Below are 56,235 nucleotides of genomic sequence, written 5' to 3' on the forward strand. Positions count from 1 at the left end.
ACTGCGCTGGTCCGCTTCATGCACTGGGACGACCGCGCCCAGGTCTGGCTCAGCGAGCATCAGCTGACCGCGGAACAGCGCGCCGACAGCATCTGGCTGCCGGGCTACAAGGCCGTCCTGCAGGGCAAGCCCCTGGCCGGCCTCGAGAACGACGAAACCTCTGATCTGGCCTACAACCCCGTCACCGGCACCCTGTTCACCGTCACCGGCAAATCGCCGACCCTGGTGGAGCTGAGCCGCGACGGCGACGTGTTGCGCAAGATTCCGTTGAAAGGTTTCTCCAACCCGGAAGGCGTGGCGGTGCTGGAAGGCGGACACGTGGCGGTGACCGACGAGCGTCGCCGGACCCTGACTATCTTCGAACTGAACCCGGAAACCCGCGAGCTGACGGCGGGCAGCACCCCGGAGTTTGACCTGGGCTTCCCGGATTCCGGCAACAAGGGTTTTGAAGGCATTGCCTGGGACCCGGCCAAGGGCCGTCTGATCCTCGGCAAGGAGCGGGGCCCCATTGCCCTGTTCAGTCTCGGCAGTGACGGTAACGACACCCTGGACGAAGCGCTGCGTCCGCTGCCCAGCTACGGCTTGGGGATGCGCAATCTCTCCGCCCTCAGTGTCGACCCGCGCACCGGCCACCTGCTGGTGCTCTCGGCCCAGTCCAACCTGCTGCTGGAACTGGACGACCAGGGTGAGCCGGTCAGCTTCATCAGTCTGCTGGGTGGCATGAACGGTCTGGAGAGTCGGATTCCCCGCGCCGAAGGCGTGGCCATGGACGAGAGCGGCGATATCTATGTCGTCAGCGAGCCGAACCTGTTCTACGTGTTCCGCAAGGAACTGGTGGCCAGCGCCGACGAGGACGAGGGTTTGTCGCTCCAGTAGGGTGCCCTGTTGGTTCCAGCGCCGCTCCCGCCGTTAAGCTTCGCTTAAGGTGCATTTAAGCCTCGATTCAGCTAGCGCTCCTAACCTGATCCCGTCTTCCAAACACACACGGGATCACCTCCATGAACGCCAAATACCTCGCCCTGCTGGCCGCTCCGCTGTTCTCCACCGCCGTCATGGCCAGCAGCTACACCGGCCCGGGCGCTGCCACCCAGATCAATACAGTCGCTGCCGCCCTCGAAGCCGCCGACGATGCCCCCGTGGTACTGCAAGGTCAGATCGTCCGCCGCATCAAGGGCGATATCTACGAGTTCAAGGACGCCACCGGCACCATGAAGGTGGAAATCGACGACGAGGACTGGCCGCCGCAGACCATCGGCGAGAAGGACACCGTCAAGCTGACCGGCGAAGTCGACCGAGACCTGACTGGCCGCGAAGTGGATGTGGAGTTCGTTGAGCGGGTGAATTGATCGATGCAGCCCCTCTCCCGCTTGCGGGAGAGGGGCTGTGTCGTCCAGCCGACTCATTGAGCGACGTAGGATGGGTGGAGCTTGCGATACCCATCAACCCAGTCCGCATGGGTATCCGGTAATTGAACGGCCGAAGGGCAGACCTTCGGCCTGCTTGGCGAATGAATTCGCCCCTACAACGATAGGGCCCTAGGCCACGCTCTCGAACCCCTGCAGCACATTGATCGCGTTGATGCCGATCTCTTCCACCGCGTAGCCCCCCTCCATCACGAAGAGCGTCTGCAAGCCGAGCTTGCCGATGATCTCGCCCATGCGCAGGTAATCCGGGCTGTCCAGCTTGAACTGCGAGATGGGGTCTTCCTTGAAGGTATCCACGCCCAGCGACACCACCAGTGCGTCCGGCGCGTACTCGGCGATCTGCCGGCAGGCGTCGGCCAGGGCGAGGCTCCAGACGGTCCAGTCGCTGCCTTCGGCCAGGGGGTAGTTGAAATTGAATCCGGCCCCGGCGCCCACGCCCTTCTCGTCGGCGAAGCCCAGGTAGTAGGGGTACTCGAAACGCGGGTCGCCGTGGATCGAGGTGAAGAGCACGTCCGCACGGTCGTAGAAGATGTCCTGGGTGCCGTTGCCGTGGTGGTAGTCCACATCCAGCACCGCGACGCGCTTGGCGCCGGCATCCAGCATGGCCTGCACGGCGATGGCGGCGTTGTTCAGGTAGCAGTAGCCGCCCATGTAGTCCGCGGCGGCATGGTGGCCCGGCGGGCGGCACAGGGAAAAGATGCCGCGAGCGCCCTTGCGCAGCTCCGCCTGGCCGGTGAGGGCGACGTTGGCCGAACTGGTGATGGCCTGCCAGGTGCCAGCGGTGATGGGGGCGCCGGCATCGAAGGAGTAGTAGCCGAGGCGGCCGTCAATGTCGGTGGGTTCCACCTGGCGCAGGCGCCGGGTCGGCCAGGCGATGGGCAGCATGTCGTGGCTGCGGCCCTTGGCCTGCCAGTCGCTCCAGGCGTTCTTCAGGAAGTTGACGAAGCCTTCGCTGTGTACCCGCAGGATGGGCGACAGGCCGAAGTCGGCGGGCGTCTGGATTGCGCCCAGTTTCACCGCCTTGGCGCGGTCCAGCACCATGTCGGCGCGGCTCGGCTTCTCGAAGCAGGGGGTGAACTGGCCACCGATCAGCTCGTGCTTGCCGTGGTGCAGGTGGTGGTCGTCGGAATAGATCGTCAGCATCAGCGTCTCCTTGCGGCTAGCGTTGGGGTGGGCTCATTCGAACTCGGAAAACTGCACCTGCGGTGCCGGACGGCGGAAGCCTCCGGTCTGCACCGCCAGGTAGGCCAGGCCGACGGCGAACCAGCCGGTGCCGATGGCCAGGGTCAGGGCCGACAGGCTGGTCCACAGCCAGGCGATCAGGGCGAAGCCGATCACCGGGACCAGGCCGTAGCGCAACAGATCGCCGCTCTGGCGCGGGCGGCCACTGAACAGGTAGGTGCGGATCACCGCCAGGTTCACGGCGGAGAAGGCCACCAGGGCGCCGAAACTGATCATGGACGCCAGTGTGGCGAGGTCGATGACCACCGCCAGCAGCGACACGGCCGAGACGATCAGGATAGCCACGGTCGGCGTATGGAAGCGCTCCGACAGCGTGCCGAACAGGCGGCGCGGCAGGATGCCGTCGCGGCCCATGCTGTAGAGGATGCGCGACACCGAGGCCTGGGAGGCCAGGGCGGAACCCGCCGCGCCGGCGACATAGGTGGCGGTGAAGAAGGCGGCGAGGAACTGGCCGCCGGCCGTCAGCATCACTTCATTGGCGGCGGCGTCGACGTCCTTGAAGCTGCTGCCGGGGAACACCAACTGGCTGAGCAGCGACAGCAGGAAGAACAGCACGCCGGCGCTGAGGGTGGTGATGATGATCGCGCGGGGAATGTCGCGCTTCGGATCGCGGGCTTCCTCGGCCAGGGTGGACACCGCGTCGAAGCCGAGGAAGGACAGGCAGAGCACCGCCGCGCCGGCCATCAGCGGCGCCAGTCCGGGCTGGCTGCCGTCACCGACGAAGGGCGCGGTGAAGTCGATGGGGCCGGTCATCAGGCTCTTGCCGGTCATGGCCAGGAACACGACGACGAAAATCAGCTGGGCGGTGACGATCAGGTTGCTCATGCCCGACACCGAGCTGATGCCGAGGATGTTCAGCACGGTCACCAGGGCGATGGTGCTGACCACGAAGACCCAGGCCGGCACTTCGGGGAAGGCGATGTTGAGGAAGAGGCCGATCACCAGGTAGTTGATCATCGGCAGGAACAGGTAATCCAGCAGCAGCGACCAGCCGGCGAGGAAGCCGACGCCGGGGCCGAAGCTCAGGCTGGTGTAGGAGTAGGCCGAACCGGCGATGGGGTAGCGGCGGACCATGTAGCTGTACGACAGGGCGGTGAAGATCATCGCCAGCAGGGTCACCACATAGGCCAGGGCGGTGCGCCCGCCGGTCATTTCAGTGACCACGCCGTAGGTGGTGAAGATGGTCAGCGGCACCATGTAGACGAGGCCGAAGAAGACCAGGGCGGGCAGCCCGAGTATCCGGCGCAGGGCCGTGCCCTGGGCGCTGTGGGTGAAATCGTTGGGCAGGCCGGCATTGCTGGCGAGGCTGGCGGAAGGGGTCGACATTGTTCTTCTCTCCGTTTTACTGCGCACCCGTGAGGGGTGCCTGGGTCGCAAGGCGAGCCATCCGTGCGTGTGCAAGGCCGGGTCCGTTGCGCATCCGGCTGTGCGCGGGCAGTCAGTAAGGGTGGAGGCGAAGCATCCGCTGGGCGGAAGGAAGGAAAGCGGTGTGGATCGGAAGCGCACGGGACATCGTCATATCTCTCTAGCCATTGTTCTTGTTGAATCGGCACCCGTCTGTGGGGCGCCCGCTAGTTGCATGCGCTTCGATTCTGTCAGTGGAATACCGGGGGCAGAACTCTGCAAAGGGTCAAAAAGGGATCAAAGTGGCCAACCTTGATGGCCGGCTGATGGGGTGGGGTGCACCTCGCGCACCGGGAATTCCGCGCGAACCGATCGGTACGGGTCCGGTCGGTTCGTAGGATGGGTGGAGCTTGCGATACCCATCACCATCGCCGATGGGTATCGCTTCGCTCCACGCCATCCTACGGCCCGCTTTACTTCTTCAGCTTGGTCCATACCTTGCTGCGCAGGTTCAGGGCCTTGGGCGAGCAGAGCTTGAAGGTCTTCAGGCGGTCCAGTTTGTCTTGCGGGGTGTTGATGGCCGGGTCGTCGAACAGCTCCTTCTCCATGAACTTGTCCGAGCCCTCGATGGCGTTGTTGTACTTGGCGAAGTTGGAGGCGGCGGCGATGTTCTCCGGCAGCATCATCCAGTTGATGAAGGCGTGGGCCTCTTCCACGTTCACCGCATCCTTCGGAATCACCAGGTTGTCGATGAAGACGTGGATGCCTTCTTTCGGATAGACGTAGACCAGGCTGTCGCGCTGGGCGTGGGCGCGATGGAAGGCGCCGTTCCACTGCTGGTGCATGGCCACTTCGCCCGCGGCCATGCGCTCGATGGTGCCGTCACTGTTGTACATGGCGAGCAGCGGCTTCTGCGCCAGCAGCAGGTCCTGGATCTTCTTCGCGTCCTTCGGGTCCTCGGTGCACTGGTCGATGGACAGATAGTGGGACGCGGCGATGTAGAGGTCTTCGATGGAGTTCAGCGCCACCACCTTGCCCTTCAATTCGGCCGACGGTTCGAAGAAGGGCTTCCAGCTCTCGTCGAGCTTGCCCCCCGGCACCTGCTTGCTGTCGTAGCTGTAGCCGGTGGTGCCCCAGAGGTAGGGCACGCTGTAGTCGTGGCCGGGGTCGAAGCTGAGGGTCTGGAAGTTGGCCTTGAGGTTGGTCAGGTTGGGCAGCTTGCTCTTGTCGAATTTCTGCAGCAGGTCGTCCTGCACCATGATCTGGATGAAGCTGTCCGACGGCACCACCACGTCATAGGCGCCGCCACCGGCCTTGAGTTTGGCCAGCAGGGTCTCGTTGCTGTCGTAGGCGTCCAGGGTGGCCGTGATGCCGGTGTCCTTCTCGAACTTCTTCAGCAGCTCCGGCGGGTAATAGTCCGACCAGTTGGCGAAGTGCAGGGTCCCGGCGGCCTGGGCGGAACCGGCCAGGCCGGTAGCGAGCAGAACGGCGAGCGCGAGCGGGGTACGACGGGTCATGGTCAAGCTCCTTGCTGGTCGAAAGCGGGTCAGCGCTTGCGCTGCCCGACGTAGTAGGACAATGCAACGAACGCGATGGAAATGACGAGGATGATCGAGGAGATGGCGTTGATCTTCGGCGAGATGCCCATCCTGATGGAGCTGAAGATGTACACCGGCAGGGTGGTGGCGCCGGCCCCGGCGACGAAGTAGGTGATGACGAAGTCGTCCATGGAAATGATGAACGCCAGCATGGCGCCGGAGAGGATGCCGGGCATCAGCAGCGGGAAGGTCACCTTCCAGAAGGCCTTCCAGGGCGAGGCATAGAGGTCGGCGGCGGCCTCGGCCAGGCGCGGGTCCATGCCCTCCAGGCGGGCGCGGATCGGCAGGTAGGCGAAGGGAATGCAGAACACCACGTGTGCGATGAGGATGGTGAAGAGCGACAGCTTCAGCCCGATGAAGGCGAAGAACATCAGGGTGGCGACGGCGGTGACGATCTCCGGCACCAGCAGCGGCAGGCCCAGCACCCCGCTCATCATCGTCTGACCGCGGAAGCTGCGGCCACGCATGCCCAGCGCCGCCAGGGTGGCCAGCGAGGTGGAAATCAGGGTGGCGAAGGTGGCGACGATCAGCGAGTTCTTCGCCGCGCGGACGATTTCCGGGTCATTGGCCACCACCGAGTACCACTTCAGGCTGAAGCTCTCCCAGATGGTGGCGGACTGGCCGCCGTTGAAGCTCAGGGCCACCAGCACCAGGATCGGCACATAGAGGAAGGCGAAGAACAGCCAGGCGGTGGGCCGGACGCCGGTGAAGCGCCAGAGCGGGTTCTGCATGTTCATGGATGGCCTCCGCCGGCGGCCTGCTTGAAGCGCAGGCTGTAGAGCAGCATCGCCAGTAGCACGAAGCCGAGCAGGGCGAAGGACAGCGCCGCACCGAGGGGCCAGTTGTGGGATGCGCCGAACTGCAACTGGATCAGGTTGCCGATCATCAGCGACTTACCGCCCCCCAGCAGCTCGGGAATGATGTAGTTGCCCAGCGATGGGATGAACACCAGGATCGCCCCGGCGACGATGCCCGGCATGGCCAGCGGCACGATCACCCGACGCAGGGCTTGGAAGCGGTTGGCGCCGAGGTCGAAGGCTGCTTCCACCAGGCGCCAGTCGAGCTTTTCCAGGCTGGTGTAGATGGGCAGCACCATGAAGGGCAGGAAGGTGTAGAGCAGGCCGATCACCACCGCCACATCGGTGTAGAGCAGGCCAAGCGCGCCATCGGACAGGCCGAATACACCGAGACCGCTGTCGATCAGGCCGCCATTGCGCAGCAGCAGGATCCAGGCGTAGACCCGCACCAGCAGGTTGGTCCAGAAGGGCACCGTGACCAGGAACAGCAACAGGTTGCGCCGCCGCTCGCTCTGCAGCGCCAGGTAAAGCGCGGTGGGAAAACCGATCAGCAGGCAGCCGATCGTGGTCAGCACCGAGAGCCAGAACGAACGCTGGAAGATCTGCAGGTAGTCGGTGTTGAACACCAGGCTGTCGTCCAGGTCGCGCTCGTAGAGGAAGTTGACGTAGGCCTCCAGGGAATACTGGTTCCACTTCACGCCGCCGTAGTCGCCGGGGACCAGGACCGACACCAGGAACATGATCCCCAGCGGCAGTACCAGAAACACCAGCAGGGCCAGCATGGCCGGGCTGGTGAGCAGCAGTCGCCGACGCAGCTGGCGGCGCTCGGCCTGGGCGCGCAGGGTGCTCATTCCACCAGCACCCGAATGGCTTCGCTGGGCACCTGCACCCGCACCTTTTCGCCCGTGGCGTAGGCGGTCAGCGCACCGTTGCGGTTCTGCTGGCGCACGCGGAAACCGCTCTGCCCCGCGATGTTGAGGTGGTAGACGGTGTCAGTGCCGACATAGACGACGTTCTCGATCTCGCCGGCGAGATTGCCGCGCTCGTCGAGGCTGGTGCGTTCCGGGCGGATGGCCAGGGTCACCGCGCCGCGGCGGGGACTGTAGGCGGAGAGCAGTTGGCCGTCGGACAGCAGCACGCCGCGCTCCAGGGCTTCGCCTTCGAGGAAGTTGGTCTCGCCGATGAAGTCCGCCACGGTGCGGTTGACCGGGGCTTCGTAGATGTCCGTGGGCGTGCCCACTTGGAGGATGCGCCCCTTGCTCATCACCGCAATGCGGTCGGACATGGTCAGGGCTTCTTCCTGGTCGTGGGTGACGAAGATGAAGGTAATGCCGGTTTCGTGCTGCAGGCGCTTGAGTTCGATCTGCATTTCCTTGCGCAGCTTCTGGTCCAGCGCCGACAGGGATTCGTCCAGCAGCAGCACCTTCGGCTTGTTCGCCAGCGCCCGGGCCAGGGCGATGCGCTGCTGCTGGCCGCCGGAAAGCTGGTCGGCGCGGCGCTTGCCCACGTCCGGCAGCTTCACCAGTTCCAGCATGCGCTGCACCGTGGCGTCGATCTCGTCACGGCCGAGACCGCGCATTTCCAGGCCGAAGCCGATGTTCTGCGCCACCGTCATGTGGGGGAACAGGGCGTAGCTCTGGAATACGGTGTTGACGGGACGTCGGAAGGGGGGAAGGCCCTGCATGGGCTCGCCGTAGAGGCGAATGGCGCCGGAGCTGGGCTGCTCGAAGCCGGCGATGAGCCGCAGGAGGGTGGTCTTGCCGCAGCCGGAAGGGCCGAGGAGGGTGAAGAACTCGTTGGCGCGGATTTCCAGGGACACGTCGTCGAGGGCCTTCACGCCCTGCCCTGGATCCCCGAACTCCATACACACACGGTCGACGCTGATCGCGCTAGTCATGCTGATCACACGCTCTGATTGTTTTTCTTATCGGGCTTTTCTTTTTCTGCTGGTGAAGCCGCCCTCGTGTGGTCCGATTCTGTCAGCAGCCCGGTTTGCTGAAGAACGATAGATCAGGTCAAAAGGGGATATTTCCGGCCAAGTTGTGGGCTGTGATGAGGGGCAAAGGGCGGCTTTCGACGCTATCGCCGGTACAGACTCGGCGACTGCCCGCTCCAGCGCTGGAAGGCATGGCGGAAGCTGGCGGTCTCGCTGTAGCCCAGTTGTTCGGCGATCAGGTAGATGGGCAGGTCGGTCTGCACCAGCAACTCCCGCGCCTTGTCGTAGCGCACTTCGTCCAGCAGGCGCTGGAAGCTGGTGTTCAGCCGTTGCAGGTGGCGGCGCAGGGTGCGTTCGGAGCGGTGCAGCTGGCGCGCCACGCTGTCCAGGTCGCAGGCTTCGCGCAGGTTGCCGGCCAGGTGTTGGCGAATCTGGTCGAGGACGTCGTGGCGGCTGTCGAGCTGGGCGTCCAGCTTCTGGCATTGCTGCAGGCCGTAGTGGCAGGTCACCGGATCGGCCAGGGGCAGGTGGCGGTCCAGCAGGGCGGCCTCGAAGCAAAGGGCATTGCACGGGGCGCCGAACTCCACCGGGCAGCCGAGCCTCTGTTCATAGGCGGCGGCATGCAGGGGCGGCCGGTAGGACAGCCGGACCCGCGTCGGGTGGATGCCGGTACCCAGCAGGTCCTGCAGCACGGTGAGGAGCGAGGTCAGGCACAGCTCGGTGTTGAACACCGTCAGCTCCGGCGCGTAGCGGTAACCACCAGCGACCAGGCGGGCTTCGTCCCCGTCTTCCTCCAGGCTCAGCTTGAAGTAGGTGCCGAGCAGCGCTGGATGGCCAAGGGCGAGGGTCAGGGCGTCCCGCAGGGTGCGGCTGGCGAGCATGGTGTAGCCGAGGATGCCGTAGGCTGAAACGTGCATGCGCAGCCCGAGGGACACGCCGAGGGCTGGGTCGCGGGTGCAGGCCAGGGCATTGGCGAAGACGCGCAGTTCCTGGGCGTGGGTGATGAGTTTCGCGGGGGTGTCGAGGTCGGCGCAGGCGACGCCGCTGCCCTCCAGCAGGCGCTGGCGGGGAATGCCGCTGCTGGCCAGGGTCGCCACTGCCAGGGCGATGGTGTGCAGGGTGGTGAGTGCGCGCTCTTCCGGTAGCAGTGAAGTGGTCATGTCCGTCCCTTTTTGTAACGCCCCTGGTGCCCGATTGCCGGGCATTAAGCTTGAATTCAGGCAGTAACCCGGTGCGCTCTGTATCCTGCGCCGCGTCCTGAACTCCCGAGCCCTTGCTGATGCGTTCCTTCCTGACCCCGCGGCGCCTGGCCGCCACGCTTTTGCTTCTGGTGCTGATGCTGCTTGGCATTGCCGCCCAGCAGTTCCGGCTCTTCGAGCGGGGCCTGTTCGTTTTGCAAGAATGGCGCCACGCCGCCGAATGGAAGGATCGCTCCATCTGGCTGCCGGACTTCCGCGTCAGCATCGAGGCCAAGCCCATCGAGGGCCTGACGGACGATGTGTCCGCCCTGACCTACGATCCCGACCGCCACAGTCTGTTCACCGTCACCAACCAGCGCCCGGAGCTCATCGAGCTGTCCCTCGACGGCCACCTGATCCGGCGCATCCCCTTGGTGGGCTTTGGCGATCCCGAGGCCATCGAGTACATCAGCAAGGGTATCTACGTCATTACGGACGAGCGGGAGCAGCGTCTGATCAAGGTGCGCGTGGACGAAAACACCACGTCCATCGATGCCAGCCAGTCCCAGCAGTTGTCCCTGGCCATCGGCCTGTCCGGCAACAAGGGGTTCGAGGGGCTGGCCTATGATCCGGCCGGCCAGCGCTTGTTCGTCGCCAAGGAGCGCGATCCGGTGCGCATCTATGAGATCCATGGGTTCCCCCATACGCGCCCGGACAAGCCCTTCGCCGTGCACGTGGTGGACGACCCGAAACGCGATGCGCGGCTCTTTGTCCGCGACCTGTCCAGCCTGCAGTACGACGACCGCAGTGGCCACCTGCTGGCGCTGTCGGACGAATCGCGGCTGGTGCTGGAGTTGAACGCGGATGGTCGGCCCATCAGCAGCCTGTCGCTGCTGCGGGGTATGCACGGCCTGCAGCGTGGGGTGCCGCAGGCCGAAGGGGTGGCCATGGACAACGAAGGCAACCTCTATCTGGTGAGCGAGCCGAACCTGTTCTACGTGTTCCGCAAGCAGGCTCGCGACTGATCAGCTTTCGTCGTTGAGGGTGGCGCCCGGGGCGTTGCTCTTCACCGACTCGATGCCCCCGCTGGCGCTGGCGGCGCTGGCGTACATCTGGCTCTGGCCGATGACCTGGCCGTTGGTGGCCTTGAGCACGAAATAGAATTTGCCGTTGCTGGCGGTCTTGCTTTCGAAGGCGCCGTCGCGAACGGCGTTCTTGCGCACGGAATCGATACCGTTCAAGGCGGAATCCTTGGCCTTGTACAGCTCGCTGGTGAGGATGGTTTCGCCGTTGCCGGCGTTCAGGTTGAAGTGGAATTGGCCATCACTGGCCTTCTTCAGATGAAATTTCCCGGCCATGGGGAGCACCTCCTGGATCAGTGGCATTGGACGGCGCCTTCCGGCGCCGTAGCCATCAAATCTAGTCGGTTTGCCAGATCCCGCAGGCCGGGAAACGGCGTCAGGCCGTGATGCTCTTCACGCCGTCCTTGGTGCCGAGCAGCAGCAGGTCCGCCGGGCGGGCGGCGAACAGGCCGTTGGTGACCACGCCGACGATGTTGTTGATCTGCTCTTCCAGCTGAGCCGGGCTGTCGATGCGCATGTTGTGCACGTCGAGGATGATGTTGCCGTTGTCGGTCAGCACACCCTCGCGATAGACCGGATCGCCGCCCAGCTTCACCAGTTGGCGGGCGACATGGCTGCGAGCCATGGGGATGACTTCCACCGGCAGCGGGAAGGCGCCCAGCAGCGGAACCAGCTTGCTCTCGTCGGCGATGCAGATGAAGGTCTTGGCCACGGCGGCGACGATCTTCTCGCGGGTCAGGGCCGCGCCGCCGCCCTTGATCAGTTCGAGACGCTCGTTGCTCTCGTCGGCGCCGTCGACGTAGAACTCGAGCTCGCTGGTGCTGTTCAGGTCATAGACCGGGATGCCGTGGGCCTTCAGGCGCTGGGCGGTGGCTTCGGAACTGGCCACGGCGCCGTCGAAGGCCATCTTGTGCTTGGCCAGCAGGTCGATGAAGAAGTTGGCGGTGGAGCCGGTGCCGACACCGATGATGCTCTTCTCATCGAGCTTGGGGAGGATGAAGTCGATGGCGGCCTGGGCGACGGCCTGCTTGAGCTGGTCCTGGGTCATGCTGTGGGGTCCGAATGGAGGAGTGTCGAGGGCGCGGATTATAGCCGGTCGGCGGGGCAAAACCCCGCATTCTCTGTGGTCGCCCGACGAATCCCTGCGGTAGACTCCGCCCATCCTAGGAAAGCCCCCAGTGAAGCCGCGATGCTCGAAGAATACGTGAAGAAGACCCTGACCTCGCGCGTCTACGACGTCGCCGTGGAAACGCCTCTGCAGCCCGCTCGCCAGCTCACCGAGCGCCTGGGCAACCAGATTCTCCTCAAGCGCGAGGACCTGCAGCCGGTCTATTCCTTCAAGATTCGCGGAGCCTACAACAAGATCGCCCAGCTGACCCGCGAGGAGCTGGATCGCGGCGTGGTCACCGCCTCCGCCGGCAACCACGCTCAGGGTGTGGCCCTGGCGGCCCGCGAGCTGGGCATCAAGGCCACCATCGTGATGCCGCGCACCACCCCGGAGTTGAAAGTGCAGGGCGTGCGTGCGCGCGGTGGCAAGGTGGTGCTGCATGGGGACGCCTTCCCCGAGGCCCTGGCCCACTCGCTGAAGCTGGTGGAGGAGAAGGGCTACGTCTACATCCACCCCTATGACGACCCGGAAGTGATCGCCGGCCAGGGCACCGTGGCCATGGAAATCCTGCGTCAGCATCCGGGACGCCTGGACGCCATCTTCGTCCCGGTGGGCGGTGGTGGCCTGGTGGCGGGTATCGCCGCCTTCGTCAAATACCTGCGCCCCGAGGTGAAGGTGATCGGCGTCGAGCCGGATGACTCCAACTGCCTGCAGGCGGCCATGGCCGCCGGTGAGCGCGTGGTGCTCGGCCAGGTGGGCCTGTTCGCCGATGGCGTCGCCGTGGCGCAGATCGGCCAGCACACCTTCGATATCTGCAAGCAGTACGTGGACGAAGTGATCACCGTCAGTACCGACGAGATCTGTGCGGCGATCAAGGACATCTACGACGACACCCGCTCTATCACCGAGCCCGCTGGCGCCCTGGCCGTTGCGGGCATCAAGAAGTACGTCGAGCGCGAAGGCGTGCGCGACCAGACCCTGGTGGCCATCGACTCCGGTGCCAACATCAACTTCGACCGCCTGCGCCATGTGGCCGAGCGCGCCGAACTGGGCGAGAAGCGTGAGGCGATCATCGCCGTCACCATTCCGGAGCGGCCTGGCAGCTTCAAGGCCTTCTGCGAGGCCATCGGCAAGCGCCAGATCACCGAATTCAACTACCGCTACAACACCGACGCCGAAGCGCACATCTTCGTCGGCGTGCAGACCCATCCGGAAACCGATCCTCGCGCGGCGCTGGTCGAGAACCTGCGTGGCCAGGGCTTCCCGGTGCTGGACCTGACCGATAACGAGTTGGCCAAGCTGCACATCCGCCACATGGTGGGTGGCCATGCGGCGCGCATCAGCGACGAGCTGGTGTTCCGCTTCGAGTTCCCCGAGCGACCCGGTGCACTGTTCAATTTCCTCAGCAAGCTGGGCGGCCGCTGGAACATCACCATGTTCCACTACCGCAACCACGGCGCCGCCGACGGTCGCGTGGTGGCCGGCCTGCAGGTGCCGGTCGAAGAGCGCGCCCTGGTGCACGCCGCGCTGGACGAGATCGGCTACCCCTACTGGGACGAGAGCGAAAACCCCGCGTATCAGCTCTTCCTGGGCTGACACAGGTCGAGGCGCTGGAGTGGGCGGCTGCTAGGCTTCGACTCAGCCGCTCTCGCTGACAAGGACTCGTTCCATGGAAAACTACCTGCTGTTTCGCATCCTCCACGGCGTGGCCACCCTGCTGTTCTTCGGCGGGCTGGCCGGGCTGGTCTGGTATGGCTGGCGCAACTTCCGTTCCGGCGATGCCGCGCGGATCGGCCCGAGCCTGCGGCGTATCCTGCTCATTGGCGTGCCGCTGCTGATCCTCGCTGCCGTTTCCCTGCCCATCAGCGGCTGGTGGATGGTGAACCTGGCGGGACTTCCGCTGGGCCAGACCTGGTTGCTGGGCGGGGCCATCCTCTATCTCTTCGGCTGCATCGGCTGGCTGCTGCTGTTCGGCCGCGTCTCGCGCCTGCGGGAGCAGGCCATGGCAGAAGGCGGGCCAGGCTCGGCCCAGGTGCGCCGTAGCCTCAAGGTCAGTGCCGCGTACGGACTCGTCGGGCTGGTGCTGTTCATTTCCGTGCTGGCGCTGATGCTGGCCAAGCCGCTCTGAGGCGGCGTCCGCATCCGGCATGACGCTTTATTTCCTGCTCAAGACCGTCCACGGCCTGCTGGCCGCCGTGCTGTTCGGCACGGCGCTGGGCGGGCTGTTCTTTGCCAGTCGCGCCGCCAGGAGCGGCGATGCCGGACAGATCGCCGCTACCTATGCGTCGCTGGTGCGTCTGGAGCTCTGGTTCATCGGTAGCTCCGCCATTCTGCTTCCGGTGAGCGGCCTTGCTCTCGCCAAGGTGGGGGGCTGGCCCCTGGGGCAGTTGTGGCTGATCTGGAGTTTCGGGCTCTACCTGGCGGCGGCGCTCTGCTGGCTGCCGCTGCTCTGGTTGCAGGTGCGTATCCGCAACGAGGCGCGCCGCGCCCTGCGGGAGGGGCGGATCGTGGCGTTGGCGGGCCAGATGGCCTGGCGCTTTCGGCTGGCGGTGCTGGCCCTGCTGTTACTGGTGGCGGTCTATGGGCTGATGGTGGTCAAGCCACTCTGACCCCTGAGCGCCTCGGTAGAGCGCAGGATTCGCTGCGCCCACCGAATCACCGGTATGGCGCAGCCTTCCATCTGTTCCTACCGCAGCGAGATCACCGGCCAGCTGCGCTTTTCCGCTTCGGCCCGCAGGTTCGGGTCCGGGTCCACCGCCACCGGGCGGGTCACCTGCTCCAGCAGGGGCAGGTCGTTCATCGAATCGCTGTAGAAGCTGCTGTCTTCCAGGCTGTGGCCGGTCTCGTCCAGCCAGCGGGCGAGGCGGGTCACCTTGCCTTCGCGGAAGCAGGGTACGTCCGTGGTGCGGCCGGTGTAGCGGCCGTCGGCCATCTCACACTCGGTGGCCAGGAGGGTCTCGACGCCCAGGCGCGCGACGATTGGGGCGGTGACGAAGCGGTTGGTGGCCGTGATGATCAGCAGCTTGTCGCCCGCGGCGCGGTGTTCGGCCAGCAGGGCTTCGCCCTTGGGCAGGATGATGGGTTCGATGCAGTCACGCATGAACTCGCGGTGCCACTGGTCAAGCTGCGCCATTTCGGTGCGGCCGAGGATTTCCAGGCTGAAATTCAGGTAATCCCGGATATTCAGACGACCGGCCAGGTAGTCCTGGTAGAACTCGTCATTGCGTGCCTTGTAGGCAATCCCGTCGAGGATGCCGCGTTCGCACAGGTAGTCGCCCCAGGCGTGGTCGCTGTCGCCAGCCAGCAGGGTGTTGTCGAGGTCGAAAAGAGCGAGGCGCACGTCGTTTTTCCTTGCATCGGATCTTCGAAGGGCGGCCAGAATAGCGGCTTTCGCCGAGGCTGCACATTGCGCTGAAGGCTCGCATTGCTGCATTTACGGGCTTTATGGAACAATGCCGGAACATGCGTTTGCGAGGTTGAGTGCCGTGATTGATTCCGATGGTTTCCGCCCGAATGTCGGCATCATTCTCGCCAATGATGTCGGGCAGGTACTTTGGGCACGGCGTATCAATCAGGATGCCTGGCAGTTCCCACAAGGCGGGATCAATCCGCGGGAAACGCCAGAAGAGGCTCTTTTCCGGGAATTGAACGAAGAAGTCGGCCTGGAAGAGCAGGATGTGAAGATTCTTGCCTGCACCCGTGGCTGGTTGCGCTATCGTCTGCCCCAGCGTCTGGTGCGTACCAACAGCCAACCGTTGTGCATCGGCCAGAAACAGAAGTGGTTCCTGCTGCGTTTGCAGTCGGACGAAAACAAGGTACGGATGGACCTGACCGGCAAGCCCGAGTTCGACGGCTGGCGCTGGGTCAGTTACTGGTACCCATTGGGCCAGGTGGTGACCTTCAAGCGTGAAGTCTATCGCCGCGCCCTCAAGGAACTAGCACCGCGCCTGCTGGCGCAAGACTGACCCGGAGAAAGGCTGCCTAGCCATGCTCAACACGCTGCGCAAGATCGTCCAGGAAGTGAACGCCGCCAAGGATCTGAAGGCGGCGTTGGCGATCATCGTGCAACGGGTCAAGGAGGCCATGGGTAGCCAGGTCTGCTCGGTCTACCTGATGGACCCCGAGTCCAACCGCTTCGTGCTCATGGCCACCGAAGGCCTGAACAAGCGCTCCATCGGCAAGGTCAGCATGGCTCCCAACGAAGGCCTCGTGGGCCTCGTGGGCACCCGCGAAGAGCCGCTGAACCTCGAGCACGCCGCCGATCACCCCCGCTACCGCTACTTCGCCGAGACCGGTGAAGAACGCTTCGCCTCCTTCCTCGGTGCCCCGATCATCCACCACCGTCGGGTGATGGGCGTACTGGTGGTGCAGCAAAAGGAGCGCCGTCAGTTCGACGAGGGCGAGGAAGCGTTCCTCGTCACCATGAGCGCGCAGCTCGCCGGCGTTATCGCCCATGCCGAGGCCACCGGCTCCATCCGTGGCCTGGGCCGTCAGGGCAAGGGCACCCAGGAGGCCAAGTTCGTCGGCGTCGCGGGCGCTCCGGGTGCCGCCGTGGGCACCGCTGTGGTGGTGCTGCCGCCGGCCGATCTCGAGGTGGTGCCCGATCGCACCGTCGATGACATCGAAGCCGAGGTCGAACGCTTCAAGCAGGCCCTGGAAGCGGTGCGCGAAGACATGCGCCGGCTCTCCAGCAAGCTGGAAACCCAGCTCCGCCCCGAAGAGCGCGCGCTGTTCGATGTGTACCTGATGATGCTCGACGACGCCTCCATCGGCATGGAGGTCAAGCGCGTGATTCGCACCGGCCAGTGGGCCCAGGGTGCCCTGCGCCAGGTGGTGATGGAGCACGTCACCCGCTTCGAGCTGATGGACGACGCCTACCTGCGCGAGCGCGCCTCCGACGTCAAGGACCTCGGCCGCCGCCTGCTCGCCTACCTGCAGGAAGAACGCAAGCAGAACCTGGTCTACCAGGAAAACACCATCCTGGTCAGCGAGGAGTTGTCCCCGGCGATGCTCGGCGAAGTGCCCGAGGGCAAGCTGGTGGGCCTGGTCTCGGTACAGGGCTCGGGCAACTCCCACGTCGCCATCCTCGCCCGCGCCATGGGCATCCCCACTGTGATGGGGGCGGTCGACCTGCCGTATTCCAAGGTCGACGGCATCGAATTGATCGTCGACGGCTACCACGGCGAAGTCTTCACCAACCCGTCGCCCGAACTGCGCAAGCAGTACAGCGAAGTGGTGGAGGAGGAGCGCCAACTGGTCAAGGGCCTGGATGCCCTGCGCAGCCTGCCCTGCGAGACCCTCGACGGCCAGCGCATGCCGCTCTGGGTGAACACCGGCCTGCTGGCCGACGTGACTCGCGCCCAGGAGCGTGGCGCCGAGGGCGTGGGCCTGTACCGCACCGAAGTGCCGTTCATGATCAACGAGCGCTTCCCCAGCGAGAAGGAACAGCTCGCCATCTACCGAGAGCAGCTCGCCGCCTTCCACCCGCTGCCGGTGACCATGCGTACCCTGGACATCGGCGGCGACAAGGCGCTGTCCTATTTCCCGATCAAGGAAAGCAACCCGTTCCTCGGCTGGCGCGGTATCCGCGTCACCCTCGACCACCCGGAAATCTTCCTCGTCCAGGTGCGCGCCATGCTCAAGGCCAGCGAGGGCCTGGACAACCTGCGCATCCTGCTGCCGATGATCTCCGGCACCCATGAGCTGGAGGAGGCCCTGCACCTGATCCACCGGGCCTGGGGCGAAGTGCGCGACGAAGGTGTGGATATCCCCATGCCGCCGGTGGGTGTGATGATCGAGATCCCCGCCGCGGTCTACCAGACCAAGGAGCTGTCGCGTCAGGTGGACTTCCTCTCGGTGGGTTCCAACGACCTTACCCAGTACCTGCTCGCGGTGGACCGCAACAACCCGCGCGTGGCGGATCTCTACGACTACCTGCACCCGGCGGTGCTCCAGGCCCTGAAGAAAGTGGTGGACGACGCCCACGCTGAAGGCAAGCCGGTGAGCATCTGCGGCGAGATGGCGGGCGACCCGGCCGCCGCTGTGCTGCTGCTGGCAATGGGCTTCGACAGCCTGTCGATGAACGCCACCAACCTGCCCAAGGTGAAGTGGCTGCTGCGCCAGGTCACCATGACCAAGGCCAAGGAGCTGCTGGACCAGTTGCTGGCCATCGACAACCCGCAGGTCATCCATAGTTCACTGCATCTGGCCCTGCGTAACCTGGGTCTTGGCCGAGTGATCAACCCGGCGGCGACCATCCAGGCCTGAGGTGCCGGGCGGCAGTTTTGCCGCGCATGTGCTTTGCTCAAGCACAGAGTCCCAATCGGGTGGCGCCCACCCGCAGGAAGCTTATGGACGAGCCCCTTGACCATTGCTACGGCACCACTCGCGAAGAGATCGAGCGGACGCTCCGCTTCGCCCTGGATATCGTCAGCGACGGCATCTGGGACTGGAATATCCGCACCAATCACGTCAAGCGCAGCCCTGGCTGGTACTCCATGCTCGGCTATCCGTCGGACAGCCTTCCGGAGGACGTGGACACCTGGAAATCGGTGATCCATCCCGGTGATTTCGAGCGGGTGATGCGCAACTTCCAGGCGTACCTGGATGGCGAAAGCCTGATCTACGCCGAGGATTACCGTTGCCGCTGCCGCGACGGCAGCTACCTGTGGGTCAGCGATCACGGTCGTTTTGTCGAGTTTGACGAAGCCGGCAAGGCCACGCGCATGATCGGCGCCCATCGCAATATCCACAGGCGCAAGATGGCCACCCTGGAGCTGCAACGGAAGAACGAGGAACTGCTCACCCTCAATCGCCAGCTCGAAGAACTGGTGGAGGCTCGCACCGAGGCCCTGCGCAAGGCCAACGAGGCCCTCGCCCAGCAGGTGGCCGCCGCCATGCGCCTGAGTGAGACCGATCCGCTGACCCAGGTCTCCAACCGCCGTCACTTCGAGCGCTCCCTGCACAGCGAGTGGCAACGCTTCCAGCGCCACGGGCACAAGACATCGTTGCTGATGTTCGATCTGGACCACTTCAAGCGCATCAACGACAACCACGGCCACCAGATCGGCGACCGCGCCCTGGTGGCGGTCAGCCGCACGGTGCGTGCCGCCTTGCGGGAGGAAGATTGCTTCGCCCGTTGGGGCGGTGAGGAATTCATCGCCCTGCTGCCGGATACCGAACTGGCCTCGGCGCTGCTGCTGGCCGAGCGCTTGCGGTTACAGGTGAGCCAGGCCGATCCCGGCCTTCCCCAGGGGCTCACCGCCAGCTTCTCGGTGGCTACGATGCAGCCGGGCGAAGGCATCGAGTCCTTGCTCAAACGCCTCGACGATGGCCTCTACCGCGCCAAGCTGCGGCGCAACTGCATCGAGTCGGCCTGACGCCCAGGCACTGGAGCGCGCGGCGCACCCTGCCAGGTCGTTCGCTGGAACGAAAAAGCCCGCCGGATGGCGGGCTTTTTCATGGGCGCGCGGATCAGCCTTCGAAGATGATCCGGCCGTCCACCAGGGTGTAGCGCACCTTGCCCGGCAGGCAATGGCCGATGAAGGGGCAGTTGTCGCCCTTGGATTTCCAGGTTTCGCCGGCCAGGGTGGAGGCCTGCGGGTCGAACAGCACCACGTCTGCCGGTGCACCCAGGGCCAGGCGGCCGGCGGGCAGGCGCAGGGCGCGCGCCGGGCCGGCGGTGAGGCGGGCGAGCAGGGTGGGCAGGTCCAGCAGGCCGTCCTGTACCAGGGTCATGGCCAGCGGCAGCAGCAGTTCCACGCTGCTCATGCCGGGCTCGGTGGCACCGAAGGGCGCGAGCTTGGCGTCCGGCTCGTGGGGCTGATGATGGCTGGCGATGGCGGAGATCACGCCGTTCTTCACCGCTTCACGCAGGCCGTCGCGGTCAGCGCGGGTGCGCAGCGGCGGTTGCACGTGGTAGAGGCTGGAGAAGTCGATCAGCGCCTCGTCAGTGAGGATCAGCTGGTACATCGCCACGTCCGCGGTCACCGGCAGGCCGCGTGCCTGGGCCTCCCCGATCATCTCGGCGCCACGGGCGCTGGTGATCTGGCTGAAGTGGGCGCGCACGCCGCTCTGCTCCACCAGCAGCAGGTCGCGGGCGAGCGCCACGGTCTCGGCGGTCTCCGGGATGCCGGCAAGGCCGAGGAAGCTGGCGGTGGGGCCCTCGTGGGCGAGGCCGCCTTCGGCGAGGGAAGCGTCCTGGGAGTGGAAGACCACCGTCAGATCGAAGGTGGCGGCGTATTCCAGGGCGCGGCGCTGGACTCGGTTGCTGGCGAAGGTGGCCAGGCCGTTGCCGAAGGCCACGCAGCCGACGTCACGCAGGGCCACCAGTTCGGACAGCTGTTCGCCGGCCAGACCCTTGGTCAGGGCGCCGATGGGGAAGACCTTGGCGTGGCCGGCTTCCTGGGCGCGGTCGAGGATCATCTCGGCCACGGCCGGGGTATCCAGCACCGGGCGGGTCAGGGGCGGGCAGCAGAGGCTGGTGACGCCACCGGTGACGGCGGCCAGGGTTTCGCTGGCGATATTGCCCTTGCGGCTGTAGCCCGGCTCGCGCAGGGCGACGGACAGGTCCACCAGGCCGGGCGCGGCGACCAGGCCCTTGGCGTCGAGGGTCTTGTCGGCCTGGAAGCCCGCCGGGGCCTGGCCGATGGCTGCCACCTTGCCGCCTTCGAGGAAGAGGTCGGTGACCTGGTCGTGGCCTGAGGCCGGGTCGATCAGGCGGGCACCGAGGATATGAATACGCATCAGTTCAGCTCCTCGGCTTCCTGGTTCAGTTGACGTTGCGCGGCCTGGCCGCTCATGGCCATGGACAGCACGGCCATGCGCACGGCGATGCCGTAGGTGACCTGGTTGAGGATGACGGACTGGGCGCCGTCGGCCACGGCGGATTCGATCTCCACGCCGCGGTTGATCGGGCCCGGGTGCATGACGATGGCGTCCGGCTTGGCCAGCGCAAGGCGCTGGGTGTTCAGGCCGTAGAGCTTGTAGAACTCGCCCTCGCTGGGCAGCAGGCCGCCCTGCATGCGCTCGCGCTGAAGGCGCAGCATGATGACCACGTCGACATCCTTCAGGCCTTCGGCGAGGTCGGTGTAGACCTTCACGCCGTATTGCTCGACGCCTACCGGAATCAGGGTCTTGGGCCCGATCACGCGGATGTCCGGGCAGCCCAGGGTGCGCAGGGCGAGCATGTTGGAGCGGGCGACCCGGGAATGCAGGATGTCGCCGACGATGGCCACCGAGAGGTTTTCGAAACTGCCCTTGTGACGGCGGATGGTGAGCATGTCGAGCATGCCCTGGGTCGGGTGCGCGTGGCGGCCGTCGCCGCCGTTGATGATGGCTACGTCCGGGCACACGTGCTCGGCGATGAAGTGGGCGGCGCCGGAGTCGGCATGGCGCACCACGAACATGTCGGCGGCCATCGCCTCCAGGTTGCGCAGAGTGTCGAACAGGGTCTCACCCTTGCTGGTGGAGGAGGTGGAGACGTTGAGGGTGATGACGTCGGCGGACAGGCGCTGGGCCGCCAGCTCGAAGGTGGTGCGGGTGCGGGTGGAGTTCTCGAAGAACACGTTGCACACCGTCCGGCCGCGCAGCAGCGGGACTTTCTTCACCGCGCGGGCGCCGACTTCGAGGAAGGAGTCGGCGGTGTCGAGGATTTCCGTCAGCAGCTCGCGGGGCAGACCGTCGAGCGAGAGGAAGTGGCGCAGCTGGCCCTGGTCGTTGAGCTGCAGCGGGCGCTTGGCGTCTGTCGGCATGGGGCAGGCCCTGAAAGGTTACGAAGAATCGGGAAGGTCAGGCGGGTGATGCGAGGTCCTGACGCTCTAGGGTGAGCGGCGCGGGGCCGAGCAATTTTACTCGTTCCGTGGCGCCCAGGGACAGGGTTGCGCCCACCACGTCGGGGCGGATCGGCAGCTCGCGGGCGTTGAGGTCCAGCAGGCAGACCAGGGTCACGCTGGCGGGGCGGCCGTAGTCGAACAGCTCGTTGAGGGCCGCGCGCACGGTGCGTCCGCTCATCAGCACGTCATCGATCAGGACCAGGTGCTGGCCCTCGATCTCGAAGGGCAGCACGGAGGGGCGTACCTGCGGGTGCAGGCCGCTCTGGGTGAAGTCGTCGCGGTAGAAGGACACGTCCAGGGTGCCCAGCGGGCCGGACTCGCCCAGTTGCGCCAGGAGGGCCTGGGCAACCCAGACGCCGCCGGTGCGAATGCCGATGAAGCGCGGCTCGGTGATGGAGCGGGCCTTGAGGTGGGCTTGCAGGTCGCTGGCCATCCGCGGCAGCAATTCGGCGGGGTTGGGCAGGGTCATCGGCGGTCCTCGCTTTCTGGAGTCAGGAAGTTGCGCAATTCTCAGCCAGCCAGCCTTCCAGCAGCAGGGCGGCGGCCAGTGCATCGACGGGGCGCTCGCGGTAGCCATCGCGCTGGCCCTGGGCCAGGCGTTGGCCCTTGGCCTCGAAGGTGGTCAGGCGTTCGTCGTGGGTGAACACCGGCAGATTGAAGCGGCCATTCAGGCGTCGGGCGAATTTTTCCGCGCGGGCGCTCATCTCGCTGGGGGTGCCGTCCATGTTCAGCGGCAGGCCCACGACAATGGCGTCGGGCTGCCATTCGCGGATCAGGGCTTCGACCTGCTGCCAGTCCGGCACGCCGTTCTGGGCCTTCAGTACTTTGAGTTCGCGGGCCTGGCCGGTCACTGCCTGGCCCACGGCGACGCCGATCTGTCTGGTGCCGTAATCGAAGCCGAGCAGCAGGCGCAGGGGCTTGGGGTCTGCCATCAGGCGTGCCCGGCCTGGGCGGTGAGCAGGCTGAGGTTCACGCCCAGGCGCGCGGCGGCTGCGGCGAGGCGCTGCTCGGAGGGGGTGTCGAAGAGAATGGCCAGGTCCGCCGGGCAGGTCAGCCAGGCGTTGTCGCTCAGCTCGGCTTCCAGTTGTCCGGCATCCCAGCCGGCATAGCCGAGGGCTACCAGGCTCTTCTGCGGACCGCCGCCGTCGGCAATGGCGAAGAGCACGTCCTGGGAGGTGGACAGGGCCAGTTCGCCCAGTTCCAGGGTGGCCTGGAAGGAATGGCCGGTGGGGTGCAGGACAAAGCCGCGATCCGTCTGCACCGGGCCGCCGGAGTAAATGGGCAGGCCCTGGCAGCGCGCGGGCGGGGTGATTTCCGGGCGCAGCTGCTCCAGCACGTCGCTCAGGCTGAGGCCATTGGGACGGTTGATCACCAGGCCCATGGCGCCCTGCTCGTTGTGCTCCACCAGGTAGGTGACGGTCTGGGCGAAATTGGGATCCGCCATGTGTGGCATGGCGATCAGGAAGTGGTGCTTGAGGTAGCTCGGTGCGCTTTTCATGTCGGCTAGTTTCAGGCTTAAGGCGGCAGGCTTCAAGCGGCATGGCCGCCGATGCCCAGGTCCTGATTGAAGCCTAGAGCCTATACCGGTCTGCTGCCGTCAGTTGCTCGACAGGCGGTCGCCGCGCTCGAAGCGCCAGGTGCGAATGATTTCCAGACGGTCGATGTCCGCCAGGTCGCCGGTGAAGGGGGCGAAGGGCGCGGCGAGGCGGACGATGCGCATGGCGCCCTGGTCCAGCACGGCCTGGCCGGAGGATTCGAGCACCTGCACCTCGTAGAGGGTGCCGTCGCGGTTGATCGATACCAGCAGTCGCAAATTGCCGTAGATGCGTTGGCGGCGGGCTTCTTCGGGGTAGTTGAGGTTGCCGATGCGCTCGATCTTCTTGCGCCACTCTTCTTTGTACCAGGCGCCCTTGTCGCGCATGGTCGAGGCGGCGTTGAGGCGGTGGATGCGCGGGCGTTTGGCGTAGAGCTGGCGCTCCTTGTCCAGTTCGGCCTCGAGGCTGGCGATTTCGGAGGACAGTTGCGAGCTGTCGAACGTGGGCGCCGGCGTGCTCTCGGGCTGGGGCTTGGTCTGCTCGCGCTTGACCGTGGTCTTCTGCGGTTGCGGGCTCTTGGTGGCCACGGCAGCCTTGGGGGCTTCCTTCTTCGGCGCCTGGGGCGGCGCGGCAGGCGGGGTGGTCTTGCGGATTTCCTTGTCCTGGAACGGTGCCTGCTCGGTGGTCTTGGGCGTGGCCTTGTGTTCCAGGGTGCCGCTGCCCTGCTGGTTGGCCTGGGCGAGGAAGTCGGCCTTCTTCGGCTTCTCCTCGCTCTTGAAGGTGGCCAGGGTGATTTCCAGGGTCTTGCTGATCTGCTGCGGGTCGCCAATGGTGAAGCCGACCCCGAGGATCAGCGCCACATGCAGCACGGCGGCGAGGAACAGGGTAAAGCCCAGCCGATCCGCCGGGCGGACGCTGGCGGACAGTTGGGCGGGAGTATTTACGGCTGCGTTCATCGCCAGTCAGCTTGCTTCAGATAGCCGCGCAGTCTGCCGAAGGGAAGCCGGCGGCTGCAAGCCGAAAGCTGTTAGCTGCGTCAAGCTTCACGCTTCACGCGGTGGCTTTCAGCTTGGCGGCGATGGCGTCCATCAGCCGCTCACCGATGCGGGTGTCGTAGGCCTTGTCGATCTCGCGGATGCAGGTGGGGCTGGTGACGTTGATCTCGGTGAGGTGCTCGCCGATCACGTCCAATCCGACGAACAGCAGGCCTTTTTCTCGCAGGGTCGGGCCGACGATGGCGGCGATCTCGCGGTCGCGCTCGGTCAGCGGGCGGGCTTCGCCGCGACCGCCGGCGGCCAGGTTGCCACGGGTTTCGCCCTGGGCGGGGATACGCGCCAGGCAGTAGGGCACCGGTTCGCCGTTGATCATCAGGATGCGCTTGTCGCCGTCCTTGATGGCCGGCAGGTAGCGCTGCGCCATGATCTGCTGGCGACCGTGGTCGGTCAGGGTTTCGAGGATCACCGAGAGGTTCGGGTCGCCGACGCGATGGCGGAAGATCGACGAGCCGCCCATGCCATCAAGGGGTTTGAGAATGATGTCACGCTGTTCTTCGGCAAACTCACGCAGAATGTCCGCTCGTCGACTGACCACGGTCGGCGGCGTGCACTGGGGAAACAGTGTGGCGAAGAACTTCTCGTTGCAGTCGCGAAGGCTCTGCGGGCGGTTCACCACCAGCACGCCGGCGCGTTCGGCCTGTTCCAGCAGGTACGTGGAGTAGACGAACTCGTTGTCGAACGGCGGGTCCTTGCGCATGAGGATCACGTCCAGTTCGGCCAGCGGGGTATCGGCCTCGGCTTCCAGTTCGAACCAGTGATCCGGGTCGAGGAATACCTTCAGGGGGCGCATGCGCGCGCGAGCTTCACCGTTTTTCTGGTATAGGTCCTGCTGTTCCATATAGAACAGCGACCAGCCACGCTCCTGGGCAGCCAGCAGCATGGCCAGCGAGCTGTCCTTCTTGAAGGAGATTTGCGCAATGGGGTCCATGACGATCCCGACGCGAACGCTCATGGGGTGTCTCCGCAACAGGTTTCAAGGGGCGCGCCGAAGCTGGCGGGCCGGTTGGATAAGGCGCTCAGGGTGGCGCCGGTGTTGATTGCGGTCAAGGAAAAATCCTTCCCTAAATAGGGAAGAATCGCAGATGCGGGGGCCGTGTAGCTTGCGTCTGGAGACTGTGCTAAAAAGGCCCGACGATTGGGTTGCAGCCCGTCGATTTCAGGGCCTCAGGCACATATATAAAGCAGAATAACGACTCACCGAGGCGATGGTAGGGCGAACATGGAACAGCATTCCGAGGGTTTGAAGGTCATGGTGATCGACGATTCGAAGACGATTCGTCGGACCGCCGAGACTCTGCTCAAGAAAGTGGGGTGCGAGGTCATCACCGCGGTCGATGGTTTCGATGCCTTGGCCAAGATCGCCGATTCCCACCCGAACATCATCTTCGTCGACATCATGATGCCTCGCCTGGACGGTTATCAGACCTGCGCCCTGATCAAGAACAACAGCGCTTTCAAGTCCACCCCGGTGATCATGCTGTCCTCCAAGGACGGCCTGTTCGACAAGGCCAAGGGTCGCATCGTCGGTTCCGACCAGTACCTCACCAAGCCCTTCAGCAAGGAAGAGCTGCTCGGCGCGATCAAGACTCACGTCCCCGATTTCACCCCGGTGGAGCAAGCCTCCTGAAGTCCGGCCTGAAGGCCGGTGAAGCCTTTCCGTATGGGGAACACCATGGCTCGTATTCTGATTGTTGATGACTCGCCGACCGAGATGTACAAGCTGACCGCGATGCTCGAGAAGCACGGTCACCAGGTACTCAAGGCCGAAAATGGCGCCGATGGCGTGGCCCTTGCCCGCCAGGAGAAGCCGGACGCCGTCCTGATGGACATCGTCATGCCCGGCCTCAACGGTTTCCAGGCGACCCGTCAGCTGACCAAGGACGCTGAAACCAGCCATATCCCGGTGATCATCGTCACCACCAAGGATCAGGAAACCGACAAGGTCTGGGGCAAGCGCCAAGGCGCCAAGGACTACCTGACCAAACCGATCGAAGAAGACACCCTGATCAAGACCCTGAACACGGTACTGGCCGGCTGATTGCCGCGCCGGTCCCTGAAACATAACTATTAGAAACAGGCCAAGGCCGGTCGCCATGTCGGATTCGCAGACACCTTTCCAGCTCCTCTTCGGAATCGACCAGCGCTGTCGCGCGCTGGCCGCGGGGCTGCCTGCGCAACAGCAGGTGGTGCAGAGCTGGAGCGGCATCGGCTTTCGCATGGGTGAGCGCCGGTTCGTGGCGCCCATGGGCGAGGTCAGCGAAGTGCTCCATGAGCCGCGCTACACCTCGCTGCCGGGAGTGAAAGGCTGGGTCAAGGGCGTCTCAAACGTCCGTGGCCGCCTGCTCCCGATCATGGACCTGTGCGGTTTCTTTGGCAGTGAACTGTCACCCCTGCGCAAACAGCGCCGGGTACTGGTAGTGGACCATCAGGAAATCTTCGCCGGGCTGATCGTCGACGAAGTCTTCGGCATGCAGCATTTCCTGGTGGATGCCTTCAGCGAGGAACTGCCTCCGCTGGAGGCCAGCATCCAGCCCTTCATCCACGGTGTCTTCAACCGCGAGCAGCCCTGGCTGGTATTCAGCCCGCATGCGCTGGCGCAGCACCAGGCGTTCCTCGAGGTGGCGGTCTAGGTTCGACGCGGGGCGCCTGGCGCTCCGCACTGGCTATCGGGACAGAGCTCCCGGGGCCCAGGCTTCAAGGTTGGGCCGGCATTGCCGGCCCTTTGGCGTTACATGGGAACAAGTGGTTGGTCCAGGCGGGGGCCCGATAATGAAAATACTGAACACAGGCAATCTGTTTTCCGGGGTGCGCAGCACGTCGCTGATCGCCGGACTCTTCGTGGTCCTGGTCATCTCCATCGTGCTGCTGTTCGCGAACTTCGCGTACCTCAACACCCAGGCGAACTACGACAAGGAGTACATCAGCCACGCCGGTGAGCTGCGTGTGCTCTCCCAGCGTATCGCCAAGAACTCCAGCGAAGCCGCCGCGGGCAAGGCCGAGGCCTTCGCCCTGTTGAAGGACGCGCGCAACGACTTCGACAAGCGCTGGAACGTCCTCCTCAAAGGCGACGAGGTCAGCGACCTGCCGGCCGCACCGGCCGCGGTGAAGGTGGAAATGGACGCCGTGCAGAAGGACTGGGACAGCCTGCGCAAGAACGCCGACGCCATCCTGGCCAGCGAACAGACCGTACTCTCCCTGCACCAGGTAGCCGCCACCCTGGCCGAAACCATCCCGCAGCTGCAGGTCGAGTACGAGGAAGTCGTGGACATCCTCCTCGAAAGCGGCGCACCCGCCAGCCAGGTTTCCGTGGCCCAGCGCCAGTCGCTGCTGGCCGAACGTATCCTCGGCTCGGTGAACAAGGTGCTGGCCGGTGACGAAGACTCGGTCCAGGCCGCCGACATGTTCGGCCGCGACGCCAGCCTCTTCGGCCGCGTACTGAGCGCCATGCTGGAAGGCAACGCGGCGATGGACATCTCCAAGGTGACCAACACCGAGGCGCTGGAGCGCCTGCAGGAGATTTCCGAGCTGTTCGAATTCGTATCCGGCTCCGTGGACGAGATCCTCGAAACCTCCCCCGAACTGTTCCAGGTCCGTGAATCCGCCAACACCATCTTCACCGGCTCCCAGACGATGCTGGACAAGGCCTCCAGCCTGACCAACGGCTTCGAGAACCTGGCCGCTGGCCGTGGCATGAACACCCTGGCCGGCTACTTCCTGGGCGCCATCGCCCTGGGCGCGATCATCCTCATCGGCCTGGTAATGGTGCAGAGCACCCGCAGCCGACTGGCGGAAACCGCGGCGAAGAACGAACGTAACCAGGCCGCGATTCTGCGCCTGCTCGACGAAATCGCCGACCTCGCCGACGGTGACCTGACCGTGGCCGCGACCGTGACCGAGGACTTCACCGGCGCCATCGCGGACTCCATCAACTACTCCATCGACCAGCTCCGCGAACTGGTTGAAACCATCAACCTGACTGCCGTGCAGGTGGCCGCCGCCGCCCAGGAAACCCAAGCCACCGCCATGCACCTGGCCGAGGCTTCCGAGCACCAGGCCCAGGAAATCGCCGGCGCCTCCGCCGCGATCAACGAAATGGCCGTGTCCATTGACCAGGTATCGGCGAACGCCTCCGAGTCCTCGGCGGTAGCGGAACGTTCCGTGGCCATCGCCAACAAGGGCAACGAAGTGGTGCACAACACCATCACCGGCATGGACAACATCCGCGAGCAGATCCAGGACACCTCCAAGCGAATCAAGCGCCTGGGTGAATCGTCCCAGGAGATCGGTGACATCGTGAGCCTGATTAACGACATTGCCGACCAGACCAACATCCTCGCCCTGAACGCCGCGATCCAGGCGTCCATGGCGGGCGACGCGGGCCGCGGCTTCGCCGTGGTAGCGGACGAAGTACAGCGCCTCGCGGAACGCTCCTCCGCTGCGACCAAGCAGATCGAGGCCCTGGTGAAGACCATTCAGACCGACACCAACGAGGCGGTGATCTCCATGGAGCAGACCACCTCCGAAGTGGTCCGTGGTGCCCGCCTGGCCCAGGACGCCGGTGTGGCCCTGGAGGAGATCGAGAAGGTATCCAAGACCCTCGCGGCGCTGATCCAGAACATCTCCAACGCCGCTCGTCAGCAAGCGTCCTCCGCCGGCCACATCTCCAACACCATGAACGTGATCCAGGAGATCACCTCGCAGACCTCCGCCGGTACCACCGCCACCGCGAAGAGCATCGGTAACCTGGCGAAGATGGCCAGTGAGATGCGCAAGTCGGTTTCCGGCTTCAAGCTGCCGGAAACCCAGGACATAGCCTGACCAGGAGAGGCGCCGCGGCCTGAGGCCGCGGCACGACGGCCATGAATCAAGGGCACGACAGCATGCAGACAGGCGGCGTCTGGGCCTTGAAACCCCTGGCCGATATGACGACAGCGGAGTTCCACGACTGGCAATCGCTGCTCGAGGAACGCACTGGCGTGGTGGTCAGCGAGCAACGCCGCTCCTTCCTCCAGGCCAACCTCACCGCGCGCATGCGCGAGCTGGGGGTGCAGGACTACGCCAGCTATTACCGCCAGGTCACCGATGGACCTCGCGGGGCAGTGGAGTGGTCCAACCTGCTGGATCGCCTGACGGTGCAGGAAACCCGTTTCTTCCGCCACGGGCCCTCCTTCGAACTGCTTGCCGGCTACCTGCGCGGGCGTGTCGAGGCGGGCCTTGAACGGCCCCTGGAAATCTGGAGCGTTGGTTGCTCCAGCGGTGAAGAGCCTTATTCCCTGGCCATGGTGGCCGCCGAGGCCCTCGCCGGGAGCGGGCATCCGGACTATTTCGGCGTGACCGGCACCGACATCAGCCTCAGCGCGCTGGGCAAGGCCCGCGAAGGGGCGTACGGCGCGCGGCGCCTGGAGCAATTGGAGACGGGGCTCGTCGAGCGCTATTTCCAGGCCCAGGCCAATGGCCGTTACAAGATTGTGCCGAGCCTGGCAGCACGGGTGTGCTGCGCCAGGCTCAATGTGCTGGAACTGGCCAAGGCGCCAATGTCCGGCATGGACGTAATTTTCTGTCAGAACCTGTTGATCTACTTCCGCCGCTGGCGTCGCCGGGACATCCTCAATCGCCTGGCCGAGCGCCTGGCGCCGGGAGGCCTGTTGGTGCTGGGCGTCGGCGAAGTGATGGGTTGGCAGCACTCGGACCTCGAACCGGTGCCCAATGAACAGGTTCTGGCATTCACCCGGAAGGGATAGCAGACGGCTATGACTGATCGGCACGACTACGTCGCCCTCGAGTGGGTAAAGGGCGAGATCGCGGAAACCCTGAAGCAGGCACGACATGCCCTTGAGGCTTTCGTCGAAAACCCGCAGGACCCGACGCGCATGCGTTTCTGCCTGACCTATATCCATCAGGTCCAGGGCACGCTGCAGATGGTCGAGTTCTACGGCGCGGCCCTGCTTGCCGAGGAAATGGAACGCCTGGCCCACGCCCTGATGGAAGGCCGCACGGCCAACCGTGGCGAGGCCCTGGAAGTGCTGATGCAGGCCATCCTGCAACTGCCGCCCTACCTGGACCGCATCCAGAGCGCCCGCCGCGACCTGCCCATGGTCCTGCTGCCGCTGCTCAACGACCTGCGCGCCGCCCGCGGTGACAACCTGCTGTCGGAAACCAGCCTGTTCGCCCCGGACCTGTCCAGCGTGATGCCGGCACTGTCCATGGACAGCCTGGCACGCATGCGCACCGCCGAGCTGCCGGTGCTGCTGCGCAAACTGCGGCAGATGTTGCAGACCGCCCTGGTGGGCGTAATCCGCAATCAGGACCTGGCCGCCAACCTCGGCTACATGGCGCGGGTCTTCGCCCGCCTCGAATCCCTCTGTCAGGACGCCCCCCTCGGCGCACTCTGGCAAATCGCTTCCGGCCTGGTGGAAGGCCTGGCCAACGGTTCCGTGGTCAACGGTTCCTCGGTGCGCAACCTGCTGCGCCAGGTGGACAAGGAACTCAAGCGCCTGCTCGACCAGGGCGCCGATGGCTTCAACCAGGCCGCGCCTGAAGAGCTGGTGAAGAACCTGCTGTTCTACGTCGCCAAGGCCCCGGCCCAGTCGCCGCGCATCCGCGCCCTCAAGGAGCGCTACCGCCTCGACGACGCCCTGCCGGACACCGCCGTGGTGGACGAGGAACGTGCTCGCCTCGCCGGCCCCGACCGCGACGCCATGCGTTCGGTGGTCACCGCCCTCTGCGAGGAGCTGGTGCGGGTCAAGGACAGCCTCGACCTCTTCGTGCGCAGCGACCGCAGCGGCGTCACCGAGCTGGATTCGCTGCTGCCGCCCCTGAAACAGATCGCCGACACCTTGGCCGTGCTGGGCTTCGGCCAGCCGCGCAAGGTGATCCTCGACCAGATCGACGTGATCCACGGCCTCTCCCTCGGCCAGCGCGAGCCCAGTGATGCCGTGCTGATGGATGTGGCCGGCGCGCTGCTCTACGTCGAAGCGACCCTGGCCGGCATGGTCGGCCCGGCGGAAGAGGGCGCGGCGGAAGAGAGCCACCTGCCCACCACCGACGTGGCGCAGATCCACCAACTGGTGATCAAGGAAGCGCGCAACGGCCTGGAACAGGCCAAGGACGCGATCATCGAGTTCATCGCTTCCCAGTGGAACCACGAACACCTGGCCCGGGTGCCAGAGCTGCTGACTCAGGCCCGTGGCGGCCTGGCGATGATCCCGCTGCCCCGCGCCGCCGCCCTGCTGGCAGCCTGCAACCGCTACATCCAGGAACAGCTCCTGGCGCGCAAGGCCGTGCCCAACTGGCAGAGCCTGGACACCCTCGCCGACGCCATCACCAGCGTCGAGTATTACCTCGAACGCCTGTCCGAGGACCATGCCGCCCAAGGCGACCTGATCCTCGACGTGGCCGAGGAAAGCCTGACCGCCCTGGGCTATCCGGTGCAGGAGAAGCCCTCCATCCTCGACCAGGTGGAAGAGGAAGAGCCCCTGGCGCCCCTGGCCGACCCGGTGCAGGAAATCGAAGTGCTGGCCGCCGAAGAGTCGGAACTCAGCCAGCATCTGGACCCGGAAGACCAGCCGGAAGCCGCCATGCCGGAGGCATCCCTCGCCGAGGTGCTGCCCTTCGAGCCCGTCACGCACATTGCTGCGGAAGAAACACAGGTTGCTGAAAGCGCCGAGCTCAGCCTGGAGGCGCCGCTGGAACCAGCCGCCGACAGCGAGCTGCTGGTTTCCGACGACAACTGGAGCCTGGGCGAACTGGAAGCTGAGCCGCAGGCGGAAAGCATCGACCTGAGCCTTGATGCTCCTCTGGAGCTGGCCGAAGCCGCGCCGCAGCCGGCCGCCGACGGCGAGCTGCTGGTTTCCGACGACAGCTGGAGCCTGGGCGAACTGGAAGCCGAGCCGCAGGCGGAAAACATTGATCTGAGCCTCGACGCGCCGCTGGAGCTGGCTGAAGCCACGCCGCAGCCGGCCGCCGACGGCGAGCTGCTGGTCTCTGACGACAACTGGAGCCTGGGCGAACTGGTTACCGGACCCCAGGCCGAAACTATTGATCTCAGCCTCGACGCTCCCCTGGAACTGGCTGAAGCCACGCCGCAGCCGGCCGTCGACGGCGAGCTGCTGGTCTCTGACGACAACTGGAGCCTGGGCGAGCTGGATACCGGACTCCAGGCCGAAACTATTGATCTCAGCCTCGACGCTCCCCTGGAACTGGCTGAAGCCACGCCGCAGCCGGCCGTCGACGGCGAGCTGTTGGTCTCCGACGACAACTGGAGCCTGGGCGAACTGGTTACCGGACCCCAGGCGGAAAGCATCGACTTCAGCCTGGACGCGCCGCTGGAACTGGACGGCGAGTCGGTGCTGGCACTGGAGCCCGCCCTTGAGCTGGGCGACGGCGATGCCTTGCCGAGCCTCGACCTGGCCGAGCTGGACAGCCTGCCCGCCGAGGCAGAAGTGCCGGAGGCGGAGGAGGGCGAATTGCTCGACTTGAGCCTCGAAACCCCGCTGGATTTCGAGGACGGCCAGCCGCTGCCCAGCTTCGACCTGGCCGATCTGGAAGAGCTGCCGCCGGCGCTGCCGGGTGACCAGCCCGGCCTCGACATGCCGGCGCAAGCCGCCGACGCCTTGCCGAGCCTGGACTTCGACGAGCTGGATGCCCTGGCCGGTGGCGAACCGATCGCCGAACTGGATTCCCTGAGCCTGGAAGAGCTCCCGGCGCCCCTGGAGTGGGATGAGGCCGCCCTTGCCGAACTCGGCCTGCCCGAGGTGGAACTACCCGCTGCGCCGGAAGGGCCCGTGGCGGAAGAACCCGCCGCCGAGCGTCCGCTGTCCCTGGCTGAGGTGATGGCCGTGCCGGTGCCGGCGTTCAACCCGCCCGCCCGTGACGTGCCGCCCAGCCTGCTGCCGCCGCCCGCCGACGAAGAGCCGATTGAAGACGAGCTGCAGGAAGTCTTCATCGAGGAGGCCGGCGAGGTGCTGGAAACCCTCGCCGAGTACCTGCCGCGCTGGCGTGCCGACAGCAACGACCGCGATGCCCTGGGCGAAGTGCGCCGCGCCTTCCACACCCTCAAGGGCAGTGGCCGGATGGTGCGCGCCCTGATCATCGGCGAGCTTTGCTGGTCGGTGGAAAACCTGCTGAACCGCGTGCTCGACCGCAGCATCGGTGCCGATGAACCGGTGCAACAGGTGGTTCAGGACGTGGTCGACCTGCTGCCGGAACTGGTCGAGGAATACGCCGCCAAGGCCCAACGCCAGCGTGACGATGTCGACTTGCTGGCCGCCACGGCTCACGCCCTGGCCAAGGGGCAGAGCCTCCCAAAATCTGACGCCCCGGGTTCAGAGCAGGCCGTCGAGCCCGCGGGCGAGCTGCATGCTCCTGTCATCACCGAAAGTGGCGAAGCGCTGGACCCGCAGTTGCTGGAAATCTTCCGCAACGAGGCCGAGCTGCACCTGGACACCCTCGCCGGCTTCCTCAAAGCCTGCGACCAGGAACTGCCCCAGCCGGTGAGTGACGACCTCCAGCGCGCCCTGCACACCCTCAAGGGCAGCGCGCACATGGCGGGCATCCTGCCCATCGCCGAGATCGCCACGCCGCTGGAAAAAATGGCCAAGGAGTTCAAGACCAACCTGCTCAGCGTCGACCTCTCCGAGGCCGAACTGCTGCGCGAGGCCCTGGGCCTGTTGCGCCAGGGTGTGGCCCAGCTGGAGAGCACGCCGCTGGTGACCGTCCCCGGTACCGAGGCCCTGCTGGACCGTGTGCGCCAGCTGCACCAGAACCGCCTGGAGGCCGCTGCCGCCAGCCGTCGCGACGACAAGGGAGAATCCCGCGATCCGCAGATGATTTCCCTGTTCCTCGCCGAGGGCATGGACATTCTGCTGGATGCCGAAGACCTGCTGCGCCGCTGGCGCGAGCATCCGGCGGAGCGCCAGGAGCTGGGCGCGCTGCTGGAAGAACTGGCTACCCTCGGCCGGGGTGCCGAGATGGCCGAACTGCCGCAGATCGAAGAACTCTGCGAGGCCCTGCTGGATATCTATGGCGCCGTGGACGAAGGCAGCCTGCCGGTCAGCGAGCGCTTCTTCAGTGAGGCCGAGGCTGCCCATGAAGCCCTGATCGGCATGATGGATCAGGTGGCCGCAGCCCTTGAGGTTACCCCCCAGCCCGAACGGGCCCAGGCCCTGCGTGACCTCCTGCAGGACGTGGTGGACCCGGCGGCGCTGGCGCTGCTGGAACCCGATGCCGCGCCCGCGCTGGACGTCGAGGAGCTGGATGGCGCCCTGGCCGACTGGGCGCCTGCCGAAGCCACCCCGCCGCTGCCGGAGTTGGCGGAAGAACCCGTGGCGCTGCGCGAAGTCACCGTGCCGGAGCTGGCCGCCTTCGATCCGACAGACGAGTCCGCCACCGTGCCCCTGGATGACGTGCCGGCGGCGCTGGACGAAGAGATGGTGGACATCTTCCTCGAAGAGGCGGTGGACATCCTCGACAGCGCCGGCAAGGCCCTGGAGCGCTGGCTCGGCGAGCCGGACAACAAGCCGGCCCTGCAGGCCCTGCAACGGGACCTGCACACCCTCAAGGGTGGCGCCCGCATGGCCGAGATCCGTCCCATCGGCGACCTCGCCCATGAGCTGGAGTCCCTTTACGAAGGCCTGGTAGACCGCCGCTACAGCCCATCGCCGCGCCTCGCCGGCCTGCTGCAAAGCAGCCACGACTGCCTGGCCGCGTTGCTGGATCAGCTCCAGGCCCGTCGCGCCCTCACCGATCCGCTGCAACTGATCCAGGACATCCGTGGCTACCGCCAGGGTGGCGCCCAGAGCCTGTCGGCGGCCGTGGTGCAGCCGATGCCCGACTTCGAAGCCTTCGACGACGAAGAGGCCGAGGGCGAAGACCTCATCGATCTCCACGAGCCGCTGGATGCCGCCAATGACGAGCTGGATGACATCGCGTCCGGCCTGCTGGAGCAGCCCGATGCCGAAGTCGCCCTCGACGAACCGCTGCCACTGAAGACCGCCGCAGAACCGGCCGCCCACAGCGCGCCCGAACTTCAGGTTTTCGGCAGCGAGCAAGACCCGGAGCTGGTGGAAATCTTCCTTGAGGAGGGTTTCGACATCCTCGACAGTGCCGGCGCTTCCTTGCAGCGCTGGATCGAGGACCCGGACAACAGCCTCGAAGTCGAGGCCCTGCAGCGGGACCTGCACACCCTCAAGGGCGGTGCGCGGATGGCCGAAATCGGCCCCATCGGCGACCTCGCCCATGAACTGGAATTCCTCTACGAAGGCCTCTGCGGTGGCCGCCTGCGCGCCAGCCCGGCACTGTTCGGCCTGCTCCAGTCCTGTCAGGACCGCTTGAGCGAAATGCTCGACGCGGTGCGCGCGCGCCGTCCGCTGCCGGAAGGCCGGTCGCTGATCGAGGCCATCCAGCGCTGGCGGACCAACCCCGACGAGCAACTGAGCGTGCCCACCAGCGTGCACTTGCAGCCGGCGGTGGAAGACGACCTGGATACGGTGGCCGAGGCCGACATTCTCGACATCTTCCTGGAAGAGGCCGACGACCTGCTGGAGGCCATGGAAACCGCCATCGGCCGCTGGGAAGAGGCGCGCGAGGATGGCGCCCATCTCGAAGAACTGCTGCGAGTCCTGCATACCCTCAAGGGCGGTGCGCGACTGGCCGGGCAGAAGCGTCTGGGCGACCTCACCCATGACCTGGAACAACACCTGATCGAGGCCCAGCAACAGGGCGCGCCCTGGCCGGAAAGCCTGTTCCTCGATGTGCAGTCCGGCTATGAGGGCCTGCAGGCGGAGCTGGAAGAGCTGCGCCAGCAATTGAATCGGAGCCTGGCTGAAGACCTGCCGGCACCGGCCCACGCCCCGGTGCCGAATGCACCGGAAGCGCCCCAACTGAGCAGCCCGATCGTGGCCGCCAGCGTGCAGCCCTTGGTCGTCAGCGAAGAGCGCGTGCTGCCTTTCGTCCGGCGTGCCCAGGAAGCCGCCCAGGATGCTGCGGCGCGTCGCGCCCCCCAGGAACTGGTGAAGGTGCCGGCGGAGCTGTTGGAAGGTCTGGTCAACCTCGCCGGTGAGACCTCCATCTTCCGTGGCCGCGTGGAGCAGCAGGTCAGCGACGTCAGCTTCACCCTGAGTGAAATGGAAGCCACCATCGAGCGGGTGCGGGACCAACTGCGCCGCCTCGACACCGAAACCCAGGCGCAGATCCTCAGCCGCTACCAGGCCGAGGCCGAGCGCGCGGGCTACGAGGACTTCGACCCCCTGGAAATGGACCGCCATTCCCAGCTGCAACAGCTGTCGCGGGCACTGTTCGAATCCGCCTCCGACTTGCTGGACCTGAAGGAAACCCTCGCGGCGAAGAACCGCGACGCGGAAACCCTGCTGCTGCAACAGGCGCGGGTGAATACCGAGCTGCAGGAAGGCCTGATGCGCACCCGCATGGTGCCCTTCGACCGCCTGGTGCCGCGTCTGCGCCGTATCGTGCGGCAGGTGGCCAGCGAACTGGGCAAACAGGTGGAGTTCGTCGTCGGCAACGCCGAAGGCGAGATGGACCGCACCGTGCTGGAACGCATGGTGGCGCCCCTGGAACACATGCTGCGCAATGCCGTGGACCACGGCATCGAGAATGCCCAGGCACGTCGCGCCGCCGGCAAGTCGGAGAGCGGCACCATTCGCCTGAACCTCGGGCGCGAGGGGGGCGACATCGTCCTGACCCTGGCCGACGACGGCGCCGGCATCAAGCTGGAAGCGGTGCGCCGCAAGGCCATCGAGCGCGGCATGATGGACGCCGAGTCGGACCTGTCGGACCACGAGGTGCTGCAATTCATCCTCGAGCCGGGCTTCTCCACCGCCGACAAGGTCACGCAGATTTCCGGCCGTGGCGTCGGCATGGACGTGGTGCACTCCGAGGTGAAGCAGCTCGGCGGCACCATGAGCATCGACTCCACCCCAGGCGAAGGCACCCGCTTCCTCATCCACCTGCCGTTCACCGTGTCGGTGAACCGTGCGCTGATGGTGCTGTCCGGCGAGGACCTCTATGCCATCCCGCTGAACACCATCGAAGGCATCGTGCGGGTGTCCCCGTACGAGCTGGAGGCCTACTACCAGCCGGATGCGCCGCGCTTCGAATACGCTGGCCAGAACTACGAGCTGAAGTACCTGGGCGATCTGCTGAACAACGGCCAGCATCCCAAGCTGGTGGGCCAGGGCCTGCCACTGCCGGTGATCCTGGTGCGCTCCAGCGAACATGCCATGGCAGTGCAGGTCGACTCCCTGTTGGGTTCCCGCGAAATCGTGGTGAAGGGCCTCGGCCCGCAATTCGCCGGGGTGCACGGCATCTCCGGCGCCACCATCCTCGGTGACGGCCGCGTGGTGGTGATCCTCGACCTGCTGGCCACCATCCGCTCGCGCCACGCGCACCTGGTCCAGCCGCAACTGCGCTCGGCCAGTGCCAACCTGTTGCCGGTGGAAACGGACGTCGAGCGTCCGCCGCTGGTGATGGTGGTGGACGACTCGGTGACCGTACGCAAGGTCACCAGCCGCCTGCTGGAGCGCAACGGCATGAACGTGCTCACCGCGAAGGATGGGGTGGACGCCATCTCCCTGCTGCAGGAGCAGCGCCCGGACATCATGCTGCTGGACATCGAGATGCCGCGCATGGACGGCTTCGAGGTGGCCACCCTGGTACGCCACGATGAGCGCCTGAAGGATCTGCCAATCATCATGATTACCTCGCGTACCGGCGAGAAACACCGCGAGCGCGCCATGGCCATCGGCGTCAACGACTACCTGGGCAAGCCGTACCAGGAGTCCCTGCTGCTCGAAACCATCCAGCATCTGGTCAAACGGACATGACAGAGAAGACTTCCGCACGCATTGCCGTACTCGCCGACACTTCGCTGCAGCGCCATGTGCTGCAGCAGGCCCTGACCGGCAATGGTTACCAGGTCGTGCTCAACAGTGACCCCGCCCGGCTCGATGAAGAAGCCCTGACGGCCTGCGAGACGGACCTCTGGCTGGTGGACCTGGCGATGTCCGAGGATTCGCCCCTGGTGGACAACCTGCTGGAGCGCGCCAGCGCGCCGGTGCTATTCGGCGAGGGCCACGCTCCGGAGCGCCATTCCGAGCACTATCCGCGTTGGGAGCGGCGCCTGTTCGGCAAGCTCAAGCACCTGGTGGGCGACCCGGCGGTGGCCGTGGGCCCGAGCCTGGAGACCCTGCTGGCCGAAGCCCAGCGCCCCTCGCGCCTGGATCTGCCCAAGGCCCTGGCGGATACCCCGCTGGTGGCGGGTGAGCCGGCCCGGCAGGTCTGGCTGCTGGCGGCCTCGCTAGGGGGGCCGGCGGCGGTGAAGGCATTCCTCGACGCCCTGCCCGGTGGCCTGCCCATTGGTTTCCTCTACGCCCAGCACATCGATCCCAGCTTCGAGGGCGTCTTGCCCCAGGCGGTGGGCCGCCACAGCCAGTGGCACGTCAACCAGGCCCGCCCAGGCGATGCCGTGCGTTGCGGTGAAGTGGTGGTGGTGCCCATCAGCCGCGAACTGAACTTCGCCGACGACGGCCGCATGCTGGTGGGCGATCGCCCCTGGCCGGAACCCTACAGCCCCTCCATCGACCAGGCCATGCTCAACCTGGGCCAGCATTTCGGCGCCTTGTGCGGTGTCATCGCGTTCAGCGGCATGGGCAGCGACGGCAGTGCCGCCGCCGCTTACCTGCGCCGCCAGGGCGGTTTGATCTGGACCCAGAGCACCGACAGCTGTGCCTGCCCGAGCATGCCGGACAGCCTGCGAGAAGGCGGATACAGCAGCTTCAGTGGCGATCCGCGCGAACTGGCCGCGGCGCTGGTGGAGCATCTGGCCGCGCAGGTCAGCTAACCCAGGACTTTCCATGAGCCAAGCCGTTACCACCCAAAACAGTGCCAGCAGCCTTACCGGGCTGCTGTTGCCGCTGTCCGATCGTACCCTGCTGGTGCCCAACGTGGCCCTGGCCGAACTCATCCCCTACCGCGCGCCCCAGGCGACGCCGGGCCTGCCGACCTGGTTGCTGGGCCAGGTGGCCTGGCGCGACTTGCGCCTGCCGCTGCTGTCGTTCGAAGCGGCCGCCGGCGGTGAAGCCAAGGTCGGCCCGGGTGCCCGGGTGGCCGTGCTCAACGCCCTTGGCGGGCGCCCTCATGTGAAATTCATTGCGCTGCTGCTGCAGGGCATCCCCCGCTCCCTGAAGGTGGAAGAAAACCTGCCCCGCGCCAACGCGCCCCTGTCGGTGATGGAGCTGGAATCGGTGCAACTGGGCACCGAGGTGGCGAAGATCCCCGACCTGATTGCCCTGGAGCAGATGCTGGCGGATGCCGGCCTGATCTGACTCAGGCAGCGTTCGGTTGGGCACCGATGGTGGATACAAATAGCGTTATCCACCCTACGCACTGCGGAATCGCGGTGCGCACGGCGCACCCTACGGGACGGCCTTCACTGTGGGGGCGAATTCATTCGCCAAGCTGGCCGAAGGGCTGCCCATGAGGCCCGCCCTCAGAAATCTCCCCAGAGCTGCTGCGCCACGCTGAGCGCCACCACGGGCGCAGTCTCGGTACGCAACACGCGCGGGCCCAGGCGGGCCGCGTGGAAGCCTGCGCTCCTGGCGCTCTCCACTTCAACGTCAGACAGCCCACCCTCCGGCCCGATCAGGAAGGCCAGGGTGCCGGGCTTGGCGTGGCTGGCCAAGGGCTCGGCCACCGGGTGCAGCACCAGCCTCAGATCCGCCTGCACGTCGCGCTGCCAGTCCGCCAGGGTTACCGGGGAGTGGATCACCGGCAGCACCGAGCGGCCGCACTGCTCGCAGGCGCTGATGGCTACCTGGCGCCAGTGAGCCAGGCGCTTGTCGGCGCGCTCGTCCTTCAGGCGCACTTCGCAGCGCTCGCTGACGATGGGGCTGATCTCCGCCACGCCCAATTCGGTGGCCTTCTGGATCGCCCAGTCCATACGTTCGCCGCGGGACAGCCCCTGGCCCAGGTGCACCCGCAGGGGCGACTCGGCCATGCCGGCGAAGGACTCCCGCAACTCGACCCGCACCGCCTTCTTGCCCACGTCCACCAACTCGCCGAGGAATTCCTGACCGGAACCGTCGAACAGCTGCACGGCGTCGCCGGTCGCAAGGCGCAGCACGCGGCCGATGTAATGGGCCTGGGCTTCGGGCAGCTCGTGCTGGCCGAGGGAGAGCGGAGCGTCGATGAAGAAGCGGGAGAGGCGCATGGGCAGTCGGGCAAAGGAGAGGACAGGCGCGCAGTTTAAGGCCTGGCGCGCCGTCCGTGTTACCCGTCAGCCCGGATCGCGATGGTTCGGATGCAGGTCCGCCGCCACCTGAACACTGACCGACTCGCGCGTGGCGATATCGATACCTCCGCTGGCGACCTCGGCGAGGAAGTCGATCTGCTCCTCGGTGATCACGTAGGGCGGCAGGAAGTACACCACGTTGCCCAGCGGGCGCAGCAGGGCGCCGCGTTCCAGGGCGTGCTGGAAGACCTTCAGGCCACGGCGTTCCTGCCAGGGGTAGGGTGTCTTGCTGGCCTTGTCCTGGACCATCTCGATGGCCAGCACCATGCCGGTCTGGCGTACTTCGGCGACGTTCGGGTGGTCCGCCAGGTGCGCGGTGGCGGTGGCCATGCGCGTGGCCAGCGTGCGGTTGGCCTCGATCACCCGGTCTTCTTCGAAGATGTCCAGGGTGGCCAGGGCGGCGGCGCAGGCGAGCGGATTGCCCGTGTAGGTATGGGAGTGGAGGAAGGCGCGCAGGGTCTGGTAGTCGTCGTAGAACCCCTGGTAGACGGCTTCCGAGGTGAGCACCGCCGCCATCGGCAGGTAACCGCCGGTGAGCGCCTTGGACAGCACCAGGAAGTCCGGGGCGATGCCGGCCTGCTCACAGGCGAACATGGTGCCGGTGCGGCCGAAGCCGACAGCGATTTCGTCGTGGATCAGGTGCACGCCGTAGCGGTCGCAGGCTTCGCGCAGCAGCTTGAGGTAGACCGGGTGGTACATGCGCATGCCGCCGGCGCCCTGGATCAGGGGCTCCACGATCACCGCCGCCACCTCGTCGTGGTGTTCGGCCAGGGTGCGCTCCATGTGGGCGAACATGGCGCGGGAGTGTTCTTCCCAGCCCATGCCTTCGGGGCGCAGGTAGCAATCGGGGCTCGGCACCTTGAGGGTGTCCAGCAGCAACGACTTGTAGGTTTCGGTGAACAGCGCCACGTCGCCAACGGACATGGCCGCCACGGTTTCGCCGTGGTAGCTGTTGGTCAAGGTGACGAAGCGCTTCTTGCGCTCCAGGCCCTGGTTGCGCCAGAAGTGGTAGCTCATTTTCAGCGCCACTTCGATGCCGGAGGAGCCGTTGTCGGCGTAGAAGACCCGGTCCAGCCCATTCGGGGTGATCTTCACCAGGCGCTCGGACAGTTCCACCACCGGCTGGTGACTGAAGCCGGCGAGGATCACATGCTCCAGTTGGTCCACCTGGTCCTTGATGCGCTGGTTGATGCGCGGATTGGCGTGGCCGAAGACGTTGACCCACCAGGAACTGACGGCGTCCAGATAGCGCTTGCCTTCGAAATCCTCCAGCCAGACCCCTTCGCCGCGGCGGATGGGCACGACCGGGAGGCGTTCGTGATCTTTCATCTGGGTGCAGGGGTGCCAGAGCACGGCGAGGTCGCGCTGCATCCACTCGGCATTGAGGCCCATGGTTCGTTCTCCTGTAGCGATCGGCGGAAGCCTATGCAAAGCCTCCGTCCCGGACAAGCAGGACGCCGTCTTGCGCCTGGAAGGCACGTCTGGCCCGGCTGTCGGGGCTGGCGTATCCTGCGCGCCAATTTCGAACGACGCTGCTTCACCGGGGGAAATCTTTCATGCCTGCAGCCTGGCGCGCCTTGGCGCTGATCATCGTGGGGGGGCTCAGTGCGACGGCGCTGGCCAAGGACAAGCAGCCGACGGCCATTGTCATCGGTGGCGGGATGGCCGGCCTGACTTCGGCCTATGAACTGCAGCAGAAGGGCTGGCAGGTCACTGTGCTGGAAGCCAAGCCCAGCGTCGGCGGCCGCTCGGGCCTCGCCGCCAGCGAGTGGGTCGGCAGCGCCAAGCTGCAGCCCAGCCTCTACCACTACCTGGACCAGTTCAAACTGAAGGTGGTACCCGCACCGGACTACGTGCGCAACCCGGGGTACCTGGTGGGTGGCCGCTATTTCTCCGAGGCCGACCTGCTCAAGGAGGCCCCCAGCACGGTGGAAGGCCTGAAGCGCTTCGACAAGAGCCTGGACGACCTGGCCGCATCCATCGACGACCCGCTCAAACCCCTGGCCAACAACACCCTGCAGACCCTGGACTCCATCAGCGTCGCCCGCTGGCTGGACAAGCTGAGCCTGTCGCCCACCGCCAAGGCGCTGGTGGAACAGCGTATCCGCGCGCGCTATGACGAACCCTCGCGCCTGTCGCTGCTGTATCTCGCCCAGCAGGCCCGCGTCTACCGCGGCCTGCCGGATACCGAGATGCGTGCCGCGCGCCTGCCCGGCGGCAGTCAGGGTCTGGCCCAGGCCATGGCCAAGCAGGTGAAGACTATCAAGACCAACGCCCGTGTCTCCGCCATCGTGCAGGAGAAGGACGGCGTCACCGTCAAGGTGGGCGGCACCGGCTACAGCGCCGATTATGTGGTCCTCGCGGTACCGCTGCCGGCCCTCGGCAAGATCAGCCTGACCCCGTCTCTCACGGCCCTGCAACTGCGTGCCCTGAAGGACATCAACTACGGCTGGCGCGACCAGATGCTGCTCAAGTTCAAGAAACCGGTCTGGGGCAAGAGCCGGCTTTCCGGCGAGGTCTACAGCGACCAGGGCCTGGGCATGCTCTGGGTCGAGCCGGCGCTGAAGGGCGGCGCCAACCTGCTGATCAACATTTCCGGTGACAACGCGCGCCTGCTGCAGGCCTTCGGCGACCGGCAGATGGTGGACCAGGTGCTGATCCGTTTCGACAAGCTTTATCCGGGTGCCCGCGAACAGTTCCAGGGCTTCGAGCTGCGTCGCTATGGCAAGGACACCCTGGCTGGCGGCGCTTACCTGGCCTATGGCCCGGGCGAAATCAGCCTCTACTGGCGCATGTGGGAACAGCCCCTGGGCCGTGTGGTATTCGCCGGCGAGCACACCGACGCACTCTATCCGGGCACCCTGGAAGGCGCCCTGCGCAGCGGCCAGCGCGCCGCGAACCAGCTCATCGACCTCAAGGCCGGCAAGGCCGTGGGGCCGGTCGAAACCGTGGCCGAGGCCAAACCGGAAGCCGCACCCAAGGCGTCCACCAAGGACGAGAAGAAGGGCTTCTTCTCCCGCCTGTTCAACTGATGCCCAACCTCCGGCGGCGGGCCTCTCCGCCGCCGGTCCCCTCCTTTGCGCCGTTCGGCTGCCCCCACTGAACTATCAGGGCTTTCCTTCGCCAAATCCCGGCAATGTCGTATTGGCATAAAGATCATATTTCTCGATATTTCAAAGCGAAATTTTCCGCTTTAATTCGATAGATTTGGCGCTAACCTTTATCCGCCCTGTATACAAAGCCTGCGTTTTCTCAAGGATGTTTTTCATGCAATGGCGTAACTCCCCGTCCCGTTTCGGCCTGGTCAGCGTTTTCCTGCATTGGGGGGTAGCCGTAGTCTTCTGCGGACTGTTCGCCCTGGGCCTGTGGATGGTCGGTCTGGATTACTACAGCAGCTGGTACAAGACGGCCCCGGATATCCACAAGGGTGTCGGCATCCTGCTGTTCCTGGTCATGCTGGTTCGCCTCGCCTGGCGCTTCATCAGCCCGCCGCCGCCCGCGCTGCCCAACCACGGTTCGATGACTCGCCTGGGTTCCAAGCTGGGCCACCTGGTGCTCTACGTCGGCCTGTTCGCCCTGATGATTTCCGGTTACCTGATCTCCACGGCCGAAGGTCGCGGGATCTCCGTGTTCGGCCTGTTCGAAGTGCCCGCCACCCTGACCTCCATTCCCGATCAGGAGGATGTGGCGGGCGCCATCCACGAATACCTCGCCTGGGGCCTGCTGATCTTCGCCGGCATCCACGCCCTGGCTGCCCTCAAACACCACTTCATCGATCGCGACGCGACCCTGACCCGCATGCTCGGTCGCGCCGCCAAATAACGCTGCAACCTCTCATCAAGGAGTTTCACCAATGCTGAAGAAAACCTTCGCTGCGCTGACCCTCGGCACCGCGCTGTTTGCCGGCCAGGCAATGGCCGCTGACTACGTGATCGACAAGGCAGGCCAGCATGCCTTCGTCAACTTCGAGATCGGTCACCTGGGCTACAGCTACATCTATGGCACCTTCAAGGACTTCGACGGTTCCTTCAGCTTTGACGACAAGAACCCCGAGGCCAGCAAGATCAAGGTGAACCTGAATACCGCCAGCGTTGATACCAACCACGCTGAGCGTGACAAGCACATCAAGAGCGCCGACTTCCTGAACGTCAGCAAGAACCCGACCGCTACCTTCGAGTCCACCTCGGTCAAGTCCACCGGCCAGGGTACTGCCGACGTGACCGGCAACCTGACCCTGAACGGCGTGACCAAGCCGGTGGTGATCAAGGCCAAGTTCGTGGGTGAAGGCAACGACCCCTGGGGCGGCTACCGTGCCGGCTTCACCGGCACCACCACCATCAAGCTGAAGGACTTCGACATCCAGAAGGACCTCGGCCCGGCTTCCCAGGAAGCTCAGCTGATCATCTCCTTCGAGGGCGTGCGTTCCTGATCGCGCTTTCCTGCTCCAGCAAAACGCCGGCGTTCAGCCGGCGTTTTGCTGTCCGGCCCAGGCGTTCGATGGCGTTCAGCAGCTTGTCTTCATCCGGGCCGCCAGGGAGATGCCTTCGCTGCAGCGACCGATCCGGCCAGGCGCCGCTTCGGGGTTGCGACGTCATGCCTGGCCAGCCCTGGAATATCCAGGCATCGACAGTGTCAAAGTCAAAAGCACCGCCGGGCGGAGCCCCTGGGCGTTCAGTTCACGATGACCGTGGCGGCAGCCTGTTTCCTCTGCAAATCTGAACGAATCACCTGGACGATCAGCCAGGTTTGCACAGAAATTCCAACTCATCGACAAGGGGATCGATCAATGCTGAAGCAAACCTTCTCTGCGCTGATCCTCGGCGCTGCGCTGTTCGCCGGCCCGGCCGTGGCGGCCGATTACGTGATCGACAGGGAAGGCCAGCACGCGTTCGTCAACTTCAAGATCGGCCACCTGGGTTACAGCTACATCTACGGCACGTTCAAGGACTTCGACGGTTCCTTCAGCTTTGACGACAAGAAGCCCGAGGCGAGCAAGGTCAAGGTAACGCTGAAGACCGCCAGTGTCGACACCAACCATGCCGAGCGCGACAAGCACATCAAGGGCGTACTCCTCAACGTCAGCAAGTATCCCACCGCCACCTTCGAATCCACCTCGGTCAAGTCCACCGGCCAGGGCACCGCCGACGTGACCGGCAACCTGACCCTGAACGGTGTGACCAAGCCGGTGGTCATCCAGGCCAAGTTCGTGGGTGAAGGCGATGATCCCTGGGGCGGCTACCGCGCCGGCTTCGAAGGCACCGCGACCCTCAAGTTGAAGGACTTCAATATCCAGAAGGATCTCGGCCCGGCTTCCCAGGAAGTCCAGCTGATCATCTCCTTCGAGGGGGTACGTTCCTGAGCGCTTTCCGGTGCTCAGCAATCGGTCGATGGTGGGCTGAAGCCCACCCTGCGGCGGCAGCGAGCGAATCTGGCCCGCCAACGAAAACGCCGGCACGAGGCCGGCGTTTTCATGAGCGGTGAAACTCAGCGGTTGCGGGTCAGCAACGCCGGTTTCTCGCCGCGCGGGCGGTTGCTCTGCTGGAGTTCGTCCAGCTGCTCGGGCGTCGGGAAGCGATCGGCGCGAGACTCTTTCATGATGATCTTCGGAGCGGGCTTGTTGGCGCGCGGGTCCTGCACGGCCGGCTCATCGCGACCGCGGGACTGTTGATCGTCACGGCGCTGGCCGCCATTGCCACGGCCCTTGGCAGCCTTGCCCTGGCCTTGGCCCTGACGCTGCTTCTGGCCGCCCTGGCCACCCTGGCGCTGCTGGCCTTGGCCTTGACCTTTGCCCTGACCTTGGCCTTGACCGCGTCCCTGGCCACCACCGCTACGGCTTTGGCCTTGACCCTGCTGGCCTTGGCCCTGGCCGCCACGGCGCTGGTTGCGACCCTGGTTCTGGCCCTTGGGCGGGTAGGGGCTGACGTAGTCCGCACGGTTGCCGAAGTTGTCGACGTCGTCATCGAGGAACTCTTCGGGATCGCGATCAGGGGCGGGCTGCGCCACGCGAGGCTGTTTGGGTTGCTTGGGCTGTTGCTGGCGCTGGCCGCCGGCCTGCTGACCCTGACCCTGCTCCTGGCCTTGTCCCTTGCCCTTGCCACGGCGACGGTTGCGGCTCTTGCGCGGTTTGCCTTCGCCTTCGACGGCGCCTTCAGCACTTGCGTCCTTGCCTTCGGCGGAAGCCTGGGGCGCGGCGGCCTTCGCTTCGCGCTTGGGTTTGTCGGCGCGGGGCTGGCGCTCTGGCTTCGGCGGACGAGCCTCGGGGCGTTCCACTTCGATGGTGGCCGGGTCGAAGCCCTGCATGTCGCCGTCCGGAATCCTCTGCTTGGTCAGGCGCTCGATGGCCTTCAGCAGCTTCTCTTCATCCGGCGCGACCAGGGAGATGGCCTCGCCGCTGCGGCCGGCACGGCCGGTACGGCCGATGCGGTGTACGTAGTCTTCCTCGACGTTAGGCAGCTCGAAGTTGACCACGTGGGGCAGCTGGTCGATGTCCAGGCCGCGGGCGGCAATGTCGGTGGCGACCAGGATGCGGACGTCGTTGGCCTTGAAGTCGGCCAGGGCCTTGGTGCGCGCGTTCTGGCTCTTGTTGCCGTGGATCGCGGCGGCGGCCAGGCCGTGCTTGGTGAGGTACTCGGCCAGGCGGTTGGCGCCATGCTTGGTGCGGGTGAAGACCAGCACCTGTTCCCAGGCGCCCACCGTGATCAGGTGCGCCAGCAGGGCGCGCTTGTGGCTGGCGGGGAGACGGAACACGCGCTGCTCGATGCGCTCCACCGTGGTGTTCGGCGGGGTCACTTCGATGCGTTCGGGATCGTGCAGCAGCTTGTTGGCGAGGTCGACGATGTCTTTCGAGAAGGTCGCCGAGAACAGCAGGTTCTGGCGTTTGGGCGGGAGCTTGGCAAGGACCTTCTTCACATCGTGGATGAAGCCCATGTCGAGCATCCGGTCGGCTTCATCGAGCACCAGGATTTCCACATGGGAGAGGTCGACGCTGCCCTGGCCGGCCAGGTCGAGCAGGCGGCCGGGGCAGGCCACCAGCAGGTCTACGCCCTTGGACAGGGCCTGGACCTGGGGATTCATGCCGACGCCGCCGAAGATGCAGGTACTGACCAGTTTCAGGTCACGGGCGTAGAGCTTGAAGCTGTCGTGCACCTGGGCCGCGAGTTCACGCGTCGGGGTCAGGACCAGTACGCGTGCCTGGCGTGGGCCATGGCGCTGGGATTTGTCGTGGTGACCGTTAGGGAACAGCAGTTCCAGGACGGGCAACGCGAAACCGGCGGTCTTGCCGGTACCAGTCTGGGCCGCAACCATCAGGTCGCGACCTTGCAACACGGCGGGAATGGCCCGCTGTTGCACGGGAGTGGGCTGGGCGTAGCCGGCAGCTTCGACTGCGCCGACCAATGCCTCGGAGAGACCGAGGGAAGCAAAGGACATGGGAAATCCTGTGTAGTTCTAGGGAGCTGGCCCGATGGGGTAGTCGTGTCTGGCTCGAATCGCGGCGATGGCACGTGATCCCGACCGGTCCTGCTGGGCGAAGGGGTTGCCCAGCGTCCGGGCGTAAGCCTGACGAAGCGCCGAGTATAACAGTTCCTCGGCAATGTACAGCCCTTGCGGCGCTCAACGGTTGACGGTGCCGTCTCCTGCCGGCTCACGGTAGCGGGCTTGAAGCTGCACGAACGCCGGCTCCTGCTTGAAGCGCCGCAGTTCTTCGTCGAAGCGCTGGGCCATGCCCTCAAGGTCCGGATGGCGGCGAAACGCCAGGTACAGGCGGTCGTGACCCACCACCCGAGAATGCTGGCCAACCTGGTCCTGCAGCCCCAGTTGGTGGATCAGGAACAGCCCCGCCCGGCGGTCGTTCACCACCAGGTCCACCCGGTCGCGCACCAGCTTGCCGAGGTTGGCTTCATGGGTGGGGGCGGACTCGCGGATGAACAGCGGGGAGGTACGGAAGGCCTTGTTCGCGTACCAGTAGCCGGGGGAAATGCCGATCTTCAGTCCCTGCAGGTCAGCCAGGCTGTTGAAGGGGTAAGGCCGCTGTCTGGCGTAGAAGAGCACGAACTCCACGTCTGACATGGACTCCGAGGGGTAGATCATCTGCGTCTGGCGCTCCGCGGTCTGGAAGATATCCAGCACGGCGTCAGCCTGGCCGCTCTCCAGTTCCGCCAGGCAACGGCGCCAGGGCAGCAGGGTCCACTGGACGTCGACTCCCAGGCGCTTGAAAACTATGGCGCTGGTTTCATAGTCCAGGCCCCGGGGTTGGCCGTTCTCCTCATAGACGTAGGGTGCCCATGGCTCGCTGACGATGCGCAGGGGCTCGGCCCGCGCGGCGAGGCCGAGGCAGGTGAGCAGGGCGACAAGGAGGTAGCGAAGCGCTGGCATGTGGCCAGATTACGTGGGCGCGGCGCCGCTGGATAGCCAGTCGAAGGCCGGGGCCAGCGCAAAAGAAAAAGGCCGGGGCAGTGCCCGGCCTTTTCGCCTTCCAGCAGGCACTCAACGTGGCAGGTTGAGGTTCTTCCAGATGGCCAGGCTCGGCTCCGCCTGGTTCAGGGTGTAGAAGTGCAGACCCGGGGCGCCGCCCTGCAGCAGGCGTTCGCACATCTCGGTGATGACCTGCTCGCCGAACGCCTGGATGCTTTGCACATCATCGGCGTACGCCTCCAGCTGCTTGCGGATCCAGCGCGGAATTTCGGCGCCGCAGGCGTCGGAGAAGCGGGCCAGCTTGCTGTAGTTGGTGATGGGCATGATGCCCGGCACCACCGGGACATCCACACCCAGCTTGCGTACGCGCTCGACGAAGTAGAAGTAGCTGTCGGCGTTGAAGAAGTACTGGGTGATGGCGCTGCTGGCGCCGGCTTTCACCTTGCGCACGAAGTTGGCGAGGTCCGCCTCGTAGCTGCGAGCCTGGGGATGCACTTCCGGGTAGGCGGCGACTTCGATGTGGAAGTGGCTACCGGTTTCCGCACGGATGAACTCCACCAGTTCGTTGGCGAAGCGCAGCTCGCCGCTGGCCATGCCCATGCCGGACGGCAGGTCGCCGCGCAGGGCGACGATGCGCTGGATGCCGGCGTCCTTGTAGTGGGCAAGCAGGGCGCGCAGTTCGGCCTTGCTGTCACCGACGCAGGACAGGTGCGGGGCGGTCGGCACTTTCACTTCGCCGTCCAGCTGCAGCACGGTCTGCAAGGTGCGATCGCGGGTGGAGCCGCCGGCACCATAGGTGCAGGAGAAGAAATCCGGCTGGTAGCTGGCCAGGTTGCGGGCGGTGGCCATGAGTTTTTCATGCCCGGCTTCGGTCTTGGCAGGGAAGAACTCGAAGCTGTAACGGCGTTCTTGCGACATAGGTCTTTCCACGCTCGGGAGCTGAAGGTGGATGGCGTTCTTCCATCCACCGCAAGGGACCACAGGGTGGACAGGCCCGCTGGCCGGTCCACCTTGCACATCAGTAGCGGTAGGTGTCCGGCTTGAAGGGGCCTTCCACGGTCACGCCGATGTAGTCGGCCTGCTGTTTGGTCAACTGGGTGACCACGCCGCCGAAGCCCTTGACCATCTCCAGCGCCACTTCCTCGTCCAGCTTCTTCGGTAGCACTTCCACGGTCAGGCGCTTGGCCTTCTCGTCAGCCGGCAGGCTGGCGAACTGCTGTTCGAAGAGGTGGATCTGGGCCAGCACCTGGTTGGCGAAGGAGCCGTCCATGATGCGGCTCGGGTGACCGGTGGCGTTGCCCAGGTTCACCAGGCGGCCTTCGGCCAGCAGGATCAGGTAGTCGTCGTTCAGCGGATCGAAGCTGTCCTTGCCGGTGCGGTGGATCTTGTGCACCTGCGGCTTCACTTCTTCCCAGGCCCAGGTCTTGCGCATGAAGGCGGTGTCGATTTCGTTGTCGAAGTGACCGATGTTGCAGACGACGGCGCGCTTCTTCAGGGCCTTCAGCATGTTGGCGTCGCAGACGTTGACGTTGCCGGTGGTGGTGACGATCAGGTCGATCTTGCCCAGCAGCGCAGCGTCGACGCTGGCTTCGGTGCCGTCGTTCAGGCCGTTCTTGTACGGGGAAACGACTTCGAAGCCGTCCATGCAGGCCTGCATGGCGCAGATCGGGTCGACTTCGGAGACCTTCACGATCATGCCTTCCTGGCGAAGGGACTGGGCGGAGCCCTTGCCCACGTCGCCGTAGCCGATCACCAGGGCCTGCTTGCCGGACAGCAGGTGGTCGGTGCCGCGCTTGATGGCGTCGTTCAGGCTGTGACGGCAGCCGTACTTGTTGTCGTTCTTGCTCTTGGTGACCGAGTCGTTGACGTTGATCGCCGGGACTTTCAGGGTGCCGGCCTTGAGCATGTCGAGCAGGCGGTGCACGCCGGTGGTGGTTTCCTCGGTGATGCCGTGGATGTTCTCCAGCATCTGCGGGTACTTCTTGTGCAGGATCTCGGTCAGGTCACCGCCGTCGTCCAGCACCATGTTGGCGTCCCAGGGCTGGCCGTCCTTGAGGATGGTCTGCTCGATGCACCACTCGTATTCCTCTTCGGTCTCGCCTTTCCAGGCGAATACCGGGATGCCGGCGGCGGCGATGGCGGCGGCGGCCTGGTCCTGGGTGGAGAAGATGTTGCAGGAGGACCAGCGCACTTCGGCGCCCAGGGCGATCAGGGTCTCGATCAGCACGCCGGTCTGGATGGTCATGTGGATGCAGCCGAGGATCTTGGCGCCTTTCAGGGGCTGGCTGGCGGCGTACTTGCGGCGCAGGCCCATCAGGGCGGGCATCTCGGATTCGGCGATGATCAGCTCGCGACGGCCCCAGGCGGCCAGGGAGATGTCGGCGACCTTGTAGTCGTTGAAATCGGCAGGCGTCATGACAGCGCTCATGTATGAGTCTCCATTCGTTATGTGCGAATGGGCGCCGTTGATGCGTTTGGAAACGCCCCTTCCGAGCCTGACAGGCGGAGCCTGATTCGAATCGGGTCGAGTGCCCCAGAGATACTCTGAGGTTCGCAAGATTCGAAACAGGCACCACGTGCTGCAGCGCCCCTCGGATGGGTGGCGGGAACGACCGGGCGGTGCCGGCCGTTTTGAAACCTGCGAATTATAGCGATGCCCACGGGCGAGCCCAAGGCTTTCCGTCGCCGCGAGGGTGCCTATGGCAGCGATTGAACGGCTTGTCGCGACAGGCCGCGCCTTCGGCGGGCATGATGCAGGGCATCCGACAGAAGGAGACGACGCATGAATTTTCATACGCGCAAATGGATCAAGCCCGAAGACCTCAACCCCAATGGCACCCTGTTCGGCGGCAGCCTGCTGAAGTGGATCGACGAAGAAGCGGCCATCTACGCCATCGTTCAGCTCGGCAACCAGCGGGTGGTCACCAAGTTCATCTCCGAGATCAACTTCGTCAGTTCGGCGCGCCAGAGCGACATCATCGAACTGGGCATCACCGCCACGGAGTTCGGCCGCACCTCCATCACCCTGTGCTGCGAAGTGCGCAACAAGATCACCCGCAAGAGCATCCTCACCATCGACAAGATGGTCTTTGTGAACATCGGCGAAGACGGCCTGCCGGCCCCCCACGGCAAGACCGAGATCACCTACATCAAGGACCGCTTCAAGGACGACGAGCCGTCTGCCTGATTCTGGTGCGTCCCGGGCGCTCCGCTGCCCCGTTGTGGGGCGGTCGGAGTGTCTTGCCCAGCCGGCGGACCTCTGGCGCCGGGACCTGGCCGCCTTCTTGCTGTGCATTGGGCAGCCCCGCGGATGCTCCGGGGCCGGTCCGGCCAGGAGGCTCCCATGTCCGCCACATCCCTCTTTGACTCGCTGCTTCGGTCCCTGGGGCTGCGTACCCTCAACCAGCAGTTTCTCTTTTCCTATGCACTGATGTTCCTGCTCGCGGTCAGTGCCTCGGTGGCGCTCTACCTGAGCATGTCGGTGTCGCCTGAGACCATCAATGTGGCCGGCGCCCAGCGCATGCTCAGCCAGAAGATGACCAAGGAAGCGCTATTGTTGCGTCAAGGTGCCATTGCCAAGGGCACCCTGGACGCCACCATCGCCCAGTTCGACCAGGCCCATCGCGACCTGCTGCACGGCAACCCGGCACGCAACGTCAGCGCCATCCAGGTGCCGGAGGTGGTGGAACAGATGCGCCGAGTGGGCCAGCTCTGGGCCAGTTTCCGCCCGCAGCTGGAACGCGCAGCCCTCGGCGCCGACGGTGACCTCGGCGCGCTGGAAGGCGCCTCGCTGGAACTGCTGAAGGAAATGAACAAGGCGGTCGGGCTGATGGCGGCCCATGCGGAAAACTCCCAGCGCCGGCAGATGTGGCTGGCCTTCTATTGCGTGATCGGCATCCTCCTGCTGGTGGTACTGGGTCGGCAGTTCGGGCTTCGCCCGCTGATCCGTCGCCTGGTGGAGCTGGAGGGCGCCCTGACGCGAGTGGGGCAGGGCGATTTCACCCTGCCATTGGCCAGCCAGCGCCAGGACAACGAGATTGGCCGCATCGTTGCTGGCTACAACCAGATGCGCGAACAGGTGCGCGGCCTATTGGGACAGGTCAAGGAGACCGGAGGCCACACCCGCCAGCACGTGGACAGGGTGGTGGCCGCTGCCCATGCCGCTAGCGATGGTGTGCGCCTGCAACACGAGAATCTGGATCAGGTGGCCACCGCCATGAACGAAATGAGCGCGACGGTGACCGAGGTGGCGCGCCACGCCGCCCATGCCGCCGAATCGGCGCGCAATGCTGATGGTTGTGCCAAGGCCGGTCAGCAGGCGGTGCAGCGCAGCGCGGAGCTGATCGGCGCCTTGTCAAGTCAGATGACGGAAAGTGCCGGACAAATGAATGCCCTGCGCACGGAAACCGAAGGTGTGGGCAAGGTGCTGGAAGTCATCACCGGCATCGCCGAGCAGACCAACCTGCTGGCGCTGAATGCCGCCATCGAGGCGGCGCGGGCCGGCGAGGCAGGGCGCGGCTTCGCCGTGGTGGCGGACGAGGTGCGTACTCTGGCCAGTCGCACCCAGCAGTCCACCGGCGAGATTCAGGCCATGATCCAGCGCCTCCAGGGTGGCGCCCGGCAGGCGGTTGTCGCCTTGCAGGACAGCAGCCAACTGGTGCGGGAGAACCTCGATCACATCGAGGTGGCCAGCGAGGTGCTGGGCAGTATCGTGGTTGCCGTCGACAGCATCAGTGCCATGAACACCCAGATCGCCACCGCCGCCGAAGAGCAGAGCCAGGTCGCCCAGGATATCGACCAGCGGGTGACGGAAATCTCCAGCCTCGCCGAACGCAGTCGCGACGACACCCGCAGCGTGATGCAGGCCAGCGAGCGCATCCAGGGCGAGGTGCAGGAACTCAATGGTCATCTGGACCGGTTCCGCACCTGAGGCCAGTCTGCACAGTTCGTCGGATTTCCCGGCTGATCGGCGCGAGCGGTGCGACAAACTGTCGCCTGGCTTGGCAATTGCCGGGCGGCTGGGAGTACCCTGTCGCCCGCCTTCAGCCTTACCCGTGATCCTGCCGATGAAAGCCAAGAACTTCCTGATCGTTGCTGCCGCCTGCCTGGGCCTTGCCGCCTGCGGTGGTGTCGACCCCAACTCGCCCCTGGGCAAACGCCAGGCGATCTTCAAGGAAATGCTGCACACCAGCGAAGACCTTGGCGGCATGCTGCGCGGCCGTATCAACTTCGACGAACAGCGTTTCGCCAACGGCGCGACCAAGCTCGATCAGCTGTCCCGCCAGCCCTGGCAGCACTTCCCGCAGGTGCAGGAAGGTGACTCGGACAGCGCCGCCCGCGATGAAGTCTGGCAGCGCCAGGAGCGCTTCCAGCAGTTGGTGCGCGAACTGGAAGCCAGCACCGGCCAACTGGCCAGCGCGGTCCAGGCTCGCCCGCTGAATGCCCAGGGTGTTGCCCCCCTGGTGCAGAAGGTGGAAGACAACTGCGAGGCCTGCCACAAGGAATTCCGCGCCTATTGAGGCGCGCCGAATCCCGCCACCCCTTCGGCCTGAAGCCGATTCGCCAGCGCTCGCACCTCCGGGTGCTGGAAGAAGGCCTCCAGTTGCGCGGCCCTGACCGGGCCCAGGCCCGGAACCTTGCGCCACTCCTGCGCAGCCCGGCTGCTCAGGCTGGCCCAATCGCCGTCCAGCCGAGCCGCCCCCGTGGAGGGCATGCCCAGCGCTGTCAGCCAGAGCGCGAGCGGCTGTCCCCGGGCGTCACGGAAGCTTCGCGCCAGCCGGGTCGCGCGAGCCTCTGCGACTCCCGCTTTCTCCGCCAGACCTGTGGCATCCAGGTCGAGCCAGTCCAGCAGCCCGTCCAGTTTCAGGCTGGCCCAGGTGCTGCGCCCCATCCCCCGTAGCGCCAGTCCTTTCCGCCCGCCCAGCCACTCCAGGCGGGCGAGGAACTGCTCCTCACAGCCGGCGCTCGGCCGAAAGCAGCTCAGGGCGTTGTATCGAGCGGGGTCTGGCGCTTCCAGCGGCTGGCGTTCGGCGGCGCGCAGCACAACGGAATCCAGTTGCGGAATGGTGAGGCCGGCCAAGGCGATAGCAACCTGGTCGCCGGGACGGATATCCAGGTCCCGCCAGCGATTGAGCGAGCCAAGCCCCACGCGCCGGATGCGCCGCCCATCCAGTTCCACCGGCTTCAACTGGAGCAACGGGGTGATACGACCCGTTCGGCCAATCCTGAAATCCACGGCGCGGACTTCGGCCAAGGCCTTGGCGAACGGGTATTTCCAGGCAATGGCCCATTTCGGTGGCTCGGGTTTCCACTGCCGTGCCGCCGGTCGCGTGCCCTGGCGGATGACGATGCCGTCGCTGGCGAAGGGCAGGGGCGAGCGATACCAGTGCTCGCGCCAGGCGGCGATCTCGTCGGTGCCGGTGACCGGGAGCGTCAGGGCCTGGGCGTCGGTGAACCCCATGGCTTGCAGGCCGCGTAGCCGGTGCTCCATCTCCGTTGGCCCGTCCGGCCAGTCCCAGACGAACAGGCCGATGCCGGCGCCATCGCGCTCCTTCAATTCGCGGCGATTGAGCAGCCCAGCCACCTTGCCCCGGGCGCCCTGGCCGCCTTGGCGGGCTTGCACGTGGTCGTCCAACCGCCAGTAGAGTTCGCCCTGCAGCACGCCATCTCCGATGCCGGGCAGCTCCTGGGGAATGGCGGCGATACGACGGGCCCGGGATGTCCAATCCTGCCCCCGGCTGCCATTGCCCCGGCTGATGGCTTGCACCAGCCACCCCTTGCGGTAGACCAGGGTGACGGCGACACCATCCACCTTGGGCTGGACCCAGAGGTCGCGGCGCTGGCCCAGCCAGCGGCGCAGGTCGTCGATATCCCGCAGCTTGTCCAGGCCGGTCTGCGGCACCGGGTGTTCATACTTGCCGTCACTTCCCGCCAGCGGGGAGCGTTCTTCGGGCGTCGCCTGGGGAAAACAGCCGCGCAGTACATCCAGGCGGGCGCGGGTCTGGTCATAAAGCTCGTCATCCACCGCCGAGCGGCCTTGCACGTGGTAGGCCCGGTCCCATTCGAGGAGTTGGGTGGCAAGCATGTTCATTTCGGCGCTGGCGCGGTCGACGGCCCAGTCGGGGCAGCCATCGGCCAGGGCGGGGAGGGCGAAGCAGAGGGCGGGCAGGGCAATCCAGCGGTTCATGGTGAGCCTCCTTGCTCGTTGGGGAGGCGACCACTGTAGTGATCCGGATTGTGGGAGGGCGCCGAAGCGCTTGTCTGTTCGGGCGCAGCTTGTTGTGCGGCGATGCGTACGCCGCGCTCGACCCTCCCCGTCCCATCCGACGGCCAGGGGCTATTCTGCGCGCCAACAAAAAGCCCCGCACGAGGCGGGGCTTCTTGTGGAG

Annotated in this window: 48 protein-coding genes and 1 riboswitch (1 of these 49 only partly in view); of the genes, 24 read left to right on the forward strand and 24 right to left on the reverse strand. The window is 65.6% G+C overall.

Annotation, left to right across the window (positions count from 1 at the left end; all coding sequences use genetic code 11):
* Both TQ98_RS00820 and TQ98_RS00825 read left to right on the forward strand, forming a co-directional pair.
* Window positions 1–876, forward strand: partial view of an SdiA-regulated domain-containing protein gene (locus TQ98_RS00820; protein ID WP_242443180.1) — the 3' portion only. 33 nt of this gene lie to the left of the window's left edge; 876 of the gene's 909 nt are visible here — the last part of the coding sequence; the start codon falls outside the window, past its left edge; it ends in the stop codon at window positions 874–876.
* Between the two features lie 122 nt (window positions 877–998).
* Window positions 999–1,346: a NirD/YgiW/YdeI family stress tolerance protein gene (locus TQ98_RS00825; RefSeq protein ID WP_044871059.1), complete on the forward strand. Its 348-nt coding sequence runs from the start codon at window positions 999–1,001 to the stop codon at window positions 1,344–1,346.
* Between the two features lie 189 nt (window positions 1,347–1,535).
* Here the strand turns inward: TQ98_RS00825 and TQ98_RS00830 are convergent, their stop codons facing one another.
* The 7 genes from TQ98_RS00830 to TQ98_RS00860 all read right to left on the reverse strand — a co-directional run bounded on the left by TQ98_RS00830 (window position 1,536) and on the right by TQ98_RS00860 (window position 9,501).
* The gene (locus TQ98_RS00830; RefSeq protein WP_044871060.1) at window positions 1,536–2,567 is read right to left on the reverse strand and encodes a histone deacetylase family protein; all 1,032 of its coding nucleotides are present in this window, start codon (window positions 2,565–2,567) and stop codon (window positions 1,536–1,538) included.
* Window positions 2,568–2,600: 33 nt separating this feature from the next.
* The gene (locus tag TQ98_RS00835; protein WP_044871061.1) at window positions 2,601–3,992 is read right to left on the reverse strand and encodes an APC family permease; all 1,392 of its coding nucleotides are present in this window, start codon (window positions 3,990–3,992) and stop codon (window positions 2,601–2,603) included.
* 491 nt (window positions 3,993–4,483) lie between these two features.
* The gene (locus TQ98_RS00840) at window positions 4,484–5,527 is read right to left on the reverse strand and encodes an extracellular solute-binding protein (protein WP_044871062.1); all 1,044 of its coding nucleotides are present in this window, start codon (window positions 5,525–5,527) and stop codon (window positions 4,484–4,486) included.
* 29 nt (window positions 5,528–5,556) lie between these two features.
* Window positions 5,557–6,345, reverse strand: coding sequence for an ABC transporter permease (locus tag TQ98_RS00845; protein WP_103102835.1), 789 nt, complete (start codon window positions 6,343–6,345; stop codon window positions 5,557–5,559).
* Window positions 6,342–7,256, reverse strand: coding sequence for an ABC transporter permease (locus TQ98_RS00850; protein WP_044871065.1), 915 nt, complete (start codon window positions 7,254–7,256; stop codon window positions 6,342–6,344). The genes TQ98_RS00845 and TQ98_RS00850 overlap by 4 nt, the downstream gene beginning before the upstream one ends.
* Window positions 7,253–8,302 (reverse strand): ABC transporter ATP-binding protein, encoded by a 1,050-nt coding sequence (locus tag TQ98_RS00855; RefSeq protein WP_044871309.1) that lies wholly within the window; start codon window positions 8,300–8,302, stop codon window positions 7,253–7,255. Before TQ98_RS00855 ends, TQ98_RS00850 begins: the two co-directional genes overlap by 4 nt.
* 182 nt (window positions 8,303–8,484) lie before the next feature.
* Entirely contained in the window at window positions 8,485–9,501 is a 1,017-nt protein-coding gene (locus tag TQ98_RS00860) for an AraC family transcriptional regulator (RefSeq protein WP_044871066.1), read from the reverse strand.
* Window positions 9,502–9,620: 119 nt separating this feature from the next.
* On the opposite strand from TQ98_RS00860, the gene TQ98_RS00865 reads away from it, so the two are divergent.
* Window positions 9,621–10,544, forward strand: coding sequence for an SdiA-regulated domain-containing protein (locus TQ98_RS00865; RefSeq protein WP_082073149.1), 924 nt, complete (start codon window positions 9,621–9,623; stop codon window positions 10,542–10,544).
* Here the strand turns inward: TQ98_RS00865 and TQ98_RS00870 are convergent, their stop codons facing one another.
* On the reverse strand, window positions 10,545–10,877 hold the full coding sequence (locus TQ98_RS00870; protein WP_044871311.1) for a YegP family protein: 333 nt from the start codon (window positions 10,875–10,877) through the stop codon (window positions 10,545–10,547).
* 100 nt (window positions 10,878–10,977) lie between these two features.
* Window positions 10,978–11,649 carry a ribose-5-phosphate isomerase RpiA gene (rpiA, locus tag TQ98_RS00875; RefSeq protein WP_044871067.1) on the reverse strand — a complete coding sequence of 224 codons (672 nt, stop codon included), beginning with the start codon at window positions 11,647–11,649 and terminating at the stop codon, window positions 10,978–10,980.
* Window positions 11,650–11,739: 90 nt separating this feature from the next.
* Here rpiA and ilvA point away from each other — a divergent pair, with 90 nt between their 5' ends.
* The 3 genes from ilvA (at window position 11,740) to TQ98_RS00890 (ending at window position 14,318) form a co-directional block, all read left to right on the forward strand.
* Window positions 11,740–13,305, forward strand: a complete 1,566-nt coding sequence (ilvA, locus tag TQ98_RS00880) for a threonine ammonia-lyase, biosynthetic (RefSeq protein WP_277949301.1) — start codon at window positions 11,740–11,742, stop codon at window positions 13,303–13,305.
* Window positions 13,306–13,378: 73 nt separating this feature from the next.
* Window positions 13,379–13,837: a DUF2269 family protein gene (locus TQ98_RS00885; protein WP_044871070.1), complete on the forward strand. Its 459-nt coding sequence runs from the start codon at window positions 13,379–13,381 to the stop codon at window positions 13,835–13,837.
* Window positions 13,838–13,856: 19 nt separating this feature from the next.
* Entirely contained in the window at window positions 13,857–14,318 is a 462-nt protein-coding gene (locus TQ98_RS00890) for a DUF2269 domain-containing protein (RefSeq protein WP_044871071.1), read from the forward strand.
* Between the two features lie 77 nt (window positions 14,319–14,395).
* Here the strand turns inward: TQ98_RS00890 and TQ98_RS00895 are convergent, their stop codons facing one another.
* On the reverse strand, window positions 14,396–15,049 hold the full coding sequence (locus tag TQ98_RS00895; RefSeq protein ID WP_044871072.1) for an HAD family hydrolase: 654 nt from the start codon (window positions 15,047–15,049) through the stop codon (window positions 14,396–14,398).
* 145 nt (window positions 15,050–15,194) lie between these two features.
* Here TQ98_RS00895 and TQ98_RS00900 point away from each other — a divergent pair, with 145 nt between their 5' ends.
* The 3 genes from TQ98_RS00900 to TQ98_RS00910 all read left to right on the forward strand — a co-directional run bounded on the left by TQ98_RS00900 (window position 15,195) and on the right by TQ98_RS00910 (window position 19,088).
* Window positions 15,195–15,674 carry an RNA pyrophosphohydrolase gene (locus TQ98_RS00900; RefSeq protein ID WP_028629542.1) on the forward strand — a complete coding sequence of 160 codons (480 nt, stop codon included), beginning with the start codon at window positions 15,195–15,197 and terminating at the stop codon, window positions 15,672–15,674.
* A gap of 22 nt (window positions 15,675–15,696) precedes the next feature.
* On the forward strand, window positions 15,697–17,976 hold the full coding sequence (ptsP, locus tag TQ98_RS00905; protein WP_044871073.1) for a phosphoenolpyruvate--protein phosphotransferase: 2,280 nt from the start codon (window positions 15,697–15,699) through the stop codon (window positions 17,974–17,976).
* A gap of 83 nt (window positions 17,977–18,059) precedes the next feature.
* Window positions 18,060–19,088: a sensor domain-containing diguanylate cyclase gene (locus TQ98_RS00910; RefSeq protein ID WP_044871074.1), complete on the forward strand. Its 1,029-nt coding sequence runs from the start codon at window positions 18,060–18,062 to the stop codon at window positions 19,086–19,088.
* A gap of 94 nt (window positions 19,089–19,182) precedes the next feature.
* On the opposite strand, the gene TQ98_RS00915 is transcribed toward TQ98_RS00910, so the two are convergent.
* The 7 genes from TQ98_RS00915 to gshB all read right to left on the reverse strand — a co-directional run bounded on the left by TQ98_RS00915 (window position 19,183) and on the right by gshB (window position 25,084).
* Window positions 19,183–20,454 carry a dihydroorotase gene (locus tag TQ98_RS00915; RefSeq protein ID WP_044871075.1) on the reverse strand — a complete coding sequence of 424 codons (1,272 nt, stop codon included), beginning with the start codon at window positions 20,452–20,454 and terminating at the stop codon, window positions 19,183–19,185.
* The gene (locus TQ98_RS00920; protein WP_044871076.1) at window positions 20,454–21,461 is read right to left on the reverse strand and encodes an aspartate carbamoyltransferase catalytic subunit; all 1,008 of its coding nucleotides are present in this window, start codon (window positions 21,459–21,461) and stop codon (window positions 20,454–20,456) included. Before TQ98_RS00920 ends, TQ98_RS00915 begins: the two co-directional genes overlap by 1 nt.
* 37 nt (window positions 21,462–21,498) lie before the next feature.
* A complete protein-coding gene (gene pyrR, locus TQ98_RS00925) occupies window positions 21,499–22,011 on the reverse strand; it encodes a bifunctional pyr operon transcriptional regulator/uracil phosphoribosyltransferase PyrR (RefSeq protein WP_044871077.1) in 513 nt (170 codons plus the stop codon).
* 22 nt (window positions 22,012–22,033) lie between these two features.
* On the reverse strand, window positions 22,034–22,474 hold the full coding sequence (gene ruvX / locus TQ98_RS00930) for a Holliday junction resolvase RuvX (RefSeq protein ID WP_044871078.1): 441 nt from the start codon (window positions 22,472–22,474) through the stop codon (window positions 22,034–22,036).
* Window positions 22,474–23,040, reverse strand: coding sequence for a YqgE/AlgH family protein (locus TQ98_RS00935; protein WP_044871079.1), 567 nt, complete (start codon window positions 23,038–23,040; stop codon window positions 22,474–22,476). The genes ruvX and TQ98_RS00935 overlap by 1 nt, the downstream gene beginning before the upstream one ends.
* Before the next feature lie 99 nt (window positions 23,041–23,139).
* Window positions 23,140–24,033, reverse strand: coding sequence for an energy transducer TonB (locus TQ98_RS00940; protein WP_044871080.1), 894 nt, complete (start codon window positions 24,031–24,033; stop codon window positions 23,140–23,142).
* Between the two features lie 94 nt (window positions 24,034–24,127).
* Window positions 24,128–25,084, reverse strand: a complete 957-nt coding sequence (gene gshB / locus TQ98_RS00945; RefSeq protein WP_044871081.1) for a glutathione synthase — start codon at window positions 25,082–25,084, stop codon at window positions 24,128–24,130.
* 267 nt (window positions 25,085–25,351) lie between these two features.
* Between gshB and pilG the strand changes: the two genes are divergently transcribed.
* The 8 genes from pilG to TQ98_RS00985 all read left to right on the forward strand — a co-directional run bounded on the left by pilG (window position 25,352) and on the right by TQ98_RS00985 (window position 39,470).
* Entirely contained in the window at window positions 25,352–25,759 is a 408-nt protein-coding gene (pilG, locus tag TQ98_RS00950; RefSeq protein ID WP_003455569.1) for a twitching motility response regulator PilG, read from the forward strand.
* A gap of 45 nt (window positions 25,760–25,804) precedes the next feature.
* Window positions 25,805–26,170: a twitching motility response regulator PilH gene (gene pilH / locus TQ98_RS00955; protein WP_044871312.1), complete on the forward strand. Its 366-nt coding sequence runs from the start codon at window positions 25,805–25,807 to the stop codon at window positions 26,168–26,170.
* A 55-nt stretch (window positions 26,171–26,225) separates the two neighbouring features.
* Window positions 26,226–26,762 carry a chemotaxis protein CheW gene (locus TQ98_RS00960; protein ID WP_044871082.1) on the forward strand — a complete coding sequence of 179 codons (537 nt, stop codon included), beginning with the start codon at window positions 26,226–26,228 and terminating at the stop codon, window positions 26,760–26,762.
* A 139-nt stretch (window positions 26,763–26,901) separates the two neighbouring features.
* On the forward strand, window positions 26,902–28,950 hold the full coding sequence (locus TQ98_RS00965; protein WP_044871083.1) for a methyl-accepting chemotaxis protein: 2,049 nt from the start codon (window positions 26,902–26,904) through the stop codon (window positions 28,948–28,950).
* A gap of 62 nt (window positions 28,951–29,012) precedes the next feature.
* Window positions 29,013–29,873 carry a protein-glutamate O-methyltransferase gene (locus TQ98_RS00970; protein WP_044871313.1) on the forward strand — a complete coding sequence of 287 codons (861 nt, stop codon included), beginning with the start codon at window positions 29,013–29,015 and terminating at the stop codon, window positions 29,871–29,873.
* 9 nt (window positions 29,874–29,882) lie between these two features.
* On the forward strand, window positions 29,883–37,970 hold the full coding sequence (locus TQ98_RS00975; RefSeq protein ID WP_103102837.1) for an Hpt domain-containing protein: 8,088 nt from the start codon (window positions 29,883–29,885) through the stop codon (window positions 37,968–37,970).
* Window positions 37,967–38,986, forward strand: a complete 1,020-nt coding sequence (locus TQ98_RS00980) for a chemotaxis protein CheB (protein WP_044871086.1) — start codon at window positions 37,967–37,969, stop codon at window positions 38,984–38,986. The genes TQ98_RS00975 and TQ98_RS00980 overlap by 4 nt, the downstream gene beginning before the upstream one ends.
* Before the next feature lie 13 nt (window positions 38,987–38,999).
* Window positions 39,000–39,470, forward strand: coding sequence for a chemotaxis protein CheW (locus TQ98_RS00985; protein ID WP_044871087.1), 471 nt, complete (start codon window positions 39,000–39,002; stop codon window positions 39,468–39,470).
* A gap of 164 nt (window positions 39,471–39,634) precedes the next feature.
* Here TQ98_RS00985 and TQ98_RS00990 read toward each other — a convergent pair whose 3' ends face one another.
* Both TQ98_RS00990 and TQ98_RS00995 read right to left on the reverse strand, forming a co-directional pair.
* The gene (locus TQ98_RS00990; protein ID WP_044871088.1) at window positions 39,635–40,354 is read right to left on the reverse strand and encodes a 16S rRNA (uracil(1498)-N(3))-methyltransferase; all 720 of its coding nucleotides are present in this window, start codon (window positions 40,352–40,354) and stop codon (window positions 39,635–39,637) included.
* Between the two features lie 66 nt (window positions 40,355–40,420).
* A complete protein-coding gene (locus TQ98_RS00995) occupies window positions 40,421–41,827 on the reverse strand; it encodes an adenosylmethionine--8-amino-7-oxononanoate transaminase (RefSeq protein ID WP_044871089.1) in 1,407 nt (468 codons plus the stop codon).
* 164 nt (window positions 41,828–41,991) lie between these two features.
* Here TQ98_RS00995 and TQ98_RS01000 point away from each other — a divergent pair, with 164 nt between their 5' ends.
* From TQ98_RS01000 to TQ98_RS01015, 4 genes are all read left to right on the forward strand, one after another.
* Window positions 41,992–43,467, forward strand: coding sequence for a flavin monoamine oxidase family protein (locus TQ98_RS01000; protein ID WP_044871090.1), 1,476 nt, complete (start codon window positions 41,992–41,994; stop codon window positions 43,465–43,467).
* Between the two features lie 235 nt (window positions 43,468–43,702).
* The gene (locus TQ98_RS01005; protein ID WP_044871091.1) at window positions 43,703–44,257 is read left to right on the forward strand and encodes a cytochrome b; all 555 of its coding nucleotides are present in this window, start codon (window positions 43,703–43,705) and stop codon (window positions 44,255–44,257) included.
* A gap of 31 nt (window positions 44,258–44,288) precedes the next feature.
* Entirely contained in the window at window positions 44,289–44,864 is a 576-nt protein-coding gene (locus tag TQ98_RS01010) for a YceI family protein (RefSeq protein ID WP_044871092.1), read from the forward strand.
* A gap of 357 nt (window positions 44,865–45,221) precedes the next feature.
* Window positions 45,222–45,794 carry a YceI family protein gene (locus TQ98_RS01015; protein ID WP_044871093.1) on the forward strand — a complete coding sequence of 191 codons (573 nt, stop codon included), beginning with the start codon at window positions 45,222–45,224 and terminating at the stop codon, window positions 45,792–45,794.
* Between the two features lie 125 nt (window positions 45,795–45,919).
* Here TQ98_RS01015 and TQ98_RS01020 read toward each other — a convergent pair whose 3' ends face one another.
* From TQ98_RS01020 to ahcY, 4 genes are all read right to left on the reverse strand, one after another.
* A complete protein-coding gene (locus TQ98_RS01020) occupies window positions 45,920–47,863 on the reverse strand; it encodes a DEAD/DEAH box helicase (RefSeq protein WP_044871094.1) in 1,944 nt (647 codons plus the stop codon).
* A 183-nt stretch (window positions 47,864–48,046) separates the two neighbouring features.
* On the reverse strand, window positions 48,047–48,808 hold the full coding sequence (locus tag TQ98_RS01025; protein ID WP_044871095.1) for a transporter substrate-binding domain-containing protein: 762 nt from the start codon (window positions 48,806–48,808) through the stop codon (window positions 48,047–48,049).
* 111 nt (window positions 48,809–48,919) lie between these two features.
* A complete protein-coding gene (gene metF / locus TQ98_RS01030) occupies window positions 48,920–49,765 on the reverse strand; it encodes a methylenetetrahydrofolate reductase [NAD(P)H] (protein ID WP_044871096.1) in 846 nt (281 codons plus the stop codon).
* Window positions 49,766–49,865: 100 nt separating this feature from the next.
* Window positions 49,866–51,275, reverse strand: a complete 1,410-nt coding sequence (ahcY, locus tag TQ98_RS01035; RefSeq protein WP_044871097.1) for an adenosylhomocysteinase — start codon at window positions 51,273–51,275, stop codon at window positions 49,866–49,868.
* A gap of 22 nt (window positions 51,276–51,297) precedes the next feature.
* A riboswitch (S-adenosyl-L-homocysteine riboswitch) is annotated at window positions 51,298–51,446 on the reverse strand.
* 183 nt (window positions 51,447–51,629) lie between these two features.
* Here ahcY and TQ98_RS01040 point away from each other — a divergent pair.
* From TQ98_RS01040 to TQ98_RS01050, 3 genes are all read left to right on the forward strand, one after another.
* Window positions 51,630–52,034, forward strand: coding sequence for a hotdog domain-containing protein (locus TQ98_RS01040; RefSeq protein WP_044871098.1), 405 nt, complete (start codon window positions 51,630–51,632; stop codon window positions 52,032–52,034).
* A gap of 156 nt (window positions 52,035–52,190) precedes the next feature.
* Window positions 52,191–53,777 carry a methyl-accepting chemotaxis protein gene (locus TQ98_RS01045; protein WP_044871099.1) on the forward strand — a complete coding sequence of 529 codons (1,587 nt, stop codon included), beginning with the start codon at window positions 52,191–52,193 and terminating at the stop codon, window positions 53,775–53,777.
* Between the two features lie 136 nt (window positions 53,778–53,913).
* Complete coding sequence (locus tag TQ98_RS01050) at window positions 53,914–54,366, forward strand: cytochrome c (protein ID WP_044871100.1); 453 nt, start codon at window positions 53,914–53,916, stop codon at window positions 54,364–54,366.
* On the opposite strand, the gene ligB is transcribed toward TQ98_RS01050, so the two are convergent.
* A complete protein-coding gene (ligB, locus tag TQ98_RS01055; protein ID WP_044871101.1) occupies window positions 54,360–56,033 on the reverse strand; it encodes an NAD-dependent DNA ligase LigB in 1,674 nt (557 codons plus the stop codon). The genes TQ98_RS01050 and ligB overlap by 7 nt on opposite strands.
* Between the last annotated feature and the right edge of the window lie 202 nt (window positions 56,034–56,235).

Source organism: Pseudomonas sp. LFM046 (assembly GCF_000949385.2).
Lineage (GTDB): Bacteria > Pseudomonadota > Gammaproteobacteria > Pseudomonadales > Pseudomonadaceae > Metapseudomonas.

What these genes read in the sequence shown, in the direction of transcription:
- TQ98_RS00825 (WP_044871059.1), top strand. Translation starts at nt 999, where the DNA reads ATGAACGCCAAATACCTCGCCCTGCTGGCCGCTCCGCTGTTCTCCACC.
- TQ98_RS00830 (WP_044871060.1), bottom strand. Translation starts at nt 2,567, where the DNA reads ATGCTGACGATCTATTCCGACGACCACCACCTGCACCACGGCAAGCAC.
- TQ98_RS00835 (WP_044871061.1), bottom strand. Translation starts at nt 3,992, where the DNA reads ATGTCGACCCCTTCCGCCAGCCTCGCCAGCAATGCCGGCCTGCCCAAC.
- TQ98_RS00840 (WP_044871062.1), bottom strand. Translation starts at nt 5,527, where the DNA reads ATGACCCGTCGTACCCCGCTCGCGCTCGCCGTTCTGCTCGCTACCGGC.
- TQ98_RS00845 (WP_103102835.1), bottom strand. Translation starts at nt 6,345, where the DNA reads ATGAACATGCAGAACCCGCTCTGGCGCTTCACCGGCGTCCGGCCCACC.
- TQ98_RS00850 (WP_044871065.1), bottom strand. Translation starts at nt 7,256, where the DNA reads ATGAGCACCCTGCGCGCCCAGGCCGAGCGCCGCCAGCTGCGTCGGCGA.
- TQ98_RS00855 (WP_044871309.1), bottom strand. Translation starts at nt 8,302, where the DNA reads ATGACTAGCGCGATCAGCGTCGACCGTGTGTGTATGGAGTTCGGGGAT.
- TQ98_RS00860 (WP_044871066.1), bottom strand. Translation starts at nt 9,501, where the DNA reads ATGACCACTTCACTGCTACCGGAAGAGCGCGCACTCACCACCCTGCAC.
- TQ98_RS00865 (WP_082073149.1), top strand. Translation starts at nt 9,621, where the DNA reads ATGCGTTCCTTCCTGACCCCGCGGCGCCTGGCCGCCACGCTTTTGCTT.
- TQ98_RS00870 (WP_044871311.1), bottom strand. Translation starts at nt 10,877, where the DNA reads ATGGCCGGGAAATTTCATCTGAAGAAGGCCAGTGATGGCCAATTCCAC.
- rpiA (WP_044871067.1), bottom strand. Translation starts at nt 11,649, where the DNA reads ATGACCCAGGACCAGCTCAAGCAGGCCGTCGCCCAGGCCGCCATCGAC.
- TQ98_RS00885 (WP_044871070.1), top strand. Translation starts at nt 13,379, where the DNA reads ATGGAAAACTACCTGCTGTTTCGCATCCTCCACGGCGTGGCCACCCTG.
- TQ98_RS00890 (WP_044871071.1), top strand. Translation starts at nt 13,857, where the DNA reads ATGACGCTTTATTTCCTGCTCAAGACCGTCCACGGCCTGCTGGCCGCC.
- ptsP (WP_044871073.1), top strand. Translation starts at nt 15,697, where the DNA reads ATGCTCAACACGCTGCGCAAGATCGTCCAGGAAGTGAACGCCGCCAAG.
- TQ98_RS00910 (WP_044871074.1), top strand. Translation starts at nt 18,060, where the DNA reads ATGGACGAGCCCCTTGACCATTGCTACGGCACCACTCGCGAAGAGATC.
- TQ98_RS00915 (WP_044871075.1), bottom strand. Translation starts at nt 20,454, where the DNA reads ATGCGTATTCATATCCTCGGTGCCCGCCTGATCGACCCGGCCTCAGGC.
- TQ98_RS00920 (WP_044871076.1), bottom strand. Translation starts at nt 21,461, where the DNA reads ATGCCGACAGACGCCAAGCGCCCGCTGCAGCTCAACGACCAGGGCCAG.
- pyrR (WP_044871077.1), bottom strand. Translation starts at nt 22,011, where the DNA reads ATGACCCTGCCCAACCCCGCCGAATTGCTGCCGCGGATGGCCAGCGAC.
- ruvX (WP_044871078.1), bottom strand. Translation starts at nt 22,474, where the DNA reads ATGGCAGACCCCAAGCCCCTGCGCCTGCTGCTCGGCTTCGATTACGGC.
- TQ98_RS00935 (WP_044871079.1), bottom strand. Translation starts at nt 23,040, where the DNA reads ATGAAAAGCGCACCGAGCTACCTCAAGCACCACTTCCTGATCGCCATG.
- TQ98_RS00940 (WP_044871080.1), bottom strand. Translation starts at nt 24,033, where the DNA reads ATGAACGCAGCCGTAAATACTCCCGCCCAACTGTCCGCCAGCGTCCGC.
- gshB (WP_044871081.1), bottom strand. Translation starts at nt 25,084, where the DNA reads ATGAGCGTTCGCGTCGGGATCGTCATGGACCCCATTGCGCAAATCTCC.
- pilG (WP_003455569.1), top strand. Translation starts at nt 25,352, where the DNA reads ATGGAACAGCATTCCGAGGGTTTGAAGGTCATGGTGATCGACGATTCG.
- pilH (WP_044871312.1), top strand. Translation starts at nt 25,805, where the DNA reads ATGGCTCGTATTCTGATTGTTGATGACTCGCCGACCGAGATGTACAAG.
- TQ98_RS00960 (WP_044871082.1), top strand. Translation starts at nt 26,226, where the DNA reads ATGTCGGATTCGCAGACACCTTTCCAGCTCCTCTTCGGAATCGACCAG.
- TQ98_RS00965 (WP_044871083.1), top strand. Translation starts at nt 26,902, where the DNA reads ATGAAAATACTGAACACAGGCAATCTGTTTTCCGGGGTGCGCAGCACG.
- TQ98_RS00970 (WP_044871313.1), top strand. Translation starts at nt 29,013, where the DNA reads ATGCAGACAGGCGGCGTCTGGGCCTTGAAACCCCTGGCCGATATGACG.
- TQ98_RS00975 (WP_103102837.1), top strand. Translation starts at nt 29,883, where the DNA reads ATGACTGATCGGCACGACTACGTCGCCCTCGAGTGGGTAAAGGGCGAG.
- TQ98_RS00980 (WP_044871086.1), top strand. Translation starts at nt 37,967, where the DNA reads ATGACAGAGAAGACTTCCGCACGCATTGCCGTACTCGCCGACACTTCG.
- TQ98_RS00985 (WP_044871087.1), top strand. Translation starts at nt 39,000, where the DNA reads ATGAGCCAAGCCGTTACCACCCAAAACAGTGCCAGCAGCCTTACCGGG.
- TQ98_RS00990 (WP_044871088.1), bottom strand. Translation starts at nt 40,354, where the DNA reads ATGCGCCTCTCCCGCTTCTTCATCGACGCTCCGCTCTCCCTCGGCCAG.
- TQ98_RS00995 (WP_044871089.1), bottom strand. Translation starts at nt 41,827, where the DNA reads ATGGGCCTCAATGCCGAGTGGATGCAGCGCGACCTCGCCGTGCTCTGG.
- TQ98_RS01000 (WP_044871090.1), top strand. Translation starts at nt 41,992, where the DNA reads ATGCCTGCAGCCTGGCGCGCCTTGGCGCTGATCATCGTGGGGGGGCTC.
- TQ98_RS01005 (WP_044871091.1), top strand. Translation starts at nt 43,703, where the DNA reads ATGCAATGGCGTAACTCCCCGTCCCGTTTCGGCCTGGTCAGCGTTTTC.
- TQ98_RS01010 (WP_044871092.1), top strand. Translation starts at nt 44,289, where the DNA reads ATGCTGAAGAAAACCTTCGCTGCGCTGACCCTCGGCACCGCGCTGTTT.
- TQ98_RS01015 (WP_044871093.1), top strand. Translation starts at nt 45,222, where the DNA reads ATGCTGAAGCAAACCTTCTCTGCGCTGATCCTCGGCGCTGCGCTGTTC.
- TQ98_RS01020 (WP_044871094.1), bottom strand. Translation starts at nt 47,863, where the DNA reads ATGTCCTTTGCTTCCCTCGGTCTCTCCGAGGCATTGGTCGGCGCAGTC.
- TQ98_RS01025 (WP_044871095.1), bottom strand. Translation starts at nt 48,808, where the DNA reads ATGCCAGCGCTTCGCTACCTCCTTGTCGCCCTGCTCACCTGCCTCGGC.
- metF (WP_044871096.1), bottom strand. Translation starts at nt 49,765, where the DNA reads ATGTCGCAAGAACGCCGTTACAGCTTCGAGTTCTTCCCTGCCAAGACC.
- ahcY (WP_044871097.1), bottom strand. Translation starts at nt 51,275, where the DNA reads ATGAGCGCTGTCATGACGCCTGCCGATTTCAACGACTACAAGGTCGCC.
- TQ98_RS01040 (WP_044871098.1), top strand. Translation starts at nt 51,630, where the DNA reads ATGAATTTTCATACGCGCAAATGGATCAAGCCCGAAGACCTCAACCCC.
- TQ98_RS01045 (WP_044871099.1), top strand. Translation starts at nt 52,191, where the DNA reads ATGTCCGCCACATCCCTCTTTGACTCGCTGCTTCGGTCCCTGGGGCTG.
- TQ98_RS01050 (WP_044871100.1), top strand. Translation starts at nt 53,914, where the DNA reads ATGAAAGCCAAGAACTTCCTGATCGTTGCTGCCGCCTGCCTGGGCCTT.
- ligB (WP_044871101.1), bottom strand. Translation starts at nt 56,033, where the DNA reads ATGAACCGCTGGATTGCCCTGCCCGCCCTCTGCTTCGCCCTCCCCGCC.